At 61.3% G+C, this 57671-nt stretch carries 45 protein-coding genes (1 of these 45 running past the window's edge); 29 read left to right on the top strand and 16 right to left on the bottom strand.

Annotated elements, in window-relative coordinates; genetic code table 11:
- Nucleotides 1-639: the 3' portion of an NAD-dependent epimerase/dehydratase family protein gene (locus tag BLW80_RS28745; RefSeq protein WP_093761927.1), read on the top strand. Its footprint begins 177 nt before the window's first position; only the last 639 of its 816 coding nucleotides appear in the window; its start codon lies beyond the left edge, outside the window; its stop codon occupies nt 637-639.
- Nucleotides 640-727: 88 nt separating this feature from the next.
- Nucleotides 728-2434 (top strand): IlvD/Edd family dehydratase, encoded by a 1707-nt coding sequence (locus BLW80_RS28740; RefSeq protein ID WP_093762002.1) that lies wholly within the window; start codon nt 728-730, stop codon nt 2432-2434.
- A 2-nt stretch (nt 2435-2436) separates the two neighbouring features.
- Here BLW80_RS28740 and BLW80_RS28735 read toward each other — a convergent pair whose 3' ends face one another.
- Nucleotides 2437-3348, bottom strand: a complete 912-nt coding sequence (locus BLW80_RS28735; RefSeq protein ID WP_093761925.1) for a ribokinase — start codon at nt 3346-3348, stop codon at nt 2437-2439.
- Between the two features lie 5 nt (nt 3349-3353).
- On the bottom strand, nt 3354-4247 hold the full coding sequence (locus BLW80_RS28730; protein WP_089266953.1) for a sugar kinase: 894 nt from the start codon (nt 4245-4247) through the stop codon (nt 3354-3356).
- Nucleotides 4248-4449: 202 nt separating this feature from the next.
- Here BLW80_RS28730 and BLW80_RS28725 point away from each other — a divergent pair, with 202 nt between their 5' ends.
- Complete coding sequence (locus tag BLW80_RS28725) at nt 4450-5295, top strand: VOC family protein (RefSeq protein WP_093761923.1); 846 nt, start codon at nt 4450-4452, stop codon at nt 5293-5295.
- A gap of 6 nt (nt 5296-5301) precedes the next feature.
- On the opposite strand, the gene BLW80_RS28720 is transcribed toward BLW80_RS28725, so the two are convergent.
- From BLW80_RS28720 to BLW80_RS28710, 3 genes are all read right to left on the bottom strand, one after another.
- A complete protein-coding gene (locus BLW80_RS28720) occupies nt 5302-5613 on the bottom strand; it encodes a HigA family addiction module antitoxin (protein ID WP_093761921.1) in 312 nt (103 codons plus the stop codon).
- Between the two features lie 34 nt (nt 5614-5647).
- Entirely contained in the window at nt 5648-5923 is a 276-nt protein-coding gene (locus BLW80_RS28715) for a type II toxin-antitoxin system RelE/ParE family toxin (protein WP_093761919.1), read from the bottom strand.
- An 87-nt stretch (nt 5924-6010) separates the two neighbouring features.
- Nucleotides 6011-6772 carry a sulfite exporter TauE/SafE family protein gene (locus tag BLW80_RS28710; protein ID WP_093762000.1) on the bottom strand — a complete coding sequence of 254 codons (762 nt, stop codon included), beginning with the start codon at nt 6770-6772 and terminating at the stop codon, nt 6011-6013.
- Nucleotides 6773-7003: 231 nt separating this feature from the next.
- Between BLW80_RS28710 and BLW80_RS28705 the strand changes: the two genes are divergently transcribed.
- The 12 genes from BLW80_RS28705 (at nt 7004) to cnbZ (ending at nt 21840) form a co-directional block, all read left to right on the top strand.
- Entirely contained in the window at nt 7004-7663 is a 660-nt protein-coding gene (locus tag BLW80_RS28705) for a TetR/AcrR family transcriptional regulator (RefSeq protein ID WP_309949136.1), read from the top strand.
- A gap of 194 nt (nt 7664-7857) precedes the next feature.
- Nucleotides 7858-8589 carry an ABC transporter permease gene (locus tag BLW80_RS28700; RefSeq protein WP_246297556.1) on the top strand — a complete coding sequence of 244 codons (732 nt, stop codon included), beginning with the start codon at nt 7858-7860 and terminating at the stop codon, nt 8587-8589.
- Nucleotides 8590-8662: 73 nt separating this feature from the next.
- The gene (locus tag BLW80_RS28695) at nt 8663-9655 is read left to right on the top strand and encodes an ABC transporter substrate-binding protein (protein WP_093761915.1); all 993 of its coding nucleotides are present in this window, start codon (nt 8663-8665) and stop codon (nt 9653-9655) included.
- Between the two features lie 50 nt (nt 9656-9705).
- Nucleotides 9706-10557, top strand: coding sequence for an ABC transporter ATP-binding protein (locus tag BLW80_RS28690; protein WP_093761913.1), 852 nt, complete (start codon nt 9706-9708; stop codon nt 10555-10557).
- Between the two features lie 11 nt (nt 10558-10568).
- The gene (locus BLW80_RS28685; RefSeq protein ID WP_093761998.1) at nt 10569-11981 is read left to right on the top strand and encodes an enolase-like domain-containing protein; all 1413 of its coding nucleotides are present in this window, start codon (nt 10569-10571) and stop codon (nt 11979-11981) included.
- Nucleotides 11982-11983: 2 nt separating this feature from the next.
- A complete protein-coding gene (locus BLW80_RS28680; RefSeq protein WP_093761911.1) occupies nt 11984-13135 on the top strand; it encodes a Gfo/Idh/MocA family protein in 1152 nt (383 codons plus the stop codon).
- Between the two features lie 8 nt (nt 13136-13143).
- Nucleotides 13144-14343 carry a dihydrodipicolinate synthase family protein gene (locus BLW80_RS28675; protein ID WP_093761909.1) on the top strand — a complete coding sequence of 400 codons (1200 nt, stop codon included), beginning with the start codon at nt 13144-13146 and terminating at the stop codon, nt 14341-14343.
- Nucleotide 14344: 1 nt separating this feature from the next.
- Nucleotides 14345-15208, top strand: a complete 864-nt coding sequence (locus tag BLW80_RS28670) for a sugar phosphate isomerase/epimerase family protein (protein ID WP_093761907.1) — start codon at nt 14345-14347, stop codon at nt 15206-15208.
- A gap of 649 nt (nt 15209-15857) precedes the next feature.
- The gene (locus BLW80_RS28665; protein WP_093761905.1) at nt 15858-16565 is read left to right on the top strand and encodes a TetR/AcrR family transcriptional regulator; all 708 of its coding nucleotides are present in this window, start codon (nt 15858-15860) and stop codon (nt 16563-16565) included.
- A 1-nt stretch (nt 16566) separates the two neighbouring features.
- Nucleotides 16567-17763, top strand: a complete 1197-nt coding sequence (locus BLW80_RS28660) for an efflux RND transporter periplasmic adaptor subunit (protein WP_093761903.1) — start codon at nt 16567-16569, stop codon at nt 17761-17763.
- A gap of 116 nt (nt 17764-17879) precedes the next feature.
- A complete protein-coding gene (locus BLW80_RS28655; protein ID WP_093761901.1) occupies nt 17880-20969 on the top strand; it encodes a MexW/MexI family multidrug efflux RND transporter permease subunit in 3090 nt (1029 codons plus the stop codon).
- Between the two features lie 127 nt (nt 20970-21096).
- Nucleotides 21097-21840, top strand: a complete 744-nt coding sequence (cnbZ, locus tag BLW80_RS28650; RefSeq protein WP_093761899.1) for a 2-amino-5-chloromuconate deaminase CnbZ — start codon at nt 21097-21099, stop codon at nt 21838-21840.
- A 3-nt stretch (nt 21841-21843) separates the two neighbouring features.
- On the opposite strand, the gene BLW80_RS28645 is transcribed toward cnbZ, so the two are convergent.
- Together BLW80_RS28645 and BLW80_RS28640 are read right to left on the bottom strand one after the other, a co-directional pair.
- The gene (locus tag BLW80_RS28645) at nt 21844-23307 is read right to left on the bottom strand and encodes a UdgX family uracil-DNA binding protein (protein ID WP_093761897.1); all 1464 of its coding nucleotides are present in this window, start codon (nt 23305-23307) and stop codon (nt 21844-21846) included.
- A 21-nt stretch (nt 23308-23328) separates the two neighbouring features.
- Complete coding sequence (locus BLW80_RS28640; RefSeq protein ID WP_093761895.1) at nt 23329-24570, bottom strand: putative DNA modification/repair radical SAM protein; 1242 nt, start codon at nt 24568-24570, stop codon at nt 23329-23331.
- 162 nt (nt 24571-24732) lie between these two features.
- On the opposite strand from BLW80_RS28640, the gene BLW80_RS28635 reads away from it, so the two are divergent.
- Genes BLW80_RS28635 through BLW80_RS28625 form a run of 3 tightly spaced genes read left to right on the top strand, consistent with a single transcriptional unit; the run spans nt 24733 to nt 30348 of the window.
- Complete coding sequence (locus BLW80_RS28635) at nt 24733-25524, top strand: ImuA family protein (protein WP_093761893.1); 792 nt, start codon at nt 24733-24735, stop codon at nt 25522-25524.
- Nucleotides 25418-27004, top strand: coding sequence for a Y-family DNA polymerase (locus BLW80_RS28630; RefSeq protein ID WP_093761891.1), 1587 nt, complete (start codon nt 25418-25420; stop codon nt 27002-27004). Before BLW80_RS28635 ends, BLW80_RS28630 begins: the two co-directional genes overlap by 107 nt.
- Nucleotides 27001-30348 (top strand): error-prone DNA polymerase, encoded by a 3348-nt coding sequence (locus tag BLW80_RS28625; protein WP_244528486.1) that lies wholly within the window; start codon nt 27001-27003, stop codon nt 30346-30348. Before BLW80_RS28630 ends, BLW80_RS28625 begins: the two co-directional genes overlap by 4 nt.
- A 32-nt stretch (nt 30349-30380) precedes the next feature.
- On the opposite strand, the gene BLW80_RS28620 is transcribed toward BLW80_RS28625, so the two are convergent.
- Complete coding sequence (locus BLW80_RS28620; protein WP_089266972.1) at nt 30381-30668, bottom strand: hypothetical protein; 288 nt, start codon at nt 30666-30668, stop codon at nt 30381-30383.
- A gap of 98 nt (nt 30669-30766) precedes the next feature.
- On the opposite strand from BLW80_RS28620, the gene BLW80_RS28615 reads away from it, so the two are divergent.
- The 4 genes from BLW80_RS28615 to BLW80_RS28600 all read left to right on the top strand — a co-directional run bounded on the left by BLW80_RS28615 (nt 30767) and on the right by BLW80_RS28600 (nt 39528).
- A complete protein-coding gene (locus BLW80_RS28615) occupies nt 30767-32164 on the top strand; it encodes a CoA transferase (RefSeq protein WP_093761996.1) in 1398 nt (465 codons plus the stop codon).
- A gap of 220 nt (nt 32165-32384) precedes the next feature.
- Nucleotides 32385-33554: an efflux RND transporter periplasmic adaptor subunit gene (locus BLW80_RS28610; RefSeq protein WP_093761887.1), complete on the top strand. Its 1170-nt coding sequence runs from the start codon at nt 32385-32387 to the stop codon at nt 33552-33554.
- A 36-nt stretch (nt 33555-33590) separates the two neighbouring features.
- Nucleotides 33591-36713 carry an efflux RND transporter permease subunit gene (locus tag BLW80_RS28605; protein ID WP_089266975.1) on the top strand — a complete coding sequence of 1041 codons (3123 nt, stop codon included), beginning with the start codon at nt 33591-33593 and terminating at the stop codon, nt 36711-36713.
- Between the two features lie 250 nt (nt 36714-36963).
- The gene (locus tag BLW80_RS28600; RefSeq protein WP_093761885.1) at nt 36964-39528 is read left to right on the top strand and encodes an HWE histidine kinase domain-containing protein; all 2565 of its coding nucleotides are present in this window, start codon (nt 36964-36966) and stop codon (nt 39526-39528) included.
- A 1-nt stretch (nt 39529) separates the two neighbouring features.
- Here BLW80_RS28600 and BLW80_RS28595 read toward each other — a convergent pair whose 3' ends face one another.
- Entirely contained in the window at nt 39530-40945 is a 1416-nt protein-coding gene (locus BLW80_RS28595) for a TolC family outer membrane protein (RefSeq protein WP_093761883.1), read from the bottom strand.
- 330 nt (nt 40946-41275) lie between these two features.
- On the opposite strand from BLW80_RS28595, the gene BLW80_RS28590 reads away from it, so the two are divergent.
- Nucleotides 41276-43126, top strand: a complete 1851-nt coding sequence (locus tag BLW80_RS28590; protein ID WP_093761881.1) for an acetyl-CoA hydrolase/transferase C-terminal domain-containing protein — start codon at nt 41276-41278, stop codon at nt 43124-43126.
- Here BLW80_RS28590 and BLW80_RS28585 read toward each other — a convergent pair.
- Together BLW80_RS28585 and BLW80_RS28580 are read right to left on the bottom strand one after the other, a co-directional pair.
- Complete coding sequence (locus tag BLW80_RS28585) at nt 43123-43902, bottom strand: enoyl-CoA hydratase (RefSeq protein WP_089266978.1); 780 nt, start codon at nt 43900-43902, stop codon at nt 43123-43125. The two genes, BLW80_RS28590 and BLW80_RS28585, sit on opposite strands and share 4 nt — an antisense overlap.
- A 77-nt stretch (nt 43903-43979) precedes the next feature.
- Nucleotides 43980-44663, bottom strand: coding sequence for a hypothetical protein (locus tag BLW80_RS28580; protein WP_093761879.1), 684 nt, complete (start codon nt 44661-44663; stop codon nt 43980-43982).
- Nucleotides 44664-44993: 330 nt separating this feature from the next.
- Between BLW80_RS28580 and BLW80_RS28575 the strand changes: the two genes are divergently transcribed.
- Together BLW80_RS28575 and BLW80_RS28570 are read left to right on the top strand one after the other, a co-directional pair.
- On the top strand, nt 44994-45539 hold the full coding sequence (locus tag BLW80_RS28575) for a sigma-70 family RNA polymerase sigma factor (protein ID WP_093761877.1): 546 nt from the start codon (nt 44994-44996) through the stop codon (nt 45537-45539).
- Between the two features lie 2 nt (nt 45540-45541).
- On the top strand, nt 45542-46180 hold the full coding sequence (locus BLW80_RS28570) for an NrsF family protein (RefSeq protein ID WP_093761876.1): 639 nt from the start codon (nt 45542-45544) through the stop codon (nt 46178-46180).
- Between the two features lie 39 nt (nt 46181-46219).
- Here BLW80_RS28570 and BLW80_RS28565 read toward each other — a convergent pair whose 3' ends face one another.
- From BLW80_RS28565 to BLW80_RS28550, 4 genes are all read right to left on the bottom strand, one after another.
- Nucleotides 46220-47548 (bottom strand): flavin-containing monooxygenase, encoded by a 1329-nt coding sequence (locus BLW80_RS28565; RefSeq protein WP_093761874.1) that lies wholly within the window; start codon nt 47546-47548, stop codon nt 46220-46222.
- Nucleotides 47545-48519, bottom strand: coding sequence for an NAD-dependent epimerase/dehydratase family protein (locus BLW80_RS28560; protein ID WP_093761872.1), 975 nt, complete (start codon nt 48517-48519; stop codon nt 47545-47547). The genes BLW80_RS28565 and BLW80_RS28560 overlap by 4 nt, the downstream gene beginning before the upstream one ends.
- Nucleotides 48520-48709: 190 nt before the next feature.
- Nucleotides 48710-49822 carry a DUF2336 domain-containing protein gene (locus BLW80_RS28555; RefSeq protein ID WP_093761870.1) on the bottom strand — a complete coding sequence of 371 codons (1113 nt, stop codon included), beginning with the start codon at nt 49820-49822 and terminating at the stop codon, nt 48710-48712.
- Nucleotides 49823-49891: 69 nt separating this feature from the next.
- Nucleotides 49892-50929 carry a GGDEF domain-containing protein gene (locus tag BLW80_RS28550; RefSeq protein ID WP_244528484.1) on the bottom strand — a complete coding sequence of 346 codons (1038 nt, stop codon included), beginning with the start codon at nt 50927-50929 and terminating at the stop codon, nt 49892-49894.
- Nucleotides 50930-51591: 662 nt separating this feature from the next.
- Between BLW80_RS28550 and BLW80_RS28545 the strand changes: the two genes are divergently transcribed.
- From BLW80_RS28545 to BLW80_RS28530, 4 genes are all read left to right on the top strand, one after another.
- Nucleotides 51592-52161 (top strand): sigma-70 family RNA polymerase sigma factor, encoded by a 570-nt coding sequence (locus BLW80_RS28545; protein ID WP_089266985.1) that lies wholly within the window; start codon nt 51592-51594, stop codon nt 52159-52161.
- Nucleotides 52158-52892, top strand: coding sequence for a hypothetical protein (locus BLW80_RS28540; RefSeq protein ID WP_093761866.1), 735 nt, complete (start codon nt 52158-52160; stop codon nt 52890-52892). Before BLW80_RS28545 ends, BLW80_RS28540 begins: the two co-directional genes overlap by 4 nt.
- 80 nt (nt 52893-52972) lie before the next feature.
- Nucleotides 52973-54724 (top strand): S8 family serine peptidase, encoded by a 1752-nt coding sequence (locus BLW80_RS28535; protein ID WP_244528483.1) that lies wholly within the window; start codon nt 52973-52975, stop codon nt 54722-54724.
- 407 nt (nt 54725-55131) lie between these two features.
- Nucleotides 55132-55653, top strand: coding sequence for a TIGR03809 family protein (locus BLW80_RS28530; protein ID WP_093761862.1), 522 nt, complete (start codon nt 55132-55134; stop codon nt 55651-55653).
- Here BLW80_RS28530 and BLW80_RS28525 read toward each other — a convergent pair.
- Entirely contained in the window at nt 55650-57020 is a 1371-nt protein-coding gene (locus BLW80_RS28525) for a TIGR03808 family TAT-translocated repetitive protein (protein WP_093761860.1), read from the bottom strand. The two genes, BLW80_RS28530 and BLW80_RS28525, sit on opposite strands and share 4 nt — an antisense overlap.
- Nucleotides 57021-57671: the final 651 nt, after the last annotated feature.

Raw genomic sequence — 57671 nt, 5'->3', positions numbered from 1 at the left:
GAGGGCGTGGACGGCATCCTGCATTTCGGCGGCTTCTCGGTGGAGGGTCCGTGGGACACCATCCTGCAGGCCAATATCATCGGCGGCTACAATCTGTTCGAGGCCGCGCGCAAGAAGGGCGTCAAGCGCATCGTCTTCGCGTCATCGAACCATGCAGTTGGTTTTTATCCGCGTCACAGCAAAATTCCGCCCGATGTCACCGCACGGCCGGACAGCCGCTACGGTGTCAGTAAGGTGTTCGGCGAGGCGGTGGGCTCGCTCTACGCCGACAAATATGGACTGTCGGTGACATGTCTGCGCATCGGCAATTTCGGTGACCGTCCGCTGGATCAACGTCGGCTGTCGATTTGGCTCAAGCCCGAGGATCTGGTGCAGCTCTGCCGGATCGGGCTCGAACATCCCGCGATCCATTTCGAGGTGCTGTATGGCGCCTCCTATAACGAGCGTGCCTGGTGGGATAACTCCCGCGCCTATGAACTCGGCTATCGCCCGGTCGGCAAAGCCGAGGATCACCGCGAACACGCGATGGCGGAACAGGCGAAGATGAAACCCGATCCAGTCGGTGATTTCTATCAGGGCGGCGCATTTTGCAGCGCCGAATTCGCCGGTGATTTCAGCAAGGTGTGGGAGCCGAAATAGGGGCCCAGCCAGTCCGTCCCGCGCATTGACAAGAATTTTGGCGGCTTCATAAGAAGCATTCAAAACAAGCTTGGAATGGGAACGCGACATGGCCGACGGATTGCGCAAGGGGCTGACCAGTTACGGCGATGCCGGGTTTTCACTGTTCCTGCGCAAGGCCTTCATCAAGGCCATGGGCTATTCCGACGATGCGCTGGATCGGCCCATCGTCGGCATCACCAACACCCATAGCGACTACAATCCGTGCCACGGCAATTCGCCCCAGATCATCGAGGCGGTGAAGCGCGGCGTGATGCTGGCCGGCGCGCTGCCGATGGTGTTTCCGACCATCTCGATCGGCGAAAGCTTCGCCCATCCGACCTCGATGTATCTGCGCAATCTGATGGCGATGGATACCGAGGAGATGATCAAGGCGCAGCCGATGGATGCAGTGGTGGTGATCGGCGGCTGCGACAAGACGCTGCCGGCGCAGATCATGGCGGCGCTGTCCGTGGATCTGCCGACGGTGGTGATCCCGGTTGGCCCGATGGTGGTCGGCCATCACAAGGGCGAGGTGCTCGGCGCCTGCACCGACTGCCGACGCATGTGGGGTAAATTCCGCGCCGGCGAGATAGACCAGCAGGAAATCGACGACGTCAATGCGCGCCTCGCGCCGTCGGTTGGCACCTGCATGGTGATGGGCACGGCCTCCACCATGGCCTGCATCACCGAGGCGATGGGCCTGTCGCTGCCGATGAGTGCGACCATTCCCGCGCCGCATGCCGAGCGCTTCCGGTCCGCCGAAGCCAGCGGCAAGGTTGCCGCGACGCTCGCCAAGAACAAGGGGCCGAAGCCGAGTGAATTTCTGACGCCGGGCTCGTTCCGCAATGCCCAGGTGGTGCTGCAGGCGATTGGCGGCTCCACCAACGGGCTCATCCATCTCACGGCGATGGCCAACCGTACGCCGAACCGGATCGATCTCGCCGCTTTCGACGAACTCGGCCGCGACGTGCCGGTGCTGGTCGATCTGAAGCCGTCCGGCGATCACTATATGGAGCACTTCCATCATGCCGGCGGCGTGCCGAAGTTGATGCAACAGCTCGGGGATCTCATCGATCTCGACGCGAAATCTGTCACCGGCGAGACGCTGCGCGAGATCGTGGTGAATGCCGAAGAAGTGCCGGGCCAGGACGTGATCCGCTCGAAGGACAATCCGATCAAGCGCGAAGGCGGGCTGGCGATCCTGCACGGTAATCTGGCGCCGCGCAGCGCCGTCATCAAGCATTCCGCTGCGTCGCCCAAGCTGATGCAGCACACCGGCCGTGCCGTTGTGTTCGAGTCCGTCGAGGACATGACCAACCGCGTCGACGACCCCGATCTCGATGTGACTGCAGACGACGTGCTGGTGCTACGCAATGCCGGTCCCAAGGGCGCACCGGGCATGCCGGAGGCCGGCTATCTGCCAATCCCCATGAAGCTCGCCCGCGCCGGCGTGAAGGACATGGTCCGCGTTTCCGATGCGCGCATGAGCGGTACAGCCTTCGGCACCATTGTGCTGCACATCACGCCGGAGAGCGCCGTGGGTGGCCCGCTGGCGCTTGTGAAGAACGGCGACATGATCCGTCTGGATGTGGCGAAGCGCTCGATCGATCTGCTGATCGATGAAGCGGAGTTTGCCAAGCGTCAGGCCGCGTTGCCACCGGCGACCACGCCCGATTGGGCCAAGCGCGGCTACGCACATCTGTTCCACACCACGATCCTGCAGGCTGATGACGGCTGCGACTTCGATTTCATGACGGCGAAGGGGAAGGGCTGAGGCTAGCCGGCAGCCGCCGACACCTCTTTCGCTGTCGGCATCGACGGCCCGGCGCCCATCCGCTGTACGCAAAGCGAGGCGGCGACATTAGCATAGCCAATGGCGCTCTGCAGTGAATGTCCATCCGCAAGCTTTGCGGCAACCGCCCCCACGAAACAGTCGCCGGCACCGATAGTGTCAATGGCCTTCACGATGCGGGCGGCTTCGAGGTGGACCCTGCCATCGATCAGCGCGATCGCGCCGCGCTTGCCCAGCGTGATGCAGATGTTCGGCCGATGATCGGTTTGCAATGTCGATGCGGCGGCGATGAAGCGCGCATCGGGATCAGTGTCGTGCAGTTCGAGACTTGCAAGCAGGCCGAGTTCGCTTTCATTGAGGATCAGAATATCCACCAGAGCCATCAGCTCACGTTCAATCGGCATCGCCGGTGCCGGATTGAGAATCGTCGTTGCACCGGATGCGCGCGCCCGCGTGAAGAAAGCCGTGATGGCCGGCAGCGGAATCTCGAATTGGCTGACGGCGATATCGCCTTTTCGGAATGCGGACGCAGCGACATCGGCCGCATTGACCAACGCATTGGCGCCGGGAATGACAATGATGGTGTTCTCAGCTCTCGCAACGGTGATGATCGCTGTTCCCGTGCCGGCGCCAGCGACCTCACGCACGTAAGCGAGATCGACGCCCTGCATGGCCAGAAATGCCCTGGTGTCGCGGCCAAAGGCATCCGCGCCGGTACAGCCGATCAGCATGGTCGCTGCACCAAGTTTCGCCGCAGCCACGGCCTGATTGGCGCCCTTGCCACCGGGAAAATACAACACTTCGCGGCCTGCTACAGTCTCACCGATTGCCGGATGACGGTCGGCTGTCGCGACCACGTCCATATTGATGCTGCCGGCGACGACAACCTGGCCCATGGTTGTCACACCTGCGCCCGATATTCCTCACGCACCGCCGCGATATCCGACAATGTCGGCAGTCCCGCTTCATTGCCAAGCCGCTGGATCTTGAAGGTCGATGCGGCCCGCGCGAATTTGAAATGTTCGGCCCAGCTATGGCCGGGATTGGCCAGATACGAATAGACGTAAGCGCCGTGGAAGACATCGCCGGCGCCATTGGTATCGATCACCTTCTCGCGCGGGATCGGCAGCGCGGGCAGCGTGTGCACTGTGCCGGCCTCGTCGTACCAGAGCAGGCCCTTCTCGCCGAGCGTGACGCCGCCGACGCGGCAGCCGCGGCTCTTGAGATAGTCGAGCATCTTCTCCGGCGTCAGGTCCATCTGTTCGCAGAGACGCTCGGCGACGATGGCGACGTCGATGAATTCCAACAGCTCATGGGTGTTGGTGCGCAATCCGCCGCCGTCGAGTGAGGTGAGGATGCCGGCCTCGCGGCACAGTTTTGCGTAATGGATCGCAGCATCGGGTTGATGGCCGTCGATATGCAGTGCACGGCAGGCACCGAGATTGAGCAGGGGGAACGGATGGATGTGTTCGTCGTCACGGCAGCGGACGATGGCACGCTTGCCGTCTTTCGGCATGATGAAGGACAGCGACGAACTCGCCACTTTGCGCGGATGGACCTCGATGGCGTATTTCGCCGACATGTCCATGAACATGCGGCCGAGCCAGTCATTGGCGACGGTGGCGATGAGATCGGGCACAATGCCCAGCTTGGCGCAGCAGAAGGCCGCCGTCACCGCATTGCCGCCGAATGACACGGCATAGTCGGAGGCGACGTGTTTCTCGTCGCCGGTCGGCATATGGTCGGTGATGAACGTGACGTCGATATAGGTCTGTCCGATAAAGAGTGCCTTCATGAATCCGCCCGTCTCGCCTGAGGGATGGCTGCACCGTCCGGAGACGGCGCATCAGTCAGCTTAACAGCGGTTGCGACGAGGTCACCACCGAAATTGTGCGATGCCGCAGGATGCCGCAGCCGGGTGGAGTCGGTTTTCAGCATTGCGGCTCGAAAACTGGCATAGTTCGATCACAACAACGCCACGAAGACGGGAGGATGCGATGATCGCCGGGCTGGATCACGTCGTCATTTTGCTGGAGGACCTGGAGGTGGGGATCGCCACCTATCAGACCCTGTTCGCCCGCGCGCCCGCCTGGCGCAGCACCAGCGACGGTGCGGCCATGGCGATCTTCACGGTGGCCAACATGTCGGTCGAGCTGATGGCGCCTGTCGGTCAGGGCCCGGCCGCCGATCGCATCAGGGCCGTGCTGCCGGAGCAGGGTGCGACGCTGGCCAGCATCTGTTTCCGGACTGGCGATATCGCTGGGATGCATCGCCGGCTCGATCGCCTGGCGCTGAAGCCTGATCCCATCGCCGAGGTCGAGAGCAGGGATACCGAGACCGGCGCCACACTCTCCTGGAAGCGTACCCGTGCGGCCACCGACGCGACACGCGGTGTCCGGCAATTCTTTCTCGAACTGTCCGACGAGCGTCCGGTGTCGCCCGCGGTGGGCGATGCGCCGTTCCTTGGCCTCGACCATATCGTTGTCGCCACGCAGGATCCGGAGCGCGCCGCTGCGCTCTATGGCGCGCGACTGGGCCTCGACATGGCACTGGATCGCTCCAATCCGGAGTGGGGCCATCTGATGTTCTTCCGCTGCGGCGATCTGATCGTCGAGGTCGTGCATCGCCCCGACGACAAGGCCGACAAGAATCGCGACAAGCTCTGGGGCATGACCTGGCGCGTCGCTGACGCGGATGCCGTCCGCGAGCGTTTGCTCGCCGCGCATGTCAACGTGTCGGAGGTGCGTAGTGGCCGCAAGCCGGGCACCCGTGTTGTCAGCCTCCGCGACGGGACCTGCGGAATTCCGACGCTGCTGATCGAACGGACGGGGAAGGATGTGTGAGCGCCGTCAAGCGACCTTCAGCGTCTCGATCCCGCTGACGTCGACAGTCTGTTCGGCGTGCCATGTGTCATAGGCTGCCTGCATCCGCACCCAGATGCCGGCACCGTTGCCAAACAATTTGCCGATCCGGACCGCGACCTCGGGCGAGATTGGCTTCTTCTCTTCGAGGATGTCGTGCAGATGCTGGCGGGAAACGCCGAGCAGGCGGGCGATCTCGGTCTTGGATCGCTTGACGGCGGGGATCACGTCTTCGCGCAGCACGGCGCCTGGATGGGTCGGGCAGCGGGACGCGCTGCGCTTGGCATTTTGCTCAACCATCGTGGCTCTCCTTGATCCCCGGCGCGAAGCGCCCTTAGTGATACTGCTCGAAGTCGACACGAAGCGCATCGCCGGCCTCGAATTCGAATGTGATGCACCATGGTCCGTTGACGTGAACGGAATAACGCTGTGGTTTGCCGCGCAGTAGATGGAAGTTGAAGCCGGGCAGGCCCATCTCGGCCGGCAAGGTTGCGACGTCCAGCATGTCGAGCCGGCGGAGAATGCGACCATGCATTTTTTTGTCAATCTTGGCTGACGTCTTCCTGCTCCAGAGCTCGTTCAGACCGGGATGTATGAAAGATCTGATCACGGGCGCCTCGACGGCTACGGATCGACTGCCCGAACTGTAAGCTATTAGCTTACAGTTCGTCAAGTGGTTTTCTGCAGGTCGGGCGAACTACCGCCACAACATCGAACAGCCCTGCCACAGCAGCACCAGCGAGATCACCAGCAGCAGGGCATAGGCAATGTTATAGAACAGGTTGGTGGGCGTATGTTTCACCAGCCAGATGCCCATGAAGTTCGCGATGATGGCCATCGGTAGCAGTGCCAGCGATGTCGCAAAATTGCTGGCATGGAATTGGCCGAGCGCGAGGTAGGGCACGATCTTCAGCGCGTTGACCACGGCGAAGAAGATCGTGGTGGTGCCGACCAACACCAGCTTCGACAGCCGCTGCGGCAGCACATAGACCTGGAAAGGCGGGCCGCCCGCCTGGGTCATGAAGGATGTGAAGCCAGATACCGCGCCCCAGAACACGCCACCGGCCGGGCCCATGCGCGTCGGTTCGATCCTGGCGCGCTTGCGCCAGACATCGATCACGAAGATGAGGCCGATCAAACCGACGGTGATGCGCACGGCATTGTCGGAAATATAGGAGGCGAGCAGCCACGCCAGCGTCATGCCGGCGACGGCGCCCGGCAACATGATCTTCAGATTCGAGGCGTCCCATTCGCGGCGATAGACATAGATCGAGATCAGGTCCTGCGTGATCAGCACCGGCAGCAGCAAGGCGGCCGCCTCGAGCGGCGGCAGATACAGCGCCAGCAGCGGCGTGGCGGCAATGCCGACGCCGGAAAAGCCGCCTTTGGAAAGGCCAAGGAAAATCACCGCCGGAATGGCGACGGCATAGAAGAACGGGTCTGTGATGATGGCAGGCACAAGCAGGTCCGGTTGGGGCAGGGCAGTGATAGCGACGGCACCCGCAAAAGGCGATGCCCGTTTGCGCATATGGCCCGGAACATGCTTTGTTCTCAAGCGGGCAAACGCATGCTACACGCGATAGACGTGCGGCTGCTGCGTCATTCCGCTGAGCGACGGGATCCGGGTTTGGCAAAAACAACTAAAAAAGCGCCGAAGAAAGCATTGAAGTGGCAGCGTGACCCGGAAGGGATGCGTCTGCGCATTCTCGAGGCTGCCAAGAAAGAATTCGCGAGCAAGGGCCTCGCCGGTGCGCGCGTCGATCGCATCGCTGCGCAGGCCGGCGCCAACAAACGCATGCTCTACTATCACGTCGGCAACAAGGATGCGCTCTATCTTGCGGTACTCGAAGGTGCCTATGAGCAGATCCGCGCCGAAGAACGCACGCTCGATCTCGAACATCTCGATCCGCCCGAGGCCATCGAGAGCCTGATCGCCTTCACCTGGAACTATTTTATCCGCAACCCGGAATTCCTCGCGCTGCTCAACACCGAGAATCTGGAGCGCGCGAAGCACATCAAGCGCTCCACGAAGGTGAAGTCGATGCATTCGCCCTTCGTGGAGATGATCCGCACGGTGGTTTTGCGCGGCGTCGCGTCAGGCGATTTCAAGGTCGCGATGGATCCGGTGCAGCTCTACATTTCCATCGCCGCGCTGAGCTTTTTCTATATCGGCAACAACGCCACGCTCAGTGTGATTTTCGGCAGGGATCTGCTGGCGAAGGAGGCGAGGGACGAGCGGCTGGCGCATATGGTGGCACTCGTCCTGGCGGCGCTCACCGGCCGATCCGTGGCCGAATTTCAGCTCCCGCCGGCGACGGTTGTCCACACCTCGGCCCGCCAAAGCGCCTGAAATCATTGTTTAATTTTCGCTAGTTAAGCGGCCAATTGACAACGGCGAAGCCATGCGCTGTATTTATCCAACGAGTTAAATGCGACCGCGAAGCCGGCATCTGGGAGACGAGACGCGTGAGTGAGAAGAAAGCACCCGGCAGTGTATCGAAGCTGCTGAACGCCTCATGGCTGCGCCCGTTCCTGTTGCTGGTGATGATCGTGGTCGGCTGGGATCTCGCGATCCGCATCTTCAACATTCCCGCCTATCAGATCCCTGCGCCCGGCGACGTCGTGAAGGTGCTCTACACCGATTGGCCCGAGCTGCTCGCGCAGTCAGGGCCGACGACTTACGCGACACTGCTCGGCTTCCTTGCATCCGCCGTGTTCGGCATCCCGATTGCCATGCTGATCGCCGGTTCGCGGACCGTCGAAAGCTATGTCTATCCGCTGCTGGTGTTCTCGCAATCGATTCCCAAAGTCGCCATCGCGCCCTTGTTCGTGGTGTGGTTCGGCTTCGGCATCGTGCCGAAGATCATCGCGGCATTTCTGCTCGGTTTCTTTCCCGTCGTCGTGTCGGCGGTGCAGGGCTTCAAATCGGTCGATCCCGACATGGTCGATCTTGCCCGCGCCATGAAGGGCAGCCGCTTGCGCGTGTTCTGCGCCGTGAACCTGCCACACGCGCTGCCGGCGATCTTCTCCGGTCTCAAGGTGTCCGTCACGCTCGCCGTCGTCGGCGCGGTGGTCGGTGAATTCGTCGGCTCCAATTCCGGCATTGGTTATGTGCTGCAGCGCTCCATCGGCACCTTCGATCTGCCGACGATGTTTGCGGCTCTCGTGATCCTCGCGCTGCTCGGCGTCATTCTGTTCTGGCTGGTCGATCGTATCGAACGCTTTGCGATTCCCTGGCACGTCAGCCAGCGCGCGGATGTTTTCATCGGGTCCTGATCGGGACGTGCAATTCCAAACAAGCGGTCCGGCGAAACGGGCCGCGATCACCTGCTTCAATGGGAGGCTAAAAATGCTGAAATGGGTTACTGCTGTTTCGACTGCCGCGATCACCGTCACGCTCGCACTCGCCACGCCGGCGGCTGCCGCCGACAAGGTGACGTTGATGCTCAACTGGTATGTCTATGGTGAGCATTCGCCGTTCTATTACGGCAAGGCCAAGGGCATCTATGAAGCCGAAGGCATCGATCTCGACATCCAGGAAGGCCGCGGTTCGGCTGCCACCGTGCAGGCTGTCGCCGCGAAGAGCGTGAACTTCGGCTATGTCGACGTTCCCACCATGATGCGCGCAGCCGTGAAGGGCGCCCCGGTGATCGCCACCGGCGTGCTGCTGCAGACCTCGGCCATGTCGGTGATGGGCTTCGTCGACAAGAACATCAGGAAGCCGGACGACATCAAGGGCAAGACCGTGGCGATCACGCCGGCGGATTCCATGACCCAGATCTGGCCGCTGTTCCTCAAGAAGGCGGGCCTCAAGGAATCCGATTTCAAGACCGTCGCCGGCGACGGACAGACCAAGCTCAACGCCGTCATCAACGGCCAGGCTGACCTGCTGCTCGGCTACGTCATGGATCAGTCCATGAAGATCAAGGATGCCACCGGCAAGGATGTGTATCCGATCAAGTTTGCCGATTACGGCATTCATCTGGTGTCGTCGGGCATCGTCACCAATACCGACTATGCCAAGGCCAATCCGGATCTCGTGAAGCGCTTCATGTCGGCCACCACCAAGGCCGTCGAAGCTGCGTCGAAGGAGCCGAAGGCTGCCGCACAGTCGATCCTCGATGCCAACCCGAAGGGCGGCAAGATCGAGACCCTGACCCAGGGCTTCGAACTCACCATCCCGCTCTACACCACGCCGGAAACCAAGGGTAAGCGCCCGTTCCAGGTCACCGATCAGAACATGAAGGAATCGGTAGAGCTGATGGTCGAATACGGCGGTCTGGAAGCCAAGGCCAAGGACAATCCGAAGGCCTTCTACACCAACGAATATCTGCCGAAGTAACCGGCCCGGTTATCTCGACCGAACTGACGAAACCAACAGGACTAGCCGTAATGACTGCAGCGATGAGGACCATGAGCGTCGATCAACCGAGTGCGCATCTTCGCGTCGTATCTGAGCAGTCCGCACCATCGAAAGCGTCGGGGATCAATCTCTCCGGCGTCTCCAAAACCTATGGGACCGGCGACGGCCAGGTGCAGTCGCTGCGTCCCCTGGACTTCCACATCAATGACGGCGAGTTCTTCGTCGTGGTCGGACCTTCCGGCTGCGGCAAGTCCACACTGCTTAAACTGATCTCCGGCCTTCTTGCGCCAACATCAGGCGAAATCCACGTCGACGGCAACAAGGTCACCGAGCCCCATGGCGACGTCGGCATCGTGTTCCAGAATGCGCTGCTGCTGCCGTGGCGGAACATCATCAACAACGTGTTGATGCCGATCGACATGAAGAACCTGTCGCGCGAGAAATATATCCCGCGCGCGAAAGAGCTTCTGAAGATGGTCGGCCTCGAAGGCTTCGAGAAGAAGCTGCCGTGGCAACTCTCCGGCGGCATGCAGCAACGCGCCTCGATCTGCCGTGCGCTGGTGCACGATCCCAAAATCATGATGATGGACGAGCCGTTCGGCGCGCTCGACGCCATGACGCGCGAGAAGATGAATGTCGAGTTGTCGCGCATCCAGCGCACCACCGGCAAGACGATTCTCCTCATCACCCATTCGATCCCGGAAGCGGTTTTCCTTGCCGACAAGGTGCTGGTCATGACCGAGCGCCCCGGCGGCATTGCCGCGATCTATGACGTGCCGCTCGGCCGCGAGCGCACGCTTGATGCGATGTCGAACCCGATCTTCACCGATCTGGTCGCGCGAATCCGCAAACACTTCATGACCAACAGCACGCTGGACTAGCGCCCATGTCCATGTCGGCACGGATCGCCTTGCGAGACATTACGCTGTTCGAGCGCCACGTGGCATTCGTGCGGCCGTTTCGCTTTGGCGCCGTGACGGTCAATGCCGCGCCGCAGGCTTTCGTGCGGGTTGAGCTGGAGGTCGAAGGCAAGGGCGTGTTCGTTGGCGCCTCAGCCGAGCTGATGGTGCCGAAGTGGTTCGACAAGCGGCCGCATCTGGCCATCGACGACACAGTGAACGAACTGCGGCAGTCGCTGGTCATCGCGAAAGAGCTCTATCGCGCGCAGTCGGGTTTCATTTCGGCCTTCGGTCTGCATGCGGCCTGCATCGGCGACCAGATGACGGCCTGCGCCGAACTCGACATTCCACCGCTGGCTGCAAGCTTCGGTCCGGCGGAAATCGACAAGGCTGTGCTCGACGCACTGCTGCGTGGCTTGGGCACGGATTTCTTCACGGGCATGAAGGCCAACGTCGCCGGTCTTACCGCGCGTCTTGCTCCCGATCTTGGCGCCGACGACATCGCGACGTTCCTGGCCAGCCGTCACCGGCTTGAACGCGTCGCGCTGCGCCACACCGTTGGCCTCGATGATGTGATCGAAGGCGAGGGCGGTGTCGCCGACCCCCGTGAGAATAGCGGCGCACGATACTTCAAGCTCAAGATGAACGGCGATCCCGAAGCTGATGCCATCAGGCTGACGCGCATTGGTCAGGCGCTAAAGACACTGCCTTACGATTATCAGGTGACGCTCGACGCCAATGAGCAATATGCCGATCTCAACGCGCTCGGCGCGCTGGTCGATCGTCTCGACAATGACCGCGCATTGGCGCCGATTGCATCCAGGCTACTTTACATCGAACAGCCGATGCCGCGCGACATCACGCGCGAGTCGCCGCTCGGCAATTTGTCGTCGCGCAATTTCATCATTGATGAGGCTGACGACAATTGGGATGCATTCCCCGCCGCCAAGGCGCTGGGCTATCGCGGCATCTCCTCGAAATCCTGCAAGGGCTTCTACAAGTCGATTGCAAATGCGACCCGTGCTGCCGCGTGGAGCGCGCAGGGTGTCAACCATTTCATCACCGGCGAGGATCTCACCTGCCAGGCCGGGCTTGGCGTGCAGCAGGATCTTGCGCTTGGCGCGCTGATCGGCGTCACCCATGCCGAGCGCAACGGCCATCACTACGTTGATGGTTTCGGCACCGCGCCCGCGGAGGAGGCCGAGGCATTCCTGAATGCCCATCCCGATCTCTACCGCCGCGACGGCGACACCATCCGTCTGTCGATTCACGACGGCGATCTTCTCACGGGATCGCTGACCTCTACCGGATTTGCATCCGGCGCACATCCGGACTGGTCGGTGCTGTCGCCGCTCCAGCTCGCTTCATCCGATCATTCTCAAACTAAAGTTCTCCAGGAGTCCTGACTATGGCTGTCCACCGCCTCGGCATCATCATGAACGGCATCACCGGCCGTATGGGTCTCAACCAGCATCTCGTGCGCTCGATCGTCGCGATCCGTGCGCAGGGCGGCGTGACCCTGAAGAACGGCGACCGCATGATGCCGGATCCGATCCTGGTCGGCCGCAATGCCGAGAAGATCGAAGGCCTCGCCAAGAAGTATGGCATCGAGCGCTGGACCACCGATCTCGACAAGGCTTTCGCCGACAAGAACGACAGCATCTTCTTCGACGCGGCGACCACCCAGGCACGCCCGGGTCTGCTCAACCGCGCCATCGAGGCCGGCAAGCATATCTATTGCGAGAAGCCCATCGCGACCAATCTCGAAGCCGCGCTCGACGTCATCAAGAAGGCCAACGCAAAGGGTCTCAAGCACGGCACCGTGCAGGACAAGCTGTTCCTGCCCGGTCTGAAGAAGCTTGCGATGCTCCGTGACTCTGGCTTCTTCGGCAAGATGCTCTCGGTACGCGGCGAGTTCGGCTACTGGGTGTTCGAAGGCGATTGGCAAGAAGCCCAGCGCCCGTCGTGGAACTACCGCGCTGAAGACGGCGGCGGCATGATCCTCGACATGGTCTGCCACTGGCGCTACGTGCTCGACAATCTGTTCGGCGAAGTCGAAAGCCTGACCTGCCTCGGCACTACCGACATCCCGGCGCGCTGGGACGAGCAGGGCAAGAAGTACACGGCCACTGCCGACGACTCGGCCTATGCCACCTTCAAGCTGAAGGGCGGCGTCATCGCCCACATGAATATGTCCTGGGCGACGCGCGTCTATCGCGATGATCTCGTGACCTTCCAGGTCGACGGGACCCACGGTTCGGCCGTTGCCGGTCTCACCGAGTGCATGATCCAGGCCCGTCAGGCGACGCCGCGTCCGGTGTGGAATCCCGACGAGAAGCGCACCCACGACTTCTATGCCGACTGGCAGAAGGTTCCGGACAACGCCGTCTACGACAACGGCTTCAAGGAGCAGTGGGAAATGTTCATCCGTCACGTCTGTGAGGATGCGCCCTACAAGTACACGCTGCTCGAAGGTGCCAAGGGCGTGCAGCTCGTCGAATGCGCGCTGGAAAGCTGGAAGGAGCGCCGCTGGATCGACGTTCCCACACTCAAGGTCTGAGGTTCGTCATGAACAAGCCAGTCATGCCCACGTCCACCGGCTCAACGCTGTCGCTGAAGCTGCCGAAGGCCGATCGTTCGATCGAGACCTATCGTCTCGCAGCGTCGCGCACGTTTCCGGCCAAGCTGGAAGGCACGCTGAACCGCATCGCCTTCTCGGCGGCGCATATCGTTGCCGACCCGCTGGCGGAATGCGACCCGTGGCTCAATCAGACCATCGATTGGGACCGCACCATCGCGTTTCGTGAACACGTCTGGGATCTCGGTCTCGGTGTCGCGGAAGCGATGGACACCGCGCAGCGCGGCATGGGTATGGACTGGCCGACCTCGCTCGAACTCATCACGCGCTCCGTCGCGGCGGCGAAGCCGCGCGGCGCGCTGGTGTTCTCCGGCGCCGGCACTGATCACCTCGCGGTGGAAGATGCCAAGTCGATCGACGACGTGATCAAGGCCTATGAACAGCAGTTCGAAGCGATCGAGAAGGTCGGCGGCCGCATCATCCTGATGGCGTCGCGTGCGCTGGCCAAGCTCGGCAAGAGCGCTGAGGATTACGGCCGCGTCTATGACCGCATCCTGTCGCAGTCGGCGCAGCCCGTCATCATCCACTGGCTCGGCGACATGTTCGATCCGGCGCTGGCGAATTACTGGGGCACGTCGAGCCTCGACACCGCAATGGATATTGCGGTCGACGTCATCAACCGCAATGCCGCCAAGGTCGATGGCGTCAAGGTGTCGCTGCTCGATGCACAGCGCGAGATCGACATGCGTCGCCGCCTTGACCCCAAGGTCAAGATGTATACCGGCGACGACTTCAACTATGCCGAACTGATCGCCGGCGACGACAAGGGCTTCTCGCACGCGCTGCTCGGTATCTTCGATGCCATCGCGCCGGCGGCGTCCTACGCGCTGTCGCGTCTCGCGGCCGGTGATGAAGCCGGCTTCCACGACGTACTCGGCCCCACGGTTCCGCTGTCGCGTCATATCTTCAAGGTACCGACGCGATTCTACAAAACCGGAATCGTGTTCATGGCCTATCTCAACGGCCATCAGGATCACTTCACCATGATCGGCGGGCAGGAGAGCACGCGCTCGACCCAGCATCTCGCCGAACTGTTCCGTCTCGCCGACAAGGCCGGTCTTTTGGCCAATCCCGAACTGGCGACGCAGCGCATGAAGGCGATCATGGCCACACGTGGGATCGAAGCCTGAGATGCGTGACTTTTCCAACGACCATCGCTGGCTGTCGCTGAACACGGCGACGGTCCGCAAGCAGGGTGACTTTGTCGCCATCGCCGAAGCCTGTGCCCGTCACAAGATCCGCGGCGTCTCGCCGTGGCGCGACCAGGTCGCCCATGTCGGTCTCGACAAGGCCGTCAAGGCGGTGCGGGATCACGACCTCGAACTGTCCGGCTATTGCCGCGGCGGCATGTTCGTCTCGGACGAAGCTCATCGCCAGCAGCAGCGCGACGACAACAAGCGCTGCGTCGACGAGGCCGTGGCATTGGGCTCACCGTGCATCGTGCTGGTCGTCGGCGGCCTGCCGCAATATTCGCGGCCAGGCAGTGCGCCCTCGAAGAACATCATCAATGCGCGCGCGCAGGTCGATGATGGCATCGCCGAGATGATGGAATATGCGAGGCAGGCGAAGATGCCGCTGGCCATCGAGCCGCTGCATCCGGCTTATGCCGCCGACCGTGCTTGCGTGAACACCACGGAACAGGCGCTCGATATCTGCGACCGTCTCGATCCCAACCGCACTGGCATGCTCGGTGTCGCCCTCGACGTCTATCACATCTGGTGGGATCCGGAACTGCATGCCCAGATCGCGCGGGCAGGGCAGGACCGTCTGCTCGCATTTCACGTCTGCGACTGGCTGGTCCCGACCAAGGACATCCTCAACGACCGCGGCATGATGGGCGACGGTGTCATCGATATCAAATCCGCCCGCGCCGCCGTCGAGGCGCAGGGCTTCGCCGGTTATTCCGAGATCGAGATCTTTTCGGAGAACTGGTGGAGCAAGTCGATGGATGAGGTGATGACGACCTGCATCGAGCGTCACAAGACGGTGGTGTAACTCACGGTGTAGTGCCGAAACGCACGAACCTCTCAATTGTCATTCCCGGGGCGCGCTCTTGCGCGAGCGCGGAATGACAATTGAGAGGGTAGAGCTTAAACATTTTTTCCTATATATCTTGACAATATACCTAGAAGGACTGTCCTCCGCTCATCCAGTTCGCGAGGGCGCTTCTAGAGGCGTCTTGAGGTGGAGCTGGGATTGCGGCGCCTACGGGCGGGAGGGAGACGTTCCCTCGCGCACTCGGGAGGCCTTGGGGTAGCCGTCCTGGCCCACTACGGGGCTCTGCCGGAAACGGCTGGACTGGACAGGCCAAAGCGGGGAAACCTGCCGGCGCCACGTCCCAGGAAGCACGGCCCCGGGAACAGAAATCGCCCCTAGCAGTCGCAGACTGCGTAAACTTGTCTGCGGTGTGGCGTTGCGCGGTTGCGGATTACCGGCGTTCCGGCGGAGCGGATCGCGATAAAAACCACCCTTTGCGCCTCACGGCGCGCTGCCACCCCTCATCTTGAGGGAACCGCATAGCTCGAGCGCATTGGCGTCGCGAGAATGCAACACTGTGGCGGGCCGATACCACCTGCAGTCATTCTCCTGACGCGGCGCACCATTTTGTTGACAGAAACCTGGGTGAGTGCTTACTCACGACGCTATGAGCACACTTCGAATGACCCATGACCTCAGGCGCGAGCTGATCCTCAGCGCGGCGAAGCGATGCTTTGCGCGCAATGGATTTGCCGGCACCACGACCAAGAGCGTGGCGGCTGCGGCGTCGATTTCGGAAGGCTTGCTGTTCAAGCACTTCCCGACCAAGTCGGCGCTCTATGCCGAGATCCTGGCGGAGGAATGCGAAGCCGACCCTGGACTGAACAAGCTGCTTGGTCTGCCGCCGTCGACCGAGACGCTGGTGATTCTGATTCGCGGCATGGTCAGACATTTCCTTGACATTCCGCGCGATCCCGATCCCGATCATGAAGAGGCGCAGCGCCTGCGGCTAATGGTCATCAGCCAGTTGCAGGACGGTGAATTCGCCCGGCTGCTGTTTGACAAGATCGGCGAACTGATTGGCCCGACCTTTACAGCGTCACTTGAACACGCTGTCCGGACAAACGACGCGGTTCGGATCGGAAAAGAGCCGATGGGGCTTTTCTGGTTTGCGCACAACACCGCGATGATGGCGGCATTATCGCGCCTTCCCTCGGTTCCCTGTTTGCCTTATGCCAGCACCGCCGACAACGAGCGGCAACTTTGTGAGTTTATTCTCCGCGGTATCGGACTGAAAGACACGGCGATCGCGACGTATATCGATCGCGAGCTTCCGGCGTACCTGATGCCAGCGACTACGACAGAAAGCGCATGACATGACACTCACGACCGAACCCAACAGCACTACGGCGCCGCGTGCGACTGTCGAGAAGCCCCGTCCGCGTCCGCGGATGGTGCGTTGGTTCATCATCGTCGGCATCCTGCTGGCGATCCTGGTGGGCGGCCTGGTGGGCTTCAACGCGTTCCGCGCCCACATGATCAAGCAGTTCTTCGCCACCATGAAGCCGCCGCCGACTGTGGTGAGTGTTGCGGATGCCAAGTCCGAAGTGGTGCCCAACCTGATCAGCGCCGTCGGCGATCTCGCCGCCGTGCACCAGGTCAACGTCACCTCCGACGTCAACGGCCGCATTACCGACATCCAGTTCACTGCGGGCGCGACCGTCAAGGCTGGCCAGCCGCTGGTGCAACTGTTCGACGGACCGGACCAAGGCGACCTCGCCAACTTCAAGGCGGCTGCCACCGTGGCGCGCATCAATCTCGACCGCGCCAAACAGCTCGCCGAGCGTCAGGTTGGTCCGCAGGCCACCGTCGACACCACGCAGGCGGCGTATGATCAGGCGCAGGCCAATATCGCCAAGACCGAAGCGGTGATTTCGCAGAAGCAGGTGCGCGCGCCGTTCGACGGCGTGCTCGGCACGCGCCGGGTCGAAGTCGGCCAGTACCTGACGGCCGGCACGCAGATCGTGTCGCTCACCGATCTGTCCGCCGTCTATAACAACTTCACGGTCACGGAAAAAGACTCCGGCAAGCTGCAGGTCGGTCAGGCTGTGCGCATTTCGGTGGACGCTTATCCGGGCCGCAAGTTCGAGGGCAAGATCACCACGATCGAGCCGCAGATCAGCGCGGATACGCGCAACATTCGTGTTCAGGCGACGCTGCAGAATCCGGAAGGCATCCTGAAGCCGGGCATGTTCGCGACCACGACCGTCGTGCTGCCGGACAAACCGGCTGTGATCACCGTGCCGGAAACCGCAGTCGACTACACGCTCTATGGTGACTCGGTTTACCTGATCACCGAAAAGAAGACCGACGATGGCAAGGCCGAGCTCTCGGCGGTGCGCACCTTCGTGCGCACTGGCGACCGCATCGATGGCCGTGCGGTGATCACGCAGGGCCTGAAAGCCGGTGATCGCGTCGTGGCGGTTGGACAGCTCAAGTTGCAGTCCGGCGCGCTGGTGTCGATCTCGACCGATCCATTGCCGCAGATTCCGGCGAAACCGCCGCTGAACTGAAACCCGACGGACGGGCCGCGAAATGCGGTCCGTCCCGGTTCATCTGAATGAATTTTCTCGCATCGTCGCGCGGCCTGTGATGGCCGGCAGACGGTGCCGATGACGGAGCGACCGCAATGGTCTTCACGGATATCTTCATCAAGCGCCCGGTGCTGGCGCTGGTCGTCAGCCTGCTGATCCTGCTGATCGGTTTCAAGGCTGCAACCAGCCTGCCGATCCGTCAGTATCCGAAACTGTCGAACACCGTGATCACCGTCACCACGGTGTATCCCGGCGCGTCGCCGGACCTGATGCAGGGCTTTATCACCACGCCGATCGAGCAGGCCGTCGCGGCTGCTGAAGGCATCGACTACATGACGTCGGCATCGACGCAGGGCCAGAGCCTGATCTCGGTCTATATCAAGCTCAACGTCGATCCCAATGCTGCGCTCACCGAAGTGCTGTCGAAGGTCAATTCGGTCAAATATCTGATCCCGCGCGAAGCGAATGACCCCGTCATTCTGAAGTCCACGGGATCGACGACGGCGGTGATGTATCTCGGCTTCTCCAGTGAGGAACTGTCTGGCTCGGCGATCTCCGACTACCTGACGCGCGCGGTGCAGCCGATCCTGTCGACGGTGGACGGCGTGGCGTCGGCCGAAATCCTCGGCGGTCAGACCTTCGCCATGCGCCTGTGGCTCGATCCGCTGCGCATGCAGGGCCGCGGTGTATCTCCGGACGATGTCGCTGCGGCGATCCGCGCCAACAACTTCCAGGCGGCAGCGGGTCAGACCAAGGGCTATTACATCGTCTCCAACGTGACGGCGAATACCGACCTGCAGAACGTCGAGCAATTCAAGCGCATGACGGTGAAAGCCAAGGACGGTGGCTTTGTTCGTATGGAGGATATCGCCACCATCGAGCTTGCCGCGCAGAGTACGGACGCGAGCGTGGCGTTTAGTGGCGAGCGCGCGATCTTTATCGGCGTGCAGGCGACACCGCTCGGCAATCCGCTCAACATCGTCAAGGGCGTGCGCGCGCTGTTCCCCGAACTCGAGCGTAACCTGCCGCCATCGCTGAAGATGAAGGTAGCCTACGACTCCACTAAGTTCATCACGTCGTCGATCGAGGAAGTTCAGAACACGCTGATCGAAGCCGTCGGCATCGTGATCGTGGTGATCTTCCTGTTCCTGGCTTCGTTCCGCTCGGTCATCATTCCGGTGGTGACGATTCCGCTGTCGCTGGTCGGCGTCTGCAGCCTCATGCTCGTCATGGGCTTCAGCATCAATCTGCTGACCCTGCTGGCGATGGTGCTCGCCATCGGCCTCGTGGTCGACGACGCCATCGTGGTGGTGGAGAACATCCACCGCCATCTGGAGGAGGGCAAATCGCCGGTGCAGGCGTCGCTCGAAGGCGCGCGCGAGATCGTTGGTCCGGTCATCTCCATGACCATCACGCTGGCGGCGGTGTATGCGCCGATCGGCTTCATCGGCGGTTTGACCGGTGCGCTGTTCCGCGAATTCGCCTTCACCCTGGCGGGCTCGGTGATCGTATCCGGCGTTATCGCGCTGACGCTTTCACCGATGATGTGCTCGGTGCTGTTGAAGCAGGAAGAGCCGGGCTGGTTCGCCAAGAAGGTGGACAAGGTGTTCGGCGCCACCACGCGCTGGTATGGGCGGCAGCTCGATCGCTCGCTGGACTATCGCCCCATCACGGCCATGTTCGCCGTTGTGATCCTCGGTCTCGTCGGCTTCATGTACATGAACACATCGAAAGAGCTGGCGCCCGAGGAAGATCAGGGCATTCTGTTTGCGGTGACCAAGGCACCGAAATACGCCAATATCGACTATGCGGATTTCTACGGTGATCGCATGGACGAGGCGTTCAAGAAGTTCCCGGAAACCGATCTGCGCTTCATCATCAACGGCACCAACGGTCCGAGCAACGGTATCGCCGGCATGCTGCTGAAGCCGTGGGACGAGCGCAAGCGTTCGTCCACGCAGCTGAAGCCGCTGGTGCAGGCCGAACTCAGCAAGATCGAGGGTGTCAACGCCTTCGCATTCAACCTTCCGGCGCTGCCGGGCGGGCCCGGCGGTCTGCCGATCCAGATGGTGATCAGCTCGACCAACGGTTTCCAGTCGGTCTATGAAGAGATGGTCAAGTTGAAGGAGACCGCGCGCAAGAGCGGCCTGTTCATCGTCAGCGACAGCGATCTCGATTTCAATCAGCCGGTGGTGCGCGTCTCCATCGATCGCTCCAAGGCCAACGACCTCGGCATTACGATGTCGAGCATCGGCAATACGCTGGCGACGCTGCTCGGCGGCAACTACACCAACCGCTTCAACCTCGAGGGGCGCTCCTATCAGGTGATCCCGCAGGTGCCGCGCGGCATGCGGCTCTCGCAGGATTCGTTGGCGAACTACTATGTGCCGACGATCACGGGTCAGCAGGTGCCGTTATCGACGCTGGTGAAGGTGGAGACTGGAACCAACCCGAACGCACTGTCGCACTACAACCAGCTGAATTCGGCGACCTTCCAGGCGGTGCCGATGCCCGGCGTGACAGTGGGGCAGGCGGTCGACTTCCTTGAGGGGGCCGCCAAGCAACTGCCGTCGGGCTTCAATCATGACTACCTCGCCGACAGCCGACAATATGTGCAGGAAGGCAACCAGCTCGCGGTGGCGTTCGGCTTCGCGCTGATCATCATCTTCCTGGTGCTGGCAGCGCAGTTCGAAAGTCTGCGCGATCCGCTCGTGATCATGATTACGGTGCCGATGGCGATCCTGGGCGCGTTGATCCCGCTATTCTTCGGCATGGCGACGATCAACATCTACACCCAGGTCGGCTTGCTGACGCTGGTCGGTCTGATCTCGAAGCACGGCATCCTGATGGTGGAGTTCGCCAACGAACTGCAGCTCAAGGAAGGTCTCGATCGTCGTTCGGCCATCGAGATGGCTGCCCGCGTGCGTCTGCGTCCGATCCTGATGACCACGGCCGCGATGGTCACCGGCCTGTTGCCGTTGCTCACCGCGGCGGGTGCTGGTGCAGCCAGCCGCTTCTCGATCGGCCTCGTCGTCGTCTCCGGCATGATGATCGGCACGCTGTTCACGTTGTTCGTGCTGCCCGCGGTTTACGTGGCCATCGCCACCGATCACCGCGCCGGCAAAGAGACGGAGCGCGCCAAGCAGATCGAGGAATTCGATCTGGAGCATACGCGGACGGCCTGATCGCACGGACGCGGCCTTGCGAAGCTGAGCTTGCGGGGCCACATGGTTTGAGGTTGGATGGCGGATCGCTTCATGCGATCCGCCATTATCTTTTGGCGGCCCGCATGGCCTCCACAGGACCCATCCCATGACGCGCGATTTTCCGGCCGGCAACTATCGCTATCTTCCCGCAGTTTTTCAGTATTCCAGCGGCGTTGCCGCCAATGAGGATTTCGAGATCGAGCGCGTTCGTTTCGACACGTGGCTGCCATTGGCCGATGGGTTTGCGCGTATTGCCGATTACATTCTCGCGGCGGATCGCCCGCTGACATCGTTCTGCGCCTGCGAGTTGCGCTCGCCTGCAGTGGTCGACGAAGCTGGCTTCCGGAAGTTCAACGAGCACTATGTCAAGACGCTTGCTGAATGGGGCATCTTCGACGGCACGAATAATCCCGTCGCGCGCAGCAATGTGTGCCTCGAGATCGATCCGCCGAGTGAACCGTCGTTTTACGCGTTCTCGTTCACGCGGCCGTCGCTCGGTGCCAAGCCGACTTTCGTGATTGCGGGTGGTGCTGAAGCGCGCGGCGGTCCTGGAACATATCCCGAGCGCATCACGCGCTATCGCGAGACCTCGCTGGACGCATTCCGGGAGAAAACGCGGATGACCATGAGCAATATGGAAGAGCGTCTGGGCGAATTCGGCTTCTCATGGAAGGACACGACTGCGACGCAGATCTACACGGTGCAGGATTTCCATCCCGTGGTGGCCGATGAGCTGGTCAAACGCGGTGCGTCGCGGCAGGGCATGACCTGGCATTTTGCGCGGCCGCCGGTGGTCGATCTCGAATTCGAGATGGATACGCGGCGTGTGATGCGTGAATTCGTGATCTGACCGTCAGGCAGCGCGAGCTGCAGCGCTCAGATGCTTGGCGACGATGCGCAGGTCGTCGACGAAATGCGCATATTCGCGTGCCTTGGCATCCTCGTCGGGCAGTCGTAGCAGATAGGATGGATGCACGGTCACGAGAACCTGTGTGCCGTCGTCAGCCTGGATAATCTGGCCACGGGTCTTGCCGATCGGCGTGATCTTGCCGAGCACGCTTTGCGCGGCTGTCGCGCCCATCGCGACGACGAGCTCGGGTTTCACGGACGCTTTTTCGCGCTCATACCAGGGACGGCACGCCTTGATTTCCGGCGTTACCGGCTTCTGGTGCAGACGGAATTTTCCGCGCGGCACGAATTTGAAATGCTTTACGGCATTGGTGACATAGACTTTGTCTCTGACAATGCCGGCTTCCTTCAGCGCCTTGTCGAGCATCTGTCCGGCTGGTCCGACGAATGGCTCGCCGGCAAGGTCTTCCTTGTCGCCGGGCTGTTCGCCGACCATCATCACCGACGCATGTTGTGGTCCCTCGCCAAATACAGTCTGCGTCGCGTCTTTCCACAAATGGCAGGCACGGCAATCGGCGGCTTCGTCGCGCAATGCGGCAAGACTTTCCTTCCCGCTATGTTCGGCCGTTTTGGTCGCATGCGACTTGACCATGGTCTCCTCCCGACGTTGTGTTTTCTTGGGCGCGCTGGCTTCAGCCGCGATCATGTCACCTGTGATGCGTTCAGCTTGCGCGATCAGGGGCTTGATCAGCGCGGCTTCGGGCAGGTTGCGCCAGTATTTCTTCGGCATCTCGTTCTGCATCGCCTTGGTCTTCAACCGCGCCGGATTGAAGATGTTGGCGTAATAGGTCAGCCATACCTCTTCGAGCCGATCCTTGGTCGGCGCATCGGCTTTGCTGACGCCGGGCGTGATGGAAATCGCGTGGCCGTCCCAATGTGCGCAGAGATCCGGCGTCAGGATCGACCATGCCATGTCGGCGAAGCGCCGCGCGAAGAAGGGCGCGGCGAGTTCGACGATGTGATGTTCGGGCTCGAACCAGGCGACGAAATGCGACTTCGGCTCACGGCCGATTTCGCGAAACCGCACGAAAGCATGCATCTTGTGTTCGTCGCGCCGGACAGCCTTGGCCATCGCCTGCAATTTAGCGATGTCGGAATCGATCGCGACGTGGATCAGATCGGGATTGTCGCGCAGCCGCCACAGCAAGCGATAGAGCAGGGCGAAGCGTTCGGGATCGCGATGCAGGATCGCGGTGTGCGCCAGTTCGACGAATTTGGCCGAGACGTTGAAAGTGCCTTGCGTGGCGTCAGAGAGCAACGTCTCGGGCGAGGCCGGAAACAATTCGGGCTCGGCGCCTGCAACCGTCCATGTCACATCGCCGGGAGCAATGTCGTTGAGCGCCAATTTGCGTGCCGCCTTGCGCCAGCCTTCAAAGTCGGTGTCGCTCTCCAGCACGATACTGTGCATCAGGTCTCCTGAAATGAAATTCTAAAACCCAAATCCCAATTGCGTCGCCTTCGGCTTGAACCGCTCCGCCAGTCTCGCGCCGTCCAGCAAATTCACGGCCGGGCGATGATCCGGAAGAACGATGAAAGGCAGTGCCTTGTTCCGCGGAATATGCAGCCGGGCTAGATCGCCGACGCGGATCGACGAGATCCGGCGCGTTTCGATGATCCGCTGCACGGCCTTGGCGCCGAAACCGGGCACGCGCAAAAGGTCTTCGCGGCTGGCGCGGTTGACGTCGAGCGGGAAGCGCTCGCGGTGTCGCAGCGCCCAGGCGAGCTTCGGATCCATCTCCAGCGACAGCATGCCGTCGTTGTCATCGACGATCTCGTCGGCATCAAAGCCATAGAAGCGCATCAGCCAGTCGGCCTGATACAGCCGATGCTCGCGGATCAGCGGCGGCGCGCGCAGCGGCAGCGAACGGCTTGCATCGGGGATCGGGCTGAAGGCGGAGTAATAGACGCGCTTCAGATTGTAGGACCCGTACAGATTGGCCGAGGTCCGGATAATGGTTGAATCATTGGCGTTGTCGGCGCCGACGATCATCTGCGTGCTCTGGCCGGCCGGCGCAAAACGCGGCCCGACTTTGCCGCGCGGCGTCGGCTTGCGTCCCTCGCGGGCTTCATCGAGCTTCAACCGCAATCGACCCATGGTGCGACGAATGGCGCGGACGTCTTTCTCCGGCGCCAGCTTGGCGAGGCTGTCTTCCTCGGGCACCTCGATATTGATGGAGAGGCGGTCGGCATATTTTCCGGCCTCGGTGATCAGCGCGTCGTCGGCTTCCGGAATGGTCTTGAGATGGATATAGCCGCGGAAATGATGCTCCTCGCGCAGTTTCCGCGCGACGGCGACAACCTGTTCCATCGTGTAATCGGCGCTGCGGATGATGCCCGAGGAAAGAAACAGTCCCTCGATGTAATTGCGTCGGTAGAAATCCAGCGTCAGTTGCACCACTTCGTCGACGGTGAAGCGGGCGCGCGTCACGTTGCTGGAGGCCCGGTTGACGCAATAAAGGCAATCGTAATTGCAGGCATTGGTTAGCAGGATCTTCAGCAGCGAGATGCAGCGGCCGTCCGGCGCATAGGAATGACAGATCCCCATCCCTGCATCGGTCGAGCCGATGCCTTTGCCGTCGCGGGAGTCCCGTTTCTCGGTACCGCTGGACGCACAGGACGCGTCGTATTTCGCGGCATCCGCCAGGATCTCCAGCTTGCGCTTCACGTCCATGTTCAAAAATCCCTTTGATTTCAAATGCTAAAAAAGTGGCTGATGATCCCGATTGACTCGGCTTGCCATCTTAGCTTTATATTAGAACATATCATGAACAAATGGGCCGGTAATGGGTTCACTAAAAACCCGCCACGGCAAAACAATTTCGAGGAGCGGCGCATGACCGGCGCACGCATGAACACGCTCGCGCAATTGCGCGGCAGCATCGAACGCATCGAGACCCACAGCGATACCTATGCGCCGGATCGCGTGTCGCTCGGTCATGCCGAGGCGGACGCGGCGCTGCAAGGCGGCCTCGCGCGTGGCACCATGCATGAGGTATTCGCCGAAGGTCGTCACAGCGCGGCGGCCACGGGCTTTGTCGCCGGCCTCGCGCATCGTGTCTCGGCAAAGCGGCCGCTGCTGTGGATCCGGCAGGATTTCTCCGAACGCGAATGCGGCGCGCTGGCCATGAGCGGCTGGCGCGAGCTCGGTCTAGATCCGCGCTTGCTGGTCACCGTGCGCGCGCCCGATGTCGAGACGGCATTGCGGACCACGGCTGATGCGCTGGCCTGCGACGCGCTGGGCAGCGTCGTGCTCGAGACCTGGGGCGACAGCAAACAGTTCGATCTCGTCGCCAGCCGCAAACTCACGCTGGCAGCGCGCGGCTCTGGCGTCACGTGCCTGTTGCTGCGGACTGCAGGTGTTCCGGCCTCGAGTACGGCAGAGACGCGCTGGATCATCCGCTCCGCGCATTCGCCGCCATTCAGGCCCTGGCAATCATGGGGCGCGCCCATGCTCGACGTGCAACTGGTTCGAAATCGTCACGGCCCGAACGGGCAATGGATCATGGAATGGAAGTGTGATGAGTGCGTTTTCCGTGACACATCGGCGCATCCTCAGCCTGTGGCTGCCGCGCCTGCCAACCGATCGCATCAAACGTCAGCTCGCGCGCAACGGCGCGCCAGCTAATCTGCAAGCAAGTATTGTCGTCGCCAAGCAAAGCAATGCGCTGCAGATTTCCGCGCTGGACGATGCCGCGGCGAAGCTCGGCCTTGAACCAGGTCTGCCGCTCGCCAATGCCCGTGCGGTCTGTCCGGACATTCAGGTGTTCGATGCCGATCCTGTCGCCGATACGCAGGTACTGACCGACATCGCCGATTGGTGCGACCGCTTCACGCCACTGGTGGCGCTGGATCTGCCGCATGGCCTGTTTCTCGACATCACCGGCTGTGCCCATCTGTTCGGTGGCGAGGCCGCACTGATGGAGCAGCTCTGCGCGGCGCTGTCGCGGCAGGGTTTTATTGTCAGTGCAGCGATTGCGGGGACATCGACATGCGCGCGCACGCTCAGTCGATATGTACATGGCCGGATCGTCGCCGCGGGCGAGGAGGCCAAGGCAGTGACGTCGCTGCCGTTGTTTACGCTCGGCGCCGATGAGGCGATCACCCGTGGATTGCGCCGCGCCGGCTTGAAGACCATCGGCGATGTCGCCTCGCGCTCGCGTCCCGAAATCACCGCACGTTTCGGCGCGGAATTCACGACGCTGCTGGAACAGGCGCTGGGGCAAAGCGATGCGCCGATCTCGCCGCGCAAGCCGCTGCCAGATTATATCGTCGAGCAACGCTTCGCCGAACCGATCGCCACCGATGGCGTGATTACGCTGACACTGGCCAAGCTGGCACGCACGCTGATCGATGCGATGGACAGGCAGGGCAAGGGCGCGCGGCGGCTGGAAGCGGCGTTCTTTCGCACCGACGGCGCGGTGCGGGTGATCACCGCGGAAACCGGCCTGCCGGTGACCAAGGGCGAGGTGATCGACCGGTTGTTCCGCGAGCGACTGGACGCGATTGCCGATCCGCTCGATCCCGGTTTCGGTTTCGATATGATCCGCCTGTCGGCCAGCCGCACGGAAATCGTCGTGCAGCAGCAACGCGATCTCGATGCCAATGTGCATGCGAACGATGAACTGGCCGACCTGATCGACCGTATTGCTGCGCGGATCGGGCCGCGGCGTGTGCTGGTTTATCTGCCCGTCGAGAGTCACATTCCAGAACGCGCGATGCTGGGTGTGCCGGCACAGCATCATCTGGCTGACGCCATGCAGGCAGCATGGCTGGCGCGTGAAGACGAGCCGCCTTTGCGGCCGTTACGGTTGTTCGAGCAGCCCGAACTGATCGATGTTCCGCTCGCGGAGTTTCCAGACAAGCCGCCGAAGAAGTTTACCTGGCGACGCGTTTCTCACAACGTCATTCATGTGGAAGGTCCGGAGCGTGTGTCGATGGAGTGGTGGCGTTCGCAGGAAGCGAAGCCCACGCGCGATTACTTTCGCGTCGAGGATGAGGCAGGTCAACGTTTCTGGCTCTTCCGCGACGGGCTGTATGGTGAGATCAGAGACGCGGACGATCAAGCCGTTTCGCCGCAATGGTTCGTGCATGGGCTGTTCGCATGAGCACGGGCGGCGTCGGCGCGCCTGATTATGCCGAGATTGGTGTTACCAGCAATTTTTCGTTCCTGCGCGGCGCGTCGCATCCGCAGAACTATGTGCATCAGGCCAGTGCCGAGCGGCTTTATGCCATCGGCATTGCCGATCACAACACCATGGCCGGAGTGGTGCGTGCCTTTGCCGAGCTGGACCACAAGGATCTTGTCTACAAACCGAAGCTTCTGATCGGCACACGGCTGGTCTTCAATGACGGCACGCCTGACATCCTTGCCTATCCGTGCGACCGCGCTGCCTATGGTCGACTGTGTCGGTTGCTCAGCATGGGCAAGCTGCGCGGCAACAAGGGTGAATGCCTGCTGCAGCTCGGCGATCTCGCGGAGTTTAGCGAAGGGGTGTTGCTTGTTCTGATGCCGACCTATCGGATCGACAGTGATCTTGTCCTGCGCACGCTCGATGCACTATCGGGCCTGCCGGCGGAAGGCATCTGGCTTGGCGCCAGTCCGTTTCATCGCGGGGATGACAGGCGTCGTCTGGCAAAGCTGCAGCGCATCGCATCCACTGCGCGCGTGCCTCTGATCGCCACCAATGACGTGCTCTATCACACGCCAAATCGCCGCATCCTGCAGGACGTGGTCAGTTGTATTCGCGAGAAGACCACCATCGAGCAGGCCGGCCGCGTGCTGGAAATGAATGCCGAGCGGCATCTCAAGTCAGCGGCCGAGATGGTCAGACTGTTTCGCGATTATCCCGATGCGATCCGTGAAACCATCCGTTTTTCCGATGGCATCACGTTTTCATTGAACCAACTCCAATACCAATATCCCGACGAACCGGTGCCGCCGGGAAAGACCGCGCAGCAGCATCTTGAAGATCTGACCTGGGAAGGAATGAAACGGCATTTTCCTAAGACAGAAGATCCGAAGCTTGTTGCCACCTTGGAAAAGGAACTCGCGCTCATTAAGGAGCTCGGCTATGCGCATTATTTTCTGACTGTCCACGATATCGTCCGCTATGCGCGCAGCCAGAACATCCTGTGTCAGGGCAGGGGCTCGGCGGCCAATTCAGCGGTTTGCTATATGCTCGACATCACCTCGGTGAATCCCGCCGAGGTTGATCTCCTGTTCGAGCGCTTCATCTCCAAGGAACGGCTTGAGCCGCCGGACATCGACGTCGATTTCGAGCACGTCCGGCGCGAAGAGGTGATGCAGTATGTCTACAAAAGATACGGCCGTCATCGCGCGGCAATCATCGCCACCGTCATCCACTACCGGCCGCGCTCGGCAATCCGCGATGTCGGCAAGGCGCTGGGGCTGACCGAGGACGTCACCTCGGCGCTGGCCGACACCGTCTGGGGCAGCTGGGGCAAGGGTCTCAACGAGATGCAGGTCAAGCAGGCCGGTCTCGATCCATCCAATCCGATGATCATGCGCGCGGTCGAGCTTGCCACCGAGCTGATCGAATTTCCGCGCCATCTGTCGCAGCATGTCGGCGGCTATGTGCTGACGCAGGACCGGCTCGATACCTATGTGCCGATCGGCAATGCGGCGATGGATGACCGTACCTTCATCGAATGGGACAAGGACGATGTCGACACGATGAAGATGATGAAGGTCGACGTGCTCGCGCTGGGCATGCTGACTTGCATCCGGAAGTGTTTGGATCTGGTCGCTTATCACAAAGGACAGCGTTACGAACTCAAGGACATCAAATCCAAGGATGATGATCCGGTCTACCAGATGCTTCAGCGGGGAGAATCCCTCGGCGTATTCCAGGTCGAGAGTCGTGCCCAGATGAACATGTTGCCGCGCCTGAAACCGCGCACCTTCTACGATCTCGTCATCGAAGTCGCGATTGTTCGCCCGGGCCCGATCCAGGGCAACATGGTGCATCCCTATCTCAAGCGGCGGGCGATGAACCCTGATGATATCGAATATCCATTTCCGAAGGGGGGCAACAAGGACGAACTGAAGAATGTCCTGCACAAGACCCTTGGCGTGCCACTGTTTCAGGAACAGGCGATGCGCATTGCCATCCAAGCGGCACATTTTACTTCAGAAGAGGCCAATGGTCTGCGCCGCGCCATGGCGACGTTCCGCAATGTCGGCACCATGCATACGTTCGAGGCGAAGATGGTCGGCAAGATGGTCGACCGCGGCTACGATCCGGTATTTTCCCAGAGCTGCTTCGATCAAATCAAAGGTTTTGGCAGCTACGGTTTTCCGGAGAGCCATGCGGCGAGCTTCGCGCAACTGGTCTATGTCTCATCATGGTTGAAACGTTATCATCCGGATGCATTCTGCTGCGGGCTGTTGAATTCGCAGCCGATGGGATTTTACGCACCATCTCAGATCGTACGCGATGCGCGCGACAACGGGGTCGATGTGCGGGAGATCGATGTATCCTTCAGTCATTCGCAGAATACGCTAGAAGAACCAGGCAGAGACGATTGCGCCGTTCGCCTCGGCTTTCGCCAGATCGATGGATTCAAATGGGCGGATCCGGATGAGGAGCGCGAACGTGAAAAAGCTGGCAAGCCGCCGGGAGAAGATTGGGGCGAGCGCATCGTTGCCGCGCGAGAGCGACGACCTTTCATCTCGCTGGAAGATTTCGCCCGCGATACCGCTTTGCCAAAACGCGCGCTGATCATGCTCGCCGATGCCGATGCATTTCGCTCGATCGGGCTCGATCGCCGTGCCGCACTATGGGCGGTAAGGCGACTGCCCGATGATGTGCCGTTGCCGTTGTTCGAAGTTGCGAGTGCGCGCGAGCAGCCGGACGAGAATGCGAAGCCTCTGCCTGAGATGCCTTTGCCCGAACAGGTGGTCGCCGATTATCAGACTATCCGGCTGTCACTGAAGGGACATCCGATGGAGTTCTTGCGCGCGAATTTCACGCGGGAAAAAGTGGTGACCTGCGCGAGCATTGTGGATGCCAATGACAGACGGCGGGTGCGTTGTGCCGGCGTCGTGCTGGTGCGGCAGCGGCCGGGCAGCGCCAATGGCGTTGTCTTCATGACACTGGAGGACGAGACCGGCATCGCCAATATCGTGGTCTGGCCGAAGGTGATGGAGCAGTTTCGCAGGGAGGTCATGGGTTCCAGACTCATCCTGGTCGAGGGGCGCATCCAGAGCAGTCCAGAAAAGGTCGTCCATCTGGTTGCCGAACGGCTGATCGATCGCTCGGACGATCTGAAGTATCTTGGCAACGATACGCTTGGTGGACCCCGACAAATGCTGTCAGGTCCAGAGCCGATCAATGACGATCGCCGCGAGCATCCCGACAATCCCGCCCAGCGCATTCGCCATCCGCGCAATGTACGGATCCTGCCGCGCTCGCGGGATTTCCATTAAGCGCCGTTCAGAAACCATTCAGCCGTTCTTACCTATTCAGGTGATGCACCGACTGGCGGTCCGCCGGGCGGCCGGTGCAGGAAAGTAATAGTGGCATAGGCGCCGATCCATGAACCGACGGCGGCGAACCCCACATACATCCAGTTTTCGGTATAGCTGATGACGGCATAGGACGAGAGTACATACCAGACGCTGCTCCAGGTGGCCGCAGGGATGCGCCGACGGGCCACCACCGCAGAGGTGAACATCACATAGACCGCGTCGGTGGCAGCCGTGGCCAGCACCACGGCGCCGGCTGTCAATGGATCGATGGTGGCCATGGTCTCTCCTCCATGCTTGTACAAGATGATGCGATGACGGATGTGGTCACCTGGAAGCGTGAGCTGAATCGGTGGCGTGGGAAAGGGGGAGGATGTTGATGCACGGCATTCGTGAACTGCTCGCCGACCTCTGGAGGCAGGCTGGCGGTGATATTGCGGCGCTCCAGCGTGTTGCGCTGACCGGCAATGAGCCGCAATTGCCATCGTCATTCCATGTCGGTGCAGCCGCTCAGGTCAGCATCGCTGCGGCCGGAATGGCGGCTGCCGAAATCTGGCGGCTACGCAGCGGGCAGACGCAGACTGTCTCCGTCGATATGCGCCATGCCATCGTCGAATGCCGCAGCGAGCGCTATCTGCGCTGCGACGGCAATCCGCCGCCGCCCGCCTGGGATGCGATCGCTGGTGTCTACAAAACCGGCGATGACAAATTCGTCCGGCTGCATACCAATTTTCCGCATCATCGCGACGCTGTCTGCCAGGTGCTGTCATGCGCGCCGGAGCGCGAAGCCGTGCAGGCGGCCTTGATGCAATGGAACGGCGAGGCCTTCGAGACCGCAGCCTATGCGGCTGGCGGCGTGGTCGCGCTGATGCGATCGCGCGACGAATGGATGGCGCTGCCGCAGGCCACAGCCGTTGCTGAGCTGCCGCTGGTCGAGATCACCCGGATCGGGGACGCCGAACCGAAGCTGTGGCCGATCGGCGCCCGGCCGCTTGCCGGTTTGCGCGTACTCGATCTCTCACGCGTTATCGCCGGTCCCGTCGCTGGTCGCACGCTTGCGGCCCATGGCGCGGATGTGATGCTGGTCTCCAGCCCCGATCTGCCGGCGATCCCGTGGCTCACCATCGATACCGGCCGCGGCAAGCTCTCGAGCTTCGTGGATCTCCAGAGTGGGCAGGGGCGCGACACCTTGCGAGGATTGCTCACGCAGGCGGATATCTTCTCGCAGGGCTACCGCCCGCAATCGCTCGCGGCGCTCGGCTTCTCGCCGGAGGAGGCGGCCCGTGTCAGTCCCGGTATCGTCTATGTCTCGCTCTCCGCCTATGGCCGTTCCGGGCCGTGGGCCGGGCGCCGCGGCTTCGACTCCCTCGTCCAATGCGCGACCGGCTTCAACCATGCCGAAGGGCAGGCGGCGGGCGTCGATGGGCCGAAGGAATTGCCGGCCCAGATGCTGGATCACGCCACAGGCTACTTAATGGCATTCGGCGCCATGATCGCCCGTGCACGTCAGGCGCGTGAAGGCGGCAGCTGGCACGTGCAGGTCTCTCTTGCCCGCACCGGTCAATGGCTGTGGGATATGGGAAGAATCGCGGAAGGTCTCGCGGTCGACGACCTCAAGGGTGAGATGGTCAAAGCCTTTACCGAGGATATGCCGTCCGGCTTCGGCCAGTTGTCGGCGGTCCGTCATGCAGCCGTGTTATCGCGAACCCCGGCATCGTGGACGCGTCCGGCCATGCCCCTCGGCAGCCATCCGGCGGTATGGCCGTCCGGCAATTGAAACCCATTTGCAGGATTTCAAAATTTTAACGAAGATTCGTAAGTGCACACGCGTTTTTAGATTGTCTGAACGCCCAGATGCGCACTATTAGCGCGTGAATGGGACAAATCGCCGCGGAATAAGTGCGTTTCCTACCAAGGACTGGACAGTGACGAATTTAGATCAACGATCTCAGCTGTTTAGCGGAAAGCGCCTGATTGCGGGCGGTTGCATTGCTGCCATGCTGGTCGCCGCAGGCATCGGCTACGTGCGGCTGTCCACCCCGTCGAAGGGGCATTCCGACGTTTCGAGCCAATCGCGGAAGAACCCGCAACGCTATACGACGTCGCCGTCGGAATGGGCGAGCCTGACCATCGAGCCGGTCACCGTGCGTGCCTTCCGCGCCGAACACGTCACCGAGGGCAAGATTGCCGTCGATGAAGACCGCTCGACCCCGATCTTTTCACCCTATGCCGGCCGCGTCACCAAGCTGCTGGCCAAACCAGGCGACCACGTCGAAAAGGGCCAGCCGCTCTTTGTGATCGAAGCGGCCGATACCGTCGGCGCGCAGAATGATTTCGTTGCCGCGACTACGGCTCTCAACAAGGCGAAGTCGCAATTCGACCTCGCACAGATCCAGGACAAGCGCGCCCGCGACCTGTTCGAAGGCAAGGCTGTGCCGCTGAAAGACTATCAGCAGAGCCAGGCCACGCTGCTGCAAGCACAGAACGATCTGCGCACCGCCGACACGGCACTCGAAGCCGCGCGCAATCGCCTGCGCATTCTTGGCCTCTCGGAAGACGCCATCACGGCGTTTCAGGAGAAGGGCCGCATCAATCCGGAAACGACGATCTACGCGCCGCTTGCAGGCACGGTGGTTCAGCGCAAGATCGGCCCGGGCCAGTACATCAGCGCCGGCGCTGCCGATCCGGTCTTCGTGATCGGCGATCTCTCATCGGTGTGGCTCACGGCCTTCGTGCGCGAGACCGAAGCTGCTGCCGTACAGATCGGTCAGGAGATGAGTTTCACCGCACTCGCGCTGCCGGGCCGCGTGCTCACTGGCCGCATCAGCTATGTCGCGACTGCGCTCGATCCCGCGACGCGCCGTCTGCTGGTACGTGCCACGCTGGACAACAGCAACGGTCTGCTGAAGCCGGAAATGTTCACCACCGTGACGATCTACGCGCCTGGCGACCAGCCGACGATAGGCGTGCCGAAAACGGCGCTGATCTATGAAGGCGATCAGGTCCGCGTCTGGGTCGCGCATGACGACAAGACCATCGAGCTGCGCACGATCAAGACCGGTATGACCAATGGCAATCTCGTCGAGGTCCATGGCAACCTGAAAGCCGGTGAACGCATCGTCACCAAAGGCAGCTTGTTTATCGATCGCGCGGCCTCCGCCAGCTAACCCCCAGCTTCGGCTCTTCTGAAAGGTCCGATCTGGATGGATCGTCTTGTTGCTCTGGCCGTCGACCGTCGCTTCCTGATGGTGGCGATGTTCGCCGTCGTTTTCATCGGTGGTCTGTTTGCTTTCAATCAGCTGAATATCGAGGCCTATCCCGATCCGACCCCGCCGATGGTCGATATTGTGACCCAGAGCAACGGTCTCTCTGCCGAGGAAATCGAACGCTACATCACGATTCCGATCGAAGCGCAGGTCGCGGGCATCAAGAACCTCAAAACGATCCGCACTATCTCGCTCTACGGTCTCTCCGACGTCAAATTGCAGTTTTCGTTCGACTACACCTATGACGAAGCATTGCAGCAAGTCCTGAACCGGTTGTCGCAGCTCGGGACCTTGCCGGGCAATGCACAGCCGACGATATCGCCGATCTCTGCGGTAGGGGAAATCTTTCGTTATCGTCTGGTGGGGCCGCCGAACTACAGCGTGCTCGATCTCAAGACCCTGCAAGATTGGATCATGCAGCGCCGCTTCCGTGCGGTACCAGGGGTCATCGACGTCATTGGTTGGGGTGGCAAGACCAAAACCTATGAGATCCAGGTCGACTTCAGCAAGCTCGTTGCCTATGGCTTGACGCTGCCGCAACTGCTGACCGCCGTCGGCAACGCCAATATCAATGTCGGCGGCAACACCGTGAATATCGGCGCGCAATCGGCCGTGGTGCGCGGCGTCGGCCTCATTCGCTCGATCGACGACCTTTCCAATACGATGATCTCCCAGACCAACGGCAATCCGGTTCTGGTCAAGGATGTCGCCACGGTGTCGGTCGGCGAGAAGCCGCGCCTCGGCATTGCCGGTCTCAATCAGGAGGACGATATCGTCCAGGGCATCGTGCTGATGCGCCGCGGCGAGAAGAGTTCACCGACCATCGCGCGTGTCGAACAGCTGGTGCAGCAGATCAATCGCGGAGGCATCTTGCCGCCCGGCGTGCGGATCGAACGTATCTATGACCGCAAGGACCTGATCGACACCACCACGCATACGGTGCTGCACAACATGGTCGTCGGCATCCTGCTGATCGTGCTGCTGCAATGGATGTTCCTCGGCAACTTGCGCAGCGCGCTGATTGTTGGCGCCACTATTCCGTTTGCCCTGTTTTTCGCTGTCATCATTCTGGTGCTACGCGGCGAATCCGCCAACCTGCTATCGGTGGGCGCCATCGATTTCGGCCTGATCGTCGATGGTACGGTCATCATGGTGGAGGCCATCTTCAGACGGTTGACCCAGACCACAGAGCTTTCCGAAGCGGAGCGCAGCCACATCTCGCCCGAGACCATCATGGGCATGAAGAAGCATGGCATCCTCAGCGCATCCGCTGACGTGTCGCGCTCGATCTTCTTTGCCGCCGCGATCATCATCGCCGCATTCCTGCCGCTGTTCACGCTGTCCGGTGTTGAAGGCAATATCTTTGGACCGATGGCGCGGACCTACGCTTATGCGCTCGCCGGTGGCCTGATCGCGACATTCACCGTCACGCCTGCGCTGAGCGCGATCATTCTGCCGGCGCATGTCCAGGAGACCGAAACCTGGATCATGCGCCAGCTACATCGCCTCTACATGCCGGTGCTGCACTGGGCGGTCGCCAGCCGAAAGATCGTACTGGGCATCGCGATCGGTCTCGTCGTGGTGACTTTCTTCATGGCGCGTTTCCTCGGCCTGGAATTTCTGCCGAAGCTGGAAGAGGGCAATCTCTGGATCCGCGCCACGCTGCCGCCGACGATCTCGCTGCAGGAAGGCAACACTTACGTCAACGAGATGCGCAGGCTGATCCGCCAGCAGCCTGAGGTAGAATCCGTCGTCTCGCAGCACGGCCGTCCCGATGACGGCACCGACGCGGCTGGCTTGTTTAACGCGGAATTCTTCGCCCCGCTGAAGCCTGCCTCCGAATGGCCGGCGCCGCAGGACAAGGATGCGCTGACGGCGCGCCTGCTCAAGGAACTGCAGACGAAATTTCCCGGCGTCGAGTTCAATTTCTCGCAATATCTGCAGGACAACGTCTCTGAAGCCGTCTCCGGCGTGAAAGGCGAGAACTCGATCAAGCTCTACGGCAACGATCTGGATGCACTCACCAAGACCGCTAACGAGATCAAGGCCGTACTGTCGACGGTGCAGGGCGTGACGGATCTCGCCGTGTTCACATCGCTGGGGCAGCCAACCATCCAGATCGACGTCGACCGTGCCAAGGCTGCGCGCTACGGATTGTCGCCCGGCGATATCAACGCCACCATCAAGGTGGCCATCGGCGGCGACTCCGCGGGCGATCTCTATGAGCCCGGCAGCGATCGGCATTTCCCGATCATGGTGCGGTTAGCGCCGGAATATCGCCGTAGCGCTGAGGCGATTCAGAATTTGCGCATCGGCGCGCCCGGTCCGAACGGCACGATCGCGCAGATCCCGCTAAGTGAAGTGGCGTCGATCAATCTCGTCTCCGGTGCGGCCTATATCTATCGCGAGAACCAGGAGCGTTATCTGCCGATCAAGTTCTCGGTACGCGAACGCGATCTCGGCAGCGCCATTCAGGAAGCGCAGGACAAGGTCGCCGCGCTCGTTCAGCTGCCGCCGGGCTCGCGGACCGAATGGGTCGGCGAGTTCGGCAATCTTCAGGACGCTATCGCACGGCTTTCCATCGTGGTGCCGATCAGCCTCGCTCTGATCGGCGTGCTGCTCTGGTTCAACTTTGGCTCGATGGCCGACACACTGCTGGCCATGAGTGTGATCCCGATGGCGATCTTTGGCGGCGTGCTCGGTCTACTGATCACGGGTATTCCGTTCAGCGTATCGGCGGCGATCGGCTTCATCGCGCTGTTCGGTATTGCTGTCATGGACGGCATCCTGATCCTGTCGCAATACAATCAGCTGATCGACGAGGGCTATGAACGCATCAAGGCTGTGATCCGGACCGGCGAGTTGCAACTGCGGCCGGTGCTCATGACCTGCATCGTTGCGGGCGTCGGCCTGCTGCCGGCGGCGCTGTCGGAGGGCATCGGGTCTCAGGTCCAGAAGCCGCTCGCGGTTGTCGTCGTCACTGGCATGATGCTGGCGCCGCTGGTGATCCTGATCACCCTGCCGGTGCTGATCTCGTTCTTCTCGAGCCGGGCGCGTTAAACCAGCTTGCGACGGGAGCGGCTCGGGCTGTCCCTGAGGCAGCCCAATGGCCCATACCTAAAAAACCGGCCTAGAAATGGATCGAAACCGGCGCTTGCCCGTTGACCGGTTTCCCACCGGGCTATTCCAGTCCGTGCGCGTTTCGGTTGGTGCTTTTGAACGCTGTATTTGCTGATCTTTTTCAAAACATGCAGCCGTGCCATGCTGGTGGCCGTCGTTTCGAGCGCCGTATCTTTTCAGAGATTCTTTGATGCTCACCAAGACCGCCCCTGTCGACCTGACCAATTGCGACCGCGAGCCGATCCACATTCCCGGCAGCATACAGCCCTATGGCTGTCTGCTCGCCTGCGACGGCTCCGTCGGGATGGTCCGGCGCCATTCGGTCAATGCCGGCGCGATGCTTGGTGTGGGATCAGGCGACATCAATGGCCGCAGGCTGGACGATCTGATCGGCGAGGGGCCGGCGCACGACATTCGCAATGCCATCGCCAAATGGGGCAACCAGCAGCGCCCGGGACTGCTGATTGATTTCAAGGTCGCGCATTCGCAGACCGCGTTCAACGTCGCTGTGCATCGGCACAAGGGCGTCAACATCATCGAATTCGAGCCTGTGGACGCCAGCGAGGCGACACCGCCTCTGGAGTTGTCGCGCTTGCTGATCGGCCGCATCGGTCAATGCAACGATCTCGACGTGCTGTTTGACAATGCGGCGCGGCTGCTGCGTGGCGCACTCGGCTACGACCGGGTGATGGTCTATCAATTCGCTCATGATGGTTCCGGCCGGGTGATCAGCGAGGCGCGCCGCGGCGATCTCGAGAGCTTTCTGGGGCAGCACTTCCCGGCCGGCGACATCCCGCAGCAGGCGAGGGTGCTCTACGTCCAGAACACCGTGCGTATCGTCTCGGATGCAAGCGGTGAGCGCGTGGCCATCGAGCCGGAGTTCGACACGTCTGGTGAACCGCTCGACCTGTCCTTTGCACATCTGCGCAGCGTTTCGCCGATCCACTGCGAGTATCTGCGCAATATGGGCGTCGGTGCGTCGATGTCGATTTCCATTATCCATGACGGCGTGCTCTGGGGGCTGATTGCCTGTCATCACTATGCACCGCGCGCGCTTTCCATGGAGAAGCGCGTCGCTGCAGAAATGTTTGGCGAGTTCTTTTCCATGCAACTGGCCGGGCTTCTTCAAAAGCGCAAACTGGCTGCTAGCGAAAGCGCGCGGCGCTATCTCGACCAGCTGTTGCACAATGTTTCGCATCACGGCGATATCGAAGACCTGCTCAAGGAAAGCATTCGCGATTTTAGCGTACTGATGCCGTGTGACGGTATTGGCCTATATCTCAACAAGACCTGGACGTCTTATGGCAGTGCGCCACCGGCTGCCGCAGCGCCGGCGCTCATGGGCTTCATCAATTCAGTGGCCGAGGGCAGGGTGTGGGCGACAAGCGCATTGTCAGATCGATTACCGGCAGCTGAAGACTATGCCGTTGCCGTTTCCGGCGTATTGGCCGTGCCCTTGTCGCAACTGCCGCGCGATTATCTTCTGTTCTTTCGTAGCGAAGTTGCGCAAACCCTGAACTGGGCGGGTGATCCCAACAAGACGTACGAAATCGGCCCATTGGGCGATCGGCTGACACCGCGCAAGAGCTTCGCGATCTGGAAGGAGACCGTACAGCGCCAGTCCCAGCCATGGTTGCAAAACGAGCGCGACACCGCCGAAGCTGTGCGCTCGGCTTTGGTGGAAGTGGTGCTTCGCCACAACGAATTACTGGCGGATGAGCGGCACAAGGCTGACCTGCGCCAGAAAATGTTGAATGAAGAGCTCAATCATCGCGTCAAGAATATCCTGGCACTGATCAAATCGCTGGTCTCCCACCCGGTCGAGGATGGCCGCAGCATCGAGGATTATGTCGCCTCCCTGAAGGGACGTATTCAGGCCTTGTCGCTTGCGCATGATCAGGTTATCCGCGGCGCCGGTGGCGGTGCGTTAAAGGGATTGCTCGATGCGGAATTTTCGCCGTATCGCGAGTCGGTGAAAGCGATCGAGGTGACCGGGCCCGATGTTTCGCTCGACGCTCGAGCCTATTCGGTACTCGCACTGGTGCTGCACGAACTGGCCACCAATGCCGCCAAATATGGTGCGCTTTCCGTAAGCACAGGGCGCTTGTCACTCCAGTGGAAACGCACCGATATCGGCGATTGCGAAATCCACTGGCTTGAGCGCGACGGCCCCCTTGTCGCGCCGCCATTGCGGCCGGGCTTTGGATCGATGCTGATCAGCCGCAGCATTCCCTATGATCTCGGGGGTGAAAGTGATGTCGATTATGAGCCGGCCGGCGCGCGCGTGCGGTTGCTCATCCCGGCGCGCTTCGTTGTCTGGCCCGCGCCGGCGGCGGCGCGCAACGTGCGCGCCCGACGCGAGGACGACAGGCCGATGGCGTCGATGCGCGGCTTGAAGGTGTTGATGGTCGAGGACCAGCTTCTGATTGCCATGGACGTCGAGACCATGCTGACCCACGAGGGCGCGGCATCGGTCGAGACGGCATCTTCGGTCAAGGAGGCATTGATCGCGCTGGCGATCACGAGGCCTGATGTGGCCATCCTCGACGTCAATCTCGGCAATGGCAGTTCGGTGCCGGTGGCCCAGGCATTGCGCGAGCGGGGCATCCCCTTCGTCTTCGCCACAGGCTATGGCGAAACCAGCCTGATCCCGGCGTCGATGGATGACGTGCCGATCGTACGCAAACCCTACGACCTCGCATCGCTGGTCGCCGCGATGACCACGGCGATGGCGAAGAAGAGCTCGGCCGGATAGTCTATTGCCCCGAGGGCGTGCGCAGCCCGTGCCAGGCGTCGCGCACCTGATGGTAATGAACTTCCGGCAGATAGTCTGGCGTGTTTAGCCCAAGCGTCTTCACATCCAGCCTGCCAATTGCGCTGAGCAGCGAATAGGATGCGATGACCCGGTCACGTTGCGCGCCAATCAGGCGTGCCTTTGCCTGTACGAGATCCTGCTGTGAGTTCAGGACGTCGACAGTGGTACGCTGACCGCCCTGGGCCTCGCGCTGTACGCCCTGTAGTGCAACGCCAGCGGCGCGTACTTCGGCTTCCGCAGCGCTGACAGCGGTCTTGGCGCCTTCATTTGACACCCATGCACCGACGACTGCGGTGCGGGCCTGATTGCGGACCTGTTCGAGCACCAGGCGGCTGACCGATGACAGCTCCTTGGCCTGGCGCGTCTGCGCAGCACCGAGGCCGCCATCATAGATCGGCGCCGTCAGTTGGCCGACGATCGAAGCCTGGTCGGTGCCAAAAGTGCCAAGCGTCGGATCCGATTGGCTGGATTTGCTGGCGCTGCCCTGCAGCGTCAGAGTAGGCAACAGGCTACTCTCGGCCACTTTGATCGTCGTGGTCGCCACGTCGACATCGTAGCCGGCTGCCAGCACGGCGGGGTGCGCCTTGAAAGCCTGATTGAGGGCATCGTCGCGGTTGCGCGGCAGCAGCCGATCCATCGGTTCCGCCGGACTGAGCCGCGAGGGTGCAGCACCAATCACCTGCGTATAAGTTGCCTGGCTGATGGCGAGATTGACCTCAGCGGCATTGAGATCGGCCTGGCCACGCGCCAGTCGCGCTTCGGCCTGTGACGTGTCGGTGGGCGTGACGTCCCCGGCGTTGAGCCGCTTCTGGGCGATGCCGAGGGTTTCGCGCAGGGAGGTGACGTTGGTGCGCTGGGCTTCGACCAGCGATTGGTTGGCGAGAACATTGGTATAGGCAACGACAGCATCGAGCAGCACGCCCTGGCCGACATTGCGCAGCGCTTCCCGGCCGGACTGGACCTGCAATTCCGCGACGCGGACACTGTTGGCTGTCTTGTTTCCGTTATAAAGCGTCTGGGTGACCGTGACGCCGATGGTCCATGGCTTCAGCGTTGCGCCCTGGATGGTGTTGTCCACGAGCAGGTTGCGTACGGCCTGAAGGCCATAGCTCAGTGTGGCTGCCACCTGAGGCCGGTAGCCGGCCATCGCTTGCGGGACGTTCTCATCGGTGGCGCGCTGGCGGGCCCGTTCGCCGTTCAGCTGCGGATTGGACTGATAGGCTTTGGCAAGGGCTTCCGACACTGTTTCGGCACGGGCATCGACGGCAGCAAAAATGCCATAGCCGATCAGGCTCAGGGCCATGCCTGTCCGAAGCGCGCGCCTTGCGGCGAGGCCAAATATGCCGTGACGAACCATATTATCCCAAAGCAATCTTCGGACGTCCGCCCCCGCTGACGTCTAGGTATGTTTAGAGGGCGTTGCCTTTGCAGGCAAACCATCCGGCGAAGAACCTCCGGGCTTTTGCGCTTTCCCCACAGGGCATTTGGCTGCCCCGATTTGCTTGATTGATCAGGACCCTAGGTTGGATGAAGCGCTCCGTGAATGCGACGAATAAACCCGCTTCACATGGCCGCGTGTGTTGCATGTCGGGCACATTTCTGAATAACCGCACGCAGTGGTAACTCTGTCCGGCTTTGCTGCGCGATTGCGCTGAGGAGCTGCCGATCCTGCCCAGCCGGAATGCCTATGCCCAAGATCTTCACTGATCCCGACGCCATCGCCGAAGACATCATTCGCGACGTTGGGACGACGCTCGTGGTCGGGCTGCCGCTCGGGCTTGGCAAGGCCAATCATATCATCAATGCGCTCTATCAGCGCGCGCTGGCCGATCGCAGCATCAGGCTGACGTTCTTCTCTGCCCTGACACTGGAGAAGCCAAAACCATCCAGCGAGCTGGAGAAGCGCTTCATCAATCCGGTGATCCAGCGGCTGTTCGGGGGCTATCCTGATCTCGCTTATGCAAACGCGTTGCATAAAGGCGAGCTCCCGCCAAATATTCAGGTCAACGAATTCTTCTTCCTTGCGGGAAAATGGCTGCGGGTTGCCGACGCGCAGCAGCACTATATTTCGGCGAACTACACCCATGCGTCGTCCTATCTTCTGACGCGCGGGCTCAACGTCATCACGCAATTGGTGTCGAAGCGTGTGGTCGATGGCGCCGCGCGCTATAGTCTGAGCTGCAATACCGACACCACGCTTGATCTGATGCGGGCGCGCAATGAAGGTCGCGTCTCGTTCAGGCTAATCGGTCAGGTCAATTCGGAATTGCCCTTCATGCCGGGGCAGGGTGATCTTACCAGCGATGAGTTTCACGCGGTGCTCGAAAGCCCGGAGACTGAATTTCCGCTGTTTGCGCCCCCGTCCGAACCGGTCAACGACACCAAATACGCGATTGGATTGCACGCTGCCGGCCTGGTGCGCGACGGCGGCACGCTGCAGATCGGCATTGGACAAGTGGGTGATGCGCTGGCGCAGGGCCTGATCGTTCGCCACCGCGACAATGCGGCGTTCCGCAGTCTGATGCAGCATCTTGCCCCCGACGCGCCTCCGAAGGAAGTCGCAACGTTCGAACGTGGCCTCTACAGCGTCAGTGAAATGCTGTTCGAAGCATTTCTCGGTTTGATTGATGCGGGCATTCTCAAGCGCGAGGTGGATGACACCATCGTGCATGGCGCGTTCTTTCTTGGGCCGAAGGCATTCTATCAGGCGCTGCACGACATGACGCCGGAGCGTCTGGCGAAAATCCAGATGATGCCGGTGTCATTCACCAACGAACTCTACGGTGACGAAGATGCCAAGCGCCGTGCGCGCGTCGATGCGCGCTTCGTCAACAACACGATGATGGCGACGCTGATGGGCGCTGCGATCTCCGACGGTCTCGAGAACGGCCAGGTCGTGAGCGGGGTCGGCGGGCAGTATAATTTCGTCTCACAGGCTTTTGCTCTGGAGGGTGCACGCTCGATCCTGACTCTCGAAGCGACGCGCGCCGGCAAGAAGCCAGCCTCCAATATTCGCTGGAGCTACGGTCACACCACGATCCCGCGACACCTGCGCGATATCATCGTGACGGAGTATGGTGTCGCCGATCTGCGCGGGAAATCCGATGCGGATGTGATTGCGGAAATGCTGCAGGTGTCCGACTCGCGCTTTCAGTCGGAGCTGATGAAGCAGGCCAAGGATGCTGGAAAGCTTCCCAAGAGCTATGACATTCCTGCTGCGTATCGCGACAACGTGCCCGAGCGAATCTCCGCTGTCCTCAGGCCGGCGCGGGACGCCGGTCTGCTGCCCATGTTCCCGTTTGGTAGCGACTTCACCGAAGTAGAACAGCGCCTGATCCCCGCACTACAGATCCTCAGCACTGCATCGGCGTCCCCGCAGAAGCTCGCTGGATTGTTCTGGGAGGGCATGACGCATACAGCCAGCGCATCTGATGAGGCGGCACTTGCGCGGCTCGGGCTCGATCGTCCGGCCACATGGGCCGAACGCGCCTATCGTCTGCTGGTGTCCGCCGCGCTCGCGCGCAGCGGCTCAGCCTAGCGATTCTTGTTGACCGGCTTCCGCTTCTCGATGAAGGCGGCCATGCCTTCTGAACGGTCTTCCAGCGCGAATGTCGCGTGAAACAGATCGCGTTCAACCTTGAGGCCTTCGGTGAGCGGCGTCTCGAAGGCGCGATTGACGGCGTTCTTTGCCATCGTTGCCACCGGGCGCGACATGGCGGCGATCTTTTCCGCCATGGCGATGGCTTCTTCCATCAGCTTGTCGGCTGGGACAATGCGGCTGACGAGGCCAGAGCGCTCGGCTTCCGCCGCATCCATCATGCGGCCCGTCAGGCAAAGGTCCATCGCCTTTGATTTGCCGATGGCGCGGGTGAGACGCTGCGTGCCACCGATGCCGGGAATGGTGCCAAGCGTGATTTCCGGCTGGCCGAACTTCGCGGTGTCTGCGGCGATCATGATGTCGCACATCATGGCGAGTTCGCAGCCGCCACCGAGCGCATAGCCTGAGACGGCAGCAATGGTCGGTTTGGTACAGGTGGCGACACGGTCGCCGCCGATCGCGGTGAAGTCGCTGGAGAACATGTCGATGAAGCTCTTTGGCTGCATCTCCTTGATATCTGCTCCGGCGGCAAATGCTTTCTCGCTGCCGGTTACGATGATGCAGCCCACAGCGGTGTCGGCTTCCAGCTCGTCGATGGCGATCTTGATTTCGCCGAACACACCGAAAGAAAGCGCATTGAGCATCTTCGGGCGATTCAGCGTGATGATGCCGACCGCGCCTTTGCGCTCAACGATGAGGTGTTCGTAGCTGCTCATGTTCCATCCCGCGGATTTTTTGCCGAAGCCGCCAGGATCGGCGGCCCCGCGCAATTTGCCCGCTCGGGGGATGGGGTTCAAGCCATAAACATACGGGCCGCAGAAGCCATGGTCAGCAAACCGCCAAATGCGATGAAGATCTTACCAACAAGGGAGGTCTTGTCCCAGGTCGTGCTGCTCTCGGTGGCGACTTCCGGTGCCGGCGTATCGATGGTGGCCTTTGCGAGCGTCAGCGGCGGCTTGTCGTTGCTGATGGCACGATCGAGGTCGTTGAGCTGGTCAGCGGCAACGAGCTGCGCGTTGCTGGCGCCGGAATCCGGCGACGTCGTTGCGGGCTGTTCCTGCTGGCCGCCGATTTGGCCAAGCGCGCCGCCGGCTTGCGATGACATGTTGTAGGTGTTGGTTGCTGCGGTCTCAGAGGGCCATTGCGCATTGGCATTGGCGACCAATGACGGGATGGCAGTATCGCTGCTTCCCGGCTTCGCGTCTTCCGTCTTGGCGGCGTCCTCCTCAGCGGGCTTTTTCGACGCCTTGGCGGCCTGCCGGTCGGACTTGCGCGATTTCGTTTCGCTCTTCCTGGCACTGCGGTGCTTGGTGGCCTTCGCTGCTGGTTCGGCGGATGTGTCTGCGGCGCTGCCGACCGCTGCGGCCGGCTCGGATGCCGGGGCATCGTTTTCGGTCGCGTGAAGCGGTGCCGATGTGCAGATCCACAATCCGGCTGCGATGACCAATGCCGCACGCCCGCTGGCTCTGATGTTCATGGAAATCTCCCCAAAATACCGGCCCCCAATGGCCGCAAGGGAAACTGCGCAGGTGTTCACACCGGGGCAAAAAAAGGGAATCTTCGGACGAGTCCGGCAAAAACGGGGCATGAACACCGCCGCAGCCATCGTCTCCACAGGCGTTGGCAAAAATCTGCCTTTGAAATCAAGGCGACGGATGTCACTCTGACGGTTCGATGTTATGAGCCGGATGTCCTTGAAATCTTCGGCTCGGGGTTGGGGCGCAGGTAAGGGCTTCACGGTTCCGTGTTTTTCTCTCGGCTGACGTAACAAATTGAACTATCCGCCGAATTGGCTTTAGGAGCGCGCGTGCGCGGACGTGACGACGAATGGACCGATCTGATGCGGTCGGCCAATGCAGGGGATAGCGTTGCTTATCATCGCCTGCTGAAGTCGGTTACGCCCGTGCTGCGTGCCGGAGCGCGGCAGGGCCTGTCACGGGCTGGCCAGCCGCCCGATCAGGCCGAGGATATTGTGCAGGACATTTTGCTGGCGGTGCATTTGAAGCGGCAGACCTGGGACGCGAACGCGCCATTCGCGCCGTGGCTGTTTGCGATCGCCCGCAACAAACTGATCGATGCGCTGCGCCGGCGCGGGCGTCGGACCTTCGTCAACATCGACGATTTTGCCGAGACGATTCCGAGCGAACCGCCCGCCGAAACATTGCCCACCGTCGAGATATCCAATCATCTCGCAGATCTTCCGCCGCGGCAGCGCGACGTGTTGCGATCGATCGCGGTGGAAAGCGCATCCATCAAGACCACGGCGTCGAAATTGTCCATGACCGAAGGCGCCGTGCGCGTGGCGTTGCATCGTGGGCTCGCGAGCCTCGCAGCCAAGCTGCGAAAGGATTGACCATGGATACCGATCGCCTGATTCAGACGCTCGCCGCCGACAATGATCAGAGGCCGCGTCCCGTGAGTACGCAGCTCGCGATGGCCCTGTTGGTCACGCTGCCGGTCGTTGCAGCGATGTTGCTGGTGACGCTTGGCATTCGCCCGGACTTCATGTCGGCGATGCGCAATCCGTTCTTCGATACGAAGTTTCTGGTGACCTTGGCGCTCGCCATTCCAGCCATTGTGATCAGTGTCCATCTGTCCCGGCCCGAGGCGTCGCTGGGGCGCTGGATCTGGCTGTTATTGTTGTCGCCGTTCATTCTCATCGTCGCGTTGATCGTCGAAATGACGATACCGCAACGCGCGCCGATGATGGCGCGCATTATCGGCAGAAACTCGTCGGTGTGTTCGGCGGCGATCACGTTGCTGTCGCTGCCGATCCTCGGCGGCGCGATGATCGCGCTGCGCCACGGCGCGCCGTCACGCCCCGCCATTGCCGGTGCGCTCGCGGGATTGATGTCAGCCGGGCTAGGGGCGACGTTTTACGCCGCGCATTGCGCGGACGACTCGCCGCTGTTTGTCGCGACCTGGTACACGCTCGCAGCCCTCGTCGTGGCGGCGCTGGGGGCAGCCATCGGTTCGAAAGTGCTGCGCTATTGAGCGGCGCGAGAGCCACGCGCTCCGCGAAAATGAATCCGGTCAGGCCGATGCCATGGCCGCTGGACGCCCACTTGCTGCCTTTGCAATGTCGCCGTTGAGCTCGCCGGCATAATCGTTGAAATCGACTTCCAGCGTGTAGCGCGCTGAATTGAGCCAGGTGCTGATCTTCCTCTGGTGGAAGTCGCGGACCTCCAGTGCCATATCGCCGGGGCTGGGTAGGGCGACTTTGGCTGTGAGCACGGCTGCGATCCATCGAGCCTGGATTTCGACCAGCGGAATGGTCGGCCCGATGGGCTGCACCAATCCCGCAAAGAACAGACCAGGCTGGTTTGGCGGTGTAATGCGCCGATAAAGATCGACCATGCCGCCATCTTCCGGCACCGAGAAGATCTCGGGCGCGAGGAACGGAAAGCTGGTCTTGTAACCGGTCGCGTAGATCACCGCGTCGAAGCTCTCCTGCGTGCCATCGGCGAAGGCGATGGCGTCCCCCTCCAGCGAGGTGACGTTCGGCTTGATGCTGATCCAGCCATGGCCGATGTAAGGCAGCAACTCCTGGCTCAACGTCGCATGTTCGCGCCACATGGGATGTTTCGGCTTTGGTACACCGAAGCGGGCCTGATCGCCGACGGCGAGATATATCAGACGTGCGATGATCATGCGCGTCAACAGTGTCGGGAATTTCAGCTTGCGCGCGAAGAAGGCCGACCAGCGATCGATCGGGATGCCCATCATGTATTTCGGCATGATATGGGCGCCGGTTCGCGTGGACAGCACGACGCTGCTGGCGCGCTTGCAGAGATCGACGGCGATATCGACGGCCGAATTTCCGATGCCGACGACCAGCACCTTCTTGTCTTCGAATGGTTGCGCGGTGCGATACTGGCTGGAATGAATCGCCGTGCCGTTGAATGTGCCAGAGAAGGTCGGCCAACGCGGATCCCAGAGATGGCCGTTGGCGACGATCACTGTCTTGTATTCGCGGGTGCCTTCCTTCGTCGTCACGCGCCAGCCGTCATCGGTCTTTTCGACCGAGGTCACTTCGCAGTTGAAGCGGGTGCGAGATCGTGCGCCAAACCGGCCGGCATAGGCTTCCAGATAGTCCAGCAATTGCTGGTGTGACAGGAAGTCGGGCTTGTCGGCTGGAATCGGAAAATCGGAATAGCCGAGATTGTTGCGGCTGGTGTCGATATGTAGGTTGCGATAGGCGCAGGACAGGCCATTGTCATTGCCGTAGCGCCACATCCCGCCGATATTTGAGCCCTTCTCGTAGATGTCGAAACTGAGCCCCTTGTCGTGCAGGGCCTTGGCAACGGCAATACCGGATGAGCCGGCGCCAATGATGCAGATGTCGACTGCAGGCTCGGTCATGCAGCAGATTTTTCGGCAAGACGCTGGCGATACTGGCTCACGATGTCCTCGAAACTCTTGTCGGCGACGACGCCGAGGGATGGCGCGCGGGTGGAGATGAAACCTTTCGGCCAGCTATCGACGATCTTCTTGAGATCGGGATCGAGGGCATAGGTCACGTTCGGCGTGGTGTTGGTGACACGTGCAATCGATTCAATGATGTCGTCCATACTGATCGTCAAAGCAGGCTGATTGAGCACGCGTTTCCCGCGCATCTTGGCTGGATCGGCATTGTGAAGCGTGATCAAATTCTGCGCAACGGTCTCCACCGAAACGATCGGCACTTTCGTGTCCGCGCGCAATGGGCAAATCGACGGCTTTCCGGCGACGCCATCGCGAACGATGCCCGCGATCCGGTCGGATACCGACTGTGTTGGCGGGCCGGGGTGCACCAGCACGATCGGCAGGCGCAGGGCGCGTGCATCGACCATTCCGTGACGCGTGGCGTCCGCCAGCATCAATTCGGCGATGGCCTTGTGCGTGCCATAGGAGGTTTGTGGACGCTGCAAATGATCGTCATCGACATGATCAGGCAATAACCCGCCGAAGACCGCGATCGAACTTGGAAAGATCAGGCGCGGCGGAGCATCTTTCGCGCGGATGGCGTCGATCAATTCCGCCAGCGCCGAAACATTCACCGCCAGCGCGCGCGCCGGGTCCTGTTCTGCGGCGCTGGTCAGCACAGCGGCGAGATGAAACACGCTATGGGGTTTCCATGCAGCGATTTTCTTCAGCGTATCGGGTGCGTCGATGTCGGCTTGCAAGTGCCTCACACGTCGGTCGGATGCTGGCGGCAGATGTGTGTCGAGAAGGAGGAGCTCCTCGATTGTTTCGCTTGTGCCTGCAGTATTGGTGAGCGCGCCTGCTTGAAGCAGCGCAGAAGTGAGTGTTCTGCCGATGAAGCCACCGGCGCCTGTAATCAAGACGCGCATGAATCCCGCCCTGCTTGATGCCAACCCGTTCCGGCGTTATTCGCCGTGATCGAGGCATCACTATCAGCGCCTTCACTGGCAAGTCGATGCCTGCTGACGGAATGGCTGCTCAGCGCAATTGGCGTTGCGGCGCTCGGTCTCAATGGCCAGACTGCGGCCATTCGCGTGGAAACATGTCGACTGACAAACGTCAGGCGGCAGGTAGGTCGGACGTCGCCTGCTGCATACGGTGGAAGCGTAGGACCTGTTGTGCCGCGGAGATGCGCAGACGTTCATAGGTCTCGCGGTCGGTCGCGCTGTCAGACAGCTGTGTTCCAGCGAGTTGCTCGCGCATGTTGATGATGGTCTTGACGGTCTTCCATGAAAAATTTGCGACCTTGCACAGAATGAAAATGCCCTCGCTGCGGGATTCGACCATCATGGTTTCCGCGACGGAGATTGGCACGTTGGTCAGGCACGCGAGCGCGGCGTTTGCTTCGTCGAACTTGCCGGCTTCGGCGAATTTCGCCACTTCGTTTTCATCCAGTCGACCGTCTTCAAACAGCGAGCGCACGAGACCATGGGCGATGACGGTCTGCTGACTGATGCTGCCTGGTGCGGAGCGAGCCCGCCGGGCGACCTGCTGAACCACCAGAGATATGTCGGCGGTGTGGTGGACGTGGGTGGCTTCCAGCTTCGCCCGGACCGAGGCCGACGCCTTGGCGACGAGCTTCAGATAGTGGTGGCGCGGAATGGAGGGACGCAGGCCAACACATGTCGCAATCGTATCGTTGCCCTCGGCACGGGAGAGCAGGGTATTGTAACCGCGTTCTGAAATCTCGGCGCCGCGGTTGTTGACGGTGCTGGTGACGACGGCTTCGTTGCCGCGTTCGACAAGAACATCCGTCAGGGCGCCGCTCAGGACCCTGCGCGTCGAAATCGCGAGCAGATGGTCCTGGCTTTTGGTGCGTGCATTCTCGATCAGGGCATGGTCGTCGAGCTGCTCCGATTGAGAGAGCACGGGGGCGGCGACTTCGATCAAATCATCGAAAGCGAGAGTCCGGACGACCCGGGGCGGTGCGACAGAGACGGGTGCCAATCGCTCGGCCAGAAGGGCCCTTGCGGACGCTTCCATATGCGTCAGCAGGCAATCGAAAATGTCGTCGAACACTGCGATCTGCGCGTCGGAGTAATCCACGGCATTGTTGACGAACAGATCCGTGACACGGCGCAGCGTTTCCACGCGCCGTGCGACCGTTCCGTGGGCCAGTGCGGCGTCAAGTTCGTCGAGTAAATTTGCCGATAACGGTGACTTCGAAGACATAAATCAAATCCCGTAATTCTAATCGTGTCCTGCCGCTAATATGTTGCGGCCAGGGTTCGTTAAATTCGTTCAGGCGCTTGCAATTCGATTTCGTCCGCGCTCCTTGGCGGCGTAGAGTGCGCTGTCGGCGCGTGCGAGTAAGGTGTCTGGCGTGTCGTTCGGACCCAATGTCGCAACGCCGCCCGAAATCGTCACGGTCAAGCCGTCGGAAAATGCGCTCCAATCCAAGGCTTCGACAATCCCCCGCAAACGGTCGAGCATTTGCACGGCCTTGTCATGCGGCGTGTCCGGCAGCACCAGCAGGAATTCCTCGCCGCCATAGCGGCCGAATTTGTCGATGCTGCGGATATTGGCGAAAATGGTGATGGCGAAGGTCCGCAGTACTTCGTCGCCGGTTGGGTGTCCGAAATTGTCGTTAATCCGCTTGAACCAGTCGAGATCGATCAGCGCGGCGGTGCAGGGTGTGTTGCTGCGCTGTGCGCGGATGATTTCATCGTCAAGCAGCCGCATGATGCAGCGGCGATTGAACGACCCCGTCAGTTCATCGAGTTCTGCGAGCTCTTCGATGCGCTTGTAGGCGGCCTCGAGTTCAACGCGGCGCCGAAACAGCGCGTCGCGTAGCGAGCTGGAGAAAATGCCAATGAACATACTGCGGGCGATGGTCATCGAGAATGTCAGCAAGGTGCCGAAGCGTTCGATCGAGCTGCTGGAGGGGAGCGTCAAGGGCAGATCGACGAAGAAATACAGCAGCGCGAGGCCGCCGGTCATGACGGTCCAGGCGCCGACACCTTCACGGGGCGAGGTACGCAAGGCGATGACATTGGCCACAAGAAACAATGCGCAGAGAAACACGACGGCGACATTGGGCGCTGTGTAAACGAAGGCGAGCAGAAGTGCGTAAGTGACAGCCGTGTAGGGCGCTGCGAAGAAATGATCGCGCCAGTCATCCGTCAAGCCGCTCTCGGAGATCGCGAGGAAGATCAGGACAGAGGCAAAAGCGCAGCCGGCATAGGCCGCGACGATGGTGCCATCGATAGTGCCTGCTGCAAGGAAGACGAAAAGCAGCACGACATTGACGGCATGACTGGCAGCCGCGAGTGCGAGCATTTGCCGTCGCCGCTTCAGGCGACGTGCCAGCATATCAGACCGCAACTCTCCATCGACGGCTTCGAAGTCGCCGTTGACTGGATTCAAGACTGATGAAGCGGCTGCGGTCATTGAGCCCATCGATGGGTTTCGCTGACGAAACTCTAGTGCTCAAAGCCTTTAGGTTTGGTATCTATTGCCGCAAGTCAATCTGGTAACCGGCTACTCATTTGCTGCTCCCGGCGACATCTGTCGACAGATCGCGTGCAGCGGGACTGCCAGAAGGTTTCAAGAATAGCTTTGTTATTTAAGTAAAAATGCCCGGGCCGATGACGGGCCCGGGCGAGTTCACTTGATGTGGCGGACAAGCCGCCAAGGCAAGTTACGGTATTCATTGATGAGGGTTTCGGGATATGGCTGCAAAATGCAGGTTCCTCCGTCTCAAGGCTGTTCCGGAAGCCACGACTTGGTAAGGTTGCCGTGTGAATCGCTGGCGTTCGGGTCGGAAATGCCCCAGCATTATGCTACCTGTTACCCGTTCCGCCCAAGAAAAGGGCGGTAAAAGCCCGTTCGGCGCGGTTAAAAGCAGCCGCGACCGGTATATTCCTGCCCATTCGAGAAGATTTTATCTTGTCAATCGAACCTCTTACATCCTCATTCAGACCAACCTTGCGAGACGGGCAGTGAGTGCAACACAGGCGGCATCGGATGAGATTCTGATCGCCCGGATTGCGCAAGGCGACCGTCTTGCCATGCAGGTGCTTTATGGCAGGCACCACGTCCGGGTGTTTCGCTTCGGCCTTCGGCTGGTGCGGAACGAACAGATTGCTGAGGATCTTATCAGCGAAGTGTTCCTGGATGTGTGGCGGCAGGCAGGCAAATTCGAAGGTCGTTCCGCGGTCTCGACCTGGCTCCTGGCGATTACGAGGTTCAAGGCGCTGTCCGCGCTGCGCAAGCGCAAGGACGCCGAACTGGACGACGAGACGGCCAACGCGATCGAGGATACGTCCGATAACCCCGAAGTGTCGGTTCAGAAAAAGGATACCAGTGACGCGTTGCGGAAGTGCCTGACATCCCTTTCGCCCGAGCATCGGGAAATCGTCGATCTCGTCTACTACCACGAGAAGTCCGTGGAAGAGGTGGCCGAAATCGTCGGAATTCCCGAGAACACCGTCAAGACGCGCCTGTTTTATGCGCGCAAGAAATTAGCCGATCTGCTCAAGGCAGCCGGCATTGAACGAGGCTGGCCATGATGGCGATGAGCAACAAAGTGCCGACCCAGGAGCCAGGCGAGATCGAGGCATTGCTGCCTTGGCACGCCGCGGGCACGCTCAACGCGCGTGATGCGCGCCGCGTCGATGATGCACTGGCCAAGGATCCGGAACTGGCGAAGCAATATGCCGTGATCCAGGAAGAATATGCGGAGACCATTGGCCTCAATGAGAGCCTTGGTGCGCCGTCCTCGCGGGCGATGCAGAAGCTGTTTGCTGCTATTGACGCCGAGCCGGTGCGCAGCGGATCGACATCGGTCGGTCTGTCGGCGCGGATTTCCGGATTTTTCGCATCGCTTTCGCCGCGGACGCTGGCGGCTTCGGCCGCTGTTGGCGCGCTCGCGATCATGCTGCAGGCGGGTGTGATTGGCACCGTGCTGATGCAGCGCGATACACACTCATTCCAGACCGCGTCCTATGAAGCTGCGCCGTCGCCCGCGAGTGCACCGACCACTGTCACCCGGTCGCTCGCGCCGGCACCGGCCTCGGTAGAAGCTCCGACGCGCCTGTTCGTCCGTTTTGCGCCAACTGCGCGGGTGTCGGACATCACAGCGTTGCTCGACGGCTATCAGAGCACGATTGTTGACAGCGGCAAGGACGGGCTGTTCCGGCTGCAGTTCGGCAATCGGGTGATGACCAAGGACCAGATCGCCGGGCTGATCCGCCGGCTGGAGAACGAGAAGATCGTCAGCATGGCGGTTCAGGCGCAATAGGCGCCGTCGGTTGATCCGATCCGCATTATGCGTGCGAGGCCTGTTCCATGAGACATGATCGTGGTGCCTCCAGACCAGTGATGAAATGCACGGCCGCTGTGCTTTCGCTCGCCGTCGCGTGGCCGTTCAGCCTTTCGGTCGCTGGCGCGCAGAGCATGATGCGCTCGCCGAGCCTCAATATCGGATCGCGCATTCCCACGATCGCTCCCAGCACAACGCCGCGTATCAATCCGAACATCGCTGCCGGCGCGGGCCGCATCGCCGGCCGTGGCCCGAGTATCGCGAGCCGCGGACCCATTGCTGGTCGCGTCGGTATCACCAGCGTCGGCCCGCGCGGTACGGCGATCGGGACGACGGCCAGCCGGACACCGCCCATATCCTCGCGGCCAGGGCGTACGCCGCCGCCGAAGATCGTGGGCGTGCTGCCGACCATTCCTTATGTACGCTATTCCCCTAACACCTATCCGAGCTGCGCCTATGCCAATCGCGCGGCATCCGGCGAGTGCAACGAGAAGCCATTCGTTGCTGATCTTGGCGGCGGCGGCCCGACGCCGCGCAGCCAGAATGCCGGTGGTGGACCGCGCAGCAATGGCTCGCAGGCGGCCCTCAATACGCGCTATGTCCCCCGGCAGATTGTCGCCGAACTCGACAGCGCGCTGACGCCCGACCAGACGGATGCGCTGGCGCGCCGTCTGCGCCTGGAGCGTCTGTCGTCGCAGGATTTTCCGCTGATCGGCGCGACGATCAACCTGTTCCGGATCACCGACAATCGTTCGGTCGAAACTGTCGAGGCCCAGATGCGCGCCGAGGCTGACGTGCGCGCTGTGCAACCCAACTTCCGCTATGTGCTGCAGGATCAGGTGACAACGCCGGCACTGGGCGAGGGCGATCCCGCGCAATATGCGCTGGCGAAGCTGCGTCTGCCTGAGGCGCACAAGCTGTCTGCCGGTGCCAATGTCACAGTCGCTGTCATCGACTCCGGCATCGACGTCGCGCATCCCGAACTCGCTGATGCCATCGTGGGTTCGTTCGATGCGCTTGGCAGCAAGGAAAGTGCGCATGTGCACGGGACTGGCATTGCGGGCGCGATCGTATCGCATGCGCGACTGATGGGCAGTGCGCCGCGCGCGCGCATCTTGGCCATTCGCGCTTTTGGTGTGTCGCAGGGCGGTGCCGAGAGTTCGTCTTTCATCATCCTCAAGGGTATCAACCACGCGGCGATGAATGGCGCCCAGGTCATCAATATGAGCTTTGCCGGTCCGCAGGATCCGCTGATCGAGCGCGGTATTGCCGCGTCAGCCAGCAAGGGCATCGTGATGGTCGCAGCATCAGGCAATGCCGGACCGAAATCGCCGCCGCTTTATCCTGCGGCAAGCCCCAGCGTGATCGCAGTCAGCGCCACCGATGCGTATGACAGGCTGTTCTCCGCGTCGAACCGTGGCAGCCACATCGCGGTGGCTGCGCCGGGCGTCGATATCTTCCTGCCCGCGCCGGACAACAAGTACCAGATGACGTCGGGCACCTCGTTCTCGGCGGCTTACATCAGCGGGCTCGCCGCATTGATGATCGAGCGCAATCCGCAACTACGGCCGAACGAGATCCGCAGCATCCTGATGACAACCGCGCGTGATCTTGGTGCGCCCGGCCGTGACGACCTGTTCGGTGCCGGCGCGGCGGATGCCTATAGTGCGGTATCGGCAGTGCAGGGCGCTCAGCACCCCGTGGCGACAGCGCCTGCGCCTGTCACTCCTGTTGTCGTCACCGCGCCGGCGCCGACGACGCGTGCGGTCGAGGCCTCGTCACCGTCGATGGCGTCAGACGTCCAAAAATAATCTCCTGATCGTTGAACGTTTGGCCGGGTGGACCGGACATATGGATGTGGGAGCGGCATTCCCTCCCCAACGAGGCCATATCCGGCGCATGCGCCCAAACATTCGCGCCGGTATAGCTTGACCCGTCCGGTTGTCCCCCCGGACGGGTCTTTCGTTTTTGTTAACCAAAAATTTTAACCTTCAGGTCATAGATTGCCGGTGCATGGCCGGGCGTCGAGCAAGGCTCAAGCAAGGCTTGACTGCAATACCTCAGGTTTGACGGGGCTTTCTCACGTGTTTCCAACGCAATTGTCCAAGTTTGACCACATTGCGCTGGACCCCGAAAACTTTTCCACAGAAACTCTCCAAGTATTGGTGAGTGATTCGTTTGTTGCTTTGCGTCCGTTTTTTCTCTTGCGGACATTTCCATGTCATCTCACCTGAATTTTCCTTACCCGCATGCCGGCATCGGTCGGCCACTGGCCCAGCGCTGGTGCGCTCTTGCCGAGAGCCGGCTGGATTACCTGACAGAACTGTTCGAGAGCGGGCGGTGGCGCCGTTTTCACAGCGAAGCCGAGTTTCTCGACAACATTCAGGAAGCCAAGGAAGCGGTTGAACGCTGGCGGCTGATGGTCGAGGGCGAGACTGCCGCCGTGAGGCGCGTGCTGTCTTCGGAAGGGGTGATCTACCGGGCGCCGCGCGCCTCTGAACCACCACGGCCGGCTGCCGTCGCGGCTCCTGCCATCGCAGCGCCCGCGGTTGCGCCGTTGCAGCCCGACATCGAGCCGGTGGCTGAAGCGGCTTCGCCCGTCCTGATCCCGATCGAAACCCTGTTGCGGCAGGCTCCGCCGCGGCAGGCGGCGGTGACGCCGGCGGATCTTGATTGGCAGAAAGCGCTTGATCCTCTGGTGATGAGCGCGCGCTATCCGATGCTGCGGACAGCGCTTTAGCGCACCATGTTCCCGGAGAGGGCAATCTGCTGATAGCGCTGTGCGCCATCGGCGGTGAGGTCCGGCGTCACCGGCTTTGCATGATCGAGGCCGACGACAGCGCCGCGTGGCGCGCCCGAAATCATGTTGTTGCTGACCAGCGCGGTGCCGGCTCCCGGTGCGATCGATACACCGATGCCGATAAAGCTGTTGCGCACCACGTTGCCGGTGATGGCGACGTCGCGCAGATACTTGCCCCAGCCCGCGATCATGCCGAAGGACGGCGCGTTCTCGACGACATTGCCGCTGACGCTGGCGTCCGCCTCGATATAGATGCCGATGCCGGCATCGTCGTCGGGCGCCGTGCCGATCGGCCGCTTCGGGAGCAGGTTGCGGATGATATTGCCCTGAACCACTGCGATGCGGCCGCCCTCGTTGAAGTTGCAGACGGAGACACCGAGCGCCGCACCATCGACGGTGTTGTTGGCGATCACCGCAGCCTCGAAGGCAAATTCCGAATAGAGCGCGACTTCGCGGACGCTCGACACGCTGTTGCCCGTGATGTGGATGTTCGATGCGGAGTTGCCGCGCACCGCGGAGTAATCGCAGTTGCGGATGCGATTGCCGGAGACGATGACATTGCCCGCACGATAGGCGTTGATGGCGTTGCCATATTGACCGGAGCCGCCGGGGCCGGCCTTGATGTCCTCGATACGATTGTCGATCACTTGCGTGCCGTCATCGCCGATGGCGGTGCGCAGGATCTCGATGCCGTTGCTGCTGGTGCCGGAAATGGTGTTTTGCGCGACGATCAATCCCTGCGCATCGAACGAGACGATCGCCGTGGTGGCGATGTTGGTGAGCGTATTGTCGGTGACCGCGCCCGCCGTGTTGTCCAGCCAGATGCCTGCGCCGCCGCTATTGGTAACGGTGCAATCGCCGATGCGGAGTTCGCGCGCTTGCACCATGTGCAGCAGCCCGCGCCGCGGCGGCAGTTTGGCGAAGTTGCCGTCCAGCGTCAGGCCGCTAAGGCTGACATAGTCCGCGCCTTCGCCTGACAGCAGTGACGCGCCGCCGCTGAAGGTGAGGGTCGTTGCGCCGCGCATGCCGATGATGTGCGAGCCGCGCGCGAGCCTGAGCATACCGGTGCGATAGTTGCCGGGCGGCAATGCGAGCGGTGCCTGCGCGCGCGCTGCCTCGTCGATGGCGCGCTGCAATGCGCGGGTCTGATCGTCCTGGCTATTGGCACGCACACCATATTGCGTGGCGTCGCGTCCGAGCGTCGAGGTGAGCGTGGCGGCGCGTGCCGCATCGCTCGATGCGGCGAATGCGCCGGCGGCGAGACCCGCGCCGGACGCAGTCAGCAGATGGCGGCGATGCAGGTCCATGGTTCAAGGTCCCGGTGGATGTCCGCTGATGACGTAACGCAAGATGATGCGTGTGACGTTGCCAGGCGAGAGCGGCCGCGATGAATGTGCAGGGTAGGGTTAATGATGCTCTGACATATGGAACGGTAAGAGCGGGTGCATCACTCCCGGTCGTCATGGCCGGACAGCGCGAAGCGAGCTTCGCAATAATCCCAGGCCTCTCCCCACGTCATGGCCGGGCTTGACCCGGCCATCCACCTTGTCTTGTGCGACGGCGTGCGGGCCAAGCTGGATCCCCGGGTCAAGCCCGGGGATGACACCTGCGGGTGCGGCGCCTTCATCGCGTCGTTGCAGATTCAACTGTCAAACAGCCACTGCTCATCAGACATGCGTCATCGCCCCCATTGTTTGCGGCGCGGGGGCGCCGTCATGTTTCGCATTCCTGCCCCCTGTGAGAGGGCGTGCGGAACGCCGGGTGCCCGTTGCACCCTTGGGCCTGATGCGATGCGGTCTTCCGCAATCTAGTGTGCATCAGGACTTTCGGAGGCGCCGAGCAAGTGCCCGACGTTCCGCCTGCGGTGTTTTTTCGGTTGCTTGCACATCTGCCATGGCGAACGGTCCCATCACCAAAATTAATGTCCCAGGGCGGAGGGACAGGGTAGCCTCAAGCGA

It is taken from the genome of Tardiphaga sp. OK245 (assembly GCF_900108575.1).
In the GTDB taxonomy this organism is placed as follows: domain Bacteria; phylum Pseudomonadota; class Alphaproteobacteria; order Rhizobiales; family Xanthobacteraceae; genus Tardiphaga; species Tardiphaga robiniae.
The sequence above is the reverse complement of the archived record's forward strand: the minus strand, read 5'-3'. Positions and strand labels throughout refer to the sequence as shown.

Bases quoted from the DNA above. Each gene is read 5' to 3' on its own strand.
- BLW80_RS28740 (WP_093762002.1), top strand. From the start codon at position 728: ATGGCCGACGGATTGCGCAAGGGGCTGACCAGTTACGGCGATGCCGGG.
- BLW80_RS28735 (WP_093761925.1), bottom strand. From the start codon at position 3,348: ATGGGCCAGGTTGTCGTCGCCGGCAGCATCAATATGGACGTGGTCGCG.
- BLW80_RS28730 (WP_089266953.1), bottom strand. From the start codon at position 4,247: ATGAAGGCACTCTTTATCGGACAGACCTATATCGACGTCACGTTCATC.
- BLW80_RS28725 (WP_093761923.1), top strand. From the start codon at position 4,450: ATGATCGCCGGGCTGGATCACGTCGTCATTTTGCTGGAGGACCTGGAG.
- BLW80_RS28720 (WP_093761921.1), bottom strand. From the start codon at position 5,613: ATGGTTGAGCAAAATGCCAAGCGCAGCGCGTCCCGCTGCCCGACCCAT.
- BLW80_RS28705 (WP_309949136.1), top strand. From the start codon at position 7,004: ATGCGTCTGCGCATTCTCGAGGCTGCCAAGAAAGAATTCGCGAGCAAG.
- BLW80_RS28700 (WP_246297556.1), top strand. From the start codon at position 7,858: ATGATCGTGGTCGGCTGGGATCTCGCGATCCGCATCTTCAACATTCCC.
- BLW80_RS28695 (WP_093761915.1), top strand. From the start codon at position 8,663: ATGCTGAAATGGGTTACTGCTGTTTCGACTGCCGCGATCACCGTCACG.
- BLW80_RS28690 (WP_093761913.1), top strand. From the start codon at position 9,706: ATGACTGCAGCGATGAGGACCATGAGCGTCGATCAACCGAGTGCGCAT.
- BLW80_RS28685 (WP_093761998.1), top strand. From the start codon at position 10,569: ATGTCGGCACGGATCGCCTTGCGAGACATTACGCTGTTCGAGCGCCAC.
- BLW80_RS28680 (WP_093761911.1), top strand. From the start codon at position 11,984: ATGGCTGTCCACCGCCTCGGCATCATCATGAACGGCATCACCGGCCGT.
- BLW80_RS28675 (WP_093761909.1), top strand. From the start codon at position 13,144: ATGAACAAGCCAGTCATGCCCACGTCCACCGGCTCAACGCTGTCGCTG.
- BLW80_RS28670 (WP_093761907.1), top strand. From the start codon at position 14,345: ATGCGTGACTTTTCCAACGACCATCGCTGGCTGTCGCTGAACACGGCG.
- BLW80_RS28665 (WP_093761905.1), top strand. From the start codon at position 15,858: ATGAGCACACTTCGAATGACCCATGACCTCAGGCGCGAGCTGATCCTC.
- BLW80_RS28660 (WP_093761903.1), top strand. From the start codon at position 16,567: ATGACACTCACGACCGAACCCAACAGCACTACGGCGCCGCGTGCGACT.
- BLW80_RS28655 (WP_093761901.1), top strand. From the start codon at position 17,880: ATGGTCTTCACGGATATCTTCATCAAGCGCCCGGTGCTGGCGCTGGTC.
- cnbZ (WP_093761899.1), top strand. From the start codon at position 21,097: ATGACGCGCGATTTTCCGGCCGGCAACTATCGCTATCTTCCCGCAGTT.
- BLW80_RS28645 (WP_093761897.1), bottom strand. From the start codon at position 23,307: ATGCACAGTATCGTGCTGGAGAGCGACACCGACTTTGAAGGCTGGCGC.
- BLW80_RS28640 (WP_093761895.1), bottom strand. From the start codon at position 24,570: ATGGACGTGAAGCGCAAGCTGGAGATCCTGGCGGATGCCGCGAAATAC.
- BLW80_RS28635 (WP_093761893.1), top strand. From the start codon at position 24,733: ATGACCGGCGCACGCATGAACACGCTCGCGCAATTGCGCGGCAGCATC.
- BLW80_RS28630 (WP_093761891.1), top strand. From the start codon at position 25,418: ATGAGTGCGTTTTCCGTGACACATCGGCGCATCCTCAGCCTGTGGCTG.
- BLW80_RS28625 (WP_244528486.1), top strand. From the start codon at position 27,001: ATGAGCACGGGCGGCGTCGGCGCGCCTGATTATGCCGAGATTGGTGTT.
- BLW80_RS28620 (WP_089266972.1), bottom strand. From the start codon at position 30,668: ATGGCCACCATCGATCCATTGACAGCCGGCGCCGTGGTGCTGGCCACG.
- BLW80_RS28615 (WP_093761996.1), top strand. From the start codon at position 30,767: ATGCACGGCATTCGTGAACTGCTCGCCGACCTCTGGAGGCAGGCTGGC.
- BLW80_RS28610 (WP_093761887.1), top strand. From the start codon at position 32,385: ATGCTGGTCGCCGCAGGCATCGGCTACGTGCGGCTGTCCACCCCGTCG.
- BLW80_RS28605 (WP_089266975.1), top strand. From the start codon at position 33,591: ATGGATCGTCTTGTTGCTCTGGCCGTCGACCGTCGCTTCCTGATGGTG.
- BLW80_RS28600 (WP_093761885.1), top strand. From the start codon at position 36,964: ATGCTCACCAAGACCGCCCCTGTCGACCTGACCAATTGCGACCGCGAG.
- BLW80_RS28595 (WP_093761883.1), bottom strand. From the start codon at position 40,945: ATGGTTCGTCACGGCATATTTGGCCTCGCCGCAAGGCGCGCGCTTCGG.
- BLW80_RS28590 (WP_093761881.1), top strand. From the start codon at position 41,276: ATGCCCAAGATCTTCACTGATCCCGACGCCATCGCCGAAGACATCATT.
- BLW80_RS28585 (WP_089266978.1), bottom strand. From the start codon at position 43,902: ATGAGCAGCTACGAACACCTCATCGTTGAGCGCAAAGGCGCGGTCGGC.
- BLW80_RS28580 (WP_093761879.1), bottom strand. From the start codon at position 44,663: ATGAACATCAGAGCCAGCGGGCGTGCGGCATTGGTCATCGCAGCCGGA.
- BLW80_RS28570 (WP_093761876.1), top strand. From the start codon at position 45,542: ATGGATACCGATCGCCTGATTCAGACGCTCGCCGCCGACAATGATCAG.
- BLW80_RS28565 (WP_093761874.1), bottom strand. From the start codon at position 47,548: ATGACCGAGCCTGCAGTCGACATCTGCATCATTGGCGCCGGCTCATCC.
- BLW80_RS28560 (WP_093761872.1), bottom strand. From the start codon at position 48,519: ATGCGCGTCTTGATTACAGGCGCCGGTGGCTTCATCGGCAGAACACTC.
- BLW80_RS28555 (WP_093761870.1), bottom strand. From the start codon at position 49,822: ATGTCTTCGAAGTCACCGTTATCGGCAAATTTACTCGACGAACTTGAC.
- BLW80_RS28550 (WP_244528484.1), bottom strand. From the start codon at position 50,929: ATGCTCGCACTCGCGGCTGCCAGTCATGCCGTCAATGTCGTGCTGCTT.
- BLW80_RS28540 (WP_093761866.1), top strand. From the start codon at position 52,158: ATGATGGCGATGAGCAACAAAGTGCCGACCCAGGAGCCAGGCGAGATC.
- BLW80_RS28535 (WP_244528483.1), top strand. From the start codon at position 52,973: ATGAAATGCACGGCCGCTGTGCTTTCGCTCGCCGTCGCGTGGCCGTTC.
- BLW80_RS28530 (WP_093761862.1), top strand. From the start codon at position 55,132: ATGTCATCTCACCTGAATTTTCCTTACCCGCATGCCGGCATCGGTCGG.
- BLW80_RS28525 (WP_093761860.1), bottom strand. From the start codon at position 57,020: ATGGACCTGCATCGCCGCCATCTGCTGACTGCGTCCGGCGCGGGTCTC.